We start from the raw sequence: 54,615 nt of genomic DNA, 5'->3' as shown, positions 1-54,615 counted from the left end.
GCGCGGCCCGGTGGTGCGCCGGGGGTTCCGCCGCGTGGTGCGGCCCGCCCCGACGGTCCGGCCGGTCGCCCGGGCGGCCCGCCGTCCGGCCCCGCCCGCGGCCCGCACCGGCCCGATGTTGGCCCGCACCGGCCCGATGTTGGCCCGCACCGGCCCGATGCCGGCTCCGCCGGCGGTGGCCCGGCTGACCCCGTCCGAGGTGCCGGCACCGGTCCGATCGGTCCGCCGGTCACGGCTCGAGCCGGCGCCCCGGTTCGACCGGAGGACCGGCTCGCCGGCCGGGCCACGCCACCGCACCGGCATCCGGCGCGTCCCGAACCCTCCGGGCCTCCGCCGGTGCCTCCCGGGCGCGGCGGTGAGGCTCCGGCGGTGGCCCGCGCCGCGGCTGCCGTGGCACCGGCTGATCCGGCCGGGCATCCCGGGGCGGAGCCGACGGCCCGACGTGCCGAGGTGCCGCCGGCCGCCGACGTCGACCGGCCCGAGGGCGACCAGACCGGCGACGGTGGCGAGTCGCGCCGCCAGGCGCCAGGTTCCCCGCGGCTGCGCGCCGCCGTGCTGGTGCTGGCCAGTGTCCTCCTGCTCGGCGTTCTCCCCGCGTTCTTCGGGGTGCAGACGATGAACCGGGATCCGGTCTTCGCCTCGCTTGACGAACTGGAGGTGCCGTCCTGGGCCTCGGTCGAACCGGTCGATGACGTCAGCGGCAGCCAGTGGTGCCTGCTCGACTGCCGGTTGCGGGAACGGACCGCCACCTCCGACCGGTCGCCGGACGAGACGGCCCAGGCGTACGAGGCCGCGCTGACCCGCGACGGTTGGCAGCGGTGGACGCCCAACTACTGCCCGGAGCAGGAGGAGAAGGGCAGCTACACCTGCTGGCGGCGGGACGAGCTCACCCTCGACCTCTGGGTACGGGAACGGACCTGCGTGCCGCCACCCGTGGACGGCGAGCCCGCGGTGGTGCCGGCTCCCGACCCGTCCACCGCGGCGCAGGAGTGCCCCGGATCGTTGGTGTCGGTGAAGGTGCGCAACGCGATCGACGACGAGCGGACGCGGCCACAGCCGAGCACCGATCCCTCGCTCACCGGTGAGGATCCCTTCCCGACACTTACCGATGACCCGTTGAGCGACCTGACGCCGTCACCACCGTCCTGAGCCGATCGTCATCACGGACGGTAGGGTCAGGTGCTGGTGGTGACCGGCGGTCGGCCGGGCACTCGACGTTGACGTGGGCGAGACGGTCGTGCGGCTCGGGGCGCTGCGCCCCGACGGCACAGTTTGAGGAGGACTGGCGTGGGCTTTTTGGAGGTCGCGGCGCTGATCGCGGCGATCGCGTTCGCGATGCTGGTGCTGATCCTGACGCTGCCCATCCTGCGTCTGCGACACACCGTGGACGCCACCACCCGCATGATCAACGACCTCAACGACCGGACGGGGCCCCTGCTCGGTGACGTCAACACCACGGTACGCAACGTCAACGTGACGTTGGAGCAGGTCCAGACCTCGATCGACGGGGTCAACCTCCAACTGGCCAAGGTCGACACGATGACCGGTCACGCGCAGAACATCAGCGCCAACGTCGCCAACCTGGTCACCGTGGTCTCCGCCGCCGCGGCCAACCCGCTGGTCAAGGTGGCCGCGTTCGGGTACGGCGTGCGCAAGGCCGCCGCCACCCGCCGGCACGCCGAGACCGAGCGCGAGGTGCGGGACACCATCAAGGCTCAGCGGCGCGCCGCCCGGCGCGGGAACCGCTGACCCCGAGGGCACCCGGGAGGTACGAGCATGAGGCGTCTTTTCTGGCTGGGCATCGGGCTGGCCGTCGGTGTGGTGGTGGTGCGCAAGGCGACCCGCGCCGCGCACGCGTACACCCCGGCCGGCATCGCCGACAACCTGTCGCAATCCGCTGGCGGACTTGTCGAGGAACTGCGTAGCTTCGTGGCGGACGTACGCGCCGGGATGGCCGAGCGGGAGCACGAGATCCACGAGGCGTTCGCCCAGGGCGAGGCGTTCGACGACCAGTTCGCCGAGTTGCGGGAGGACCCGCGTGTCGGCGACCGAGAGATCTTTCCGGAGGAACACCAGCGATGAAGACGGCGGAGATCAAGCGGCGGTATCTCGCCCACTTCGAGGCGAACGGTCACACCGTGGTGCCGTCCGCTCCGCTGCCCGCCATCAGCGACCCGAACCTGCTGTTCGTCAACGCCGGCATGGTGCAGTTCGTCCCCTACTTCCTGGGTCAGCAGACGCCGCCGTACCGGCGCGCGGTCAGCGTCCAGAAGTGCATCCGTACGCCGGACATCGACGAGGTCGGCAAGACCAGCCGGCACGGGACGTTCTTCCAGATGAACGGAAACTTCTCCTTCGGCGACTACTTCAAGGACGGGGCGATCCCGCTCGCCTGGGAACTGGCCACGAAGTCGGTCGAGGCCGGTGGGTTCGGGCTGGATCCGGAGCGGATCTGGGCGACGGTCTACCTCGACGACGACGAGGCGTACGACATCTGGCGTCGTACCGGGGTGCCCGACGAGCGCATCGTGCGCCGGGGCAAGAAGGACAACTTCTGGTCCATGGGCATCCCCGGCCCGTGCGGCCCGTGCTCGGAGCTGTACTACGACCGGGGCCCGGCCTACGGCGCGGAGGGTGGCCCGGAGGTCGACGAGGACCGGTACCTGGAGTTCTGGAACCTCGTGTTCATGCAGTTCGAGCGGGGCCCGGGCACCGACAAGGAGAACTTCCCGATCCTTGGTGAGCTGCCGGCGAAGAACATCGACACCGGCATGGGCCTGGAGCGGATGGCGTCGATCCTGCAGGGTGTCGACAACCTCTACGAGATCGACGAGGTTCGCCCGATCCTGGACCGTGCGGCCGAGCTGACCGGCAAGCGGTACGGCGCGCACTCGGGCCACGCCGCCAACCAGTCACACCCGGACGACGTGCGGCTGCGGGTGATCGCCGACCACGTGCGTACCGCGTTGATGCTCATCGGTGACGGGGTGACCCCGTCCAACGAGGGTCGCGGGTACGTGCTGCGGCGGATCATGCGTCGGGCGATCCGGTCGGTGCGGCTGCTCGGCTGGCAGGAGCGGGCGCTGCCGGAGCTGCTGCCGGTGGCGCGGGACTGCATGGCGCCGTCCTACCCGGAGCTGGCGGCGGACTTCGACCGGATCTCGGCGTACGCGTACGCCGAGGAGGATGCGTTCCTGGCCACGTTGCGGGCCGGTACGACGATCCTGGACACCGCGATCACGCAGACCCGCAGTTCCGGGGGCGGCGCGCTGTCGGGGGAGCAGGCGTTCCAGCTGCACGACACGTACGGCTTCCCGATCGACCTGACCCTGGAGATCGCCGCTGAGCAGGGGCTCACCGTCGACCAGGAGGGCTTCCGCCGGCTGATGGCCGACCAGCGGGCCCGCGCGAAGGCCGACGCGCAGGCGCGCAAGACCGGGCACACCGACCTGTCGGCGTACCGGTCGGTGCTTGACGCCGGCGGTCCGGTGACCTTCACCGGCTACACCGAGACGGCCCGCGAGTCGACGGTCCGCGCGGTGCTCGGCACCGACGGCGCGCGCGCGGCGGCCGTCGAGGGCGACACCATCGAGCTGGTGCTCGACACCACCCCGTTCTACGCCGAGGGCGGTGGCCAGCAGCCCGACCTCGGCATGATCACGGTGGGCGGCGGCCAGGTCGAGGTCCTCGACGTGCAGCAGCCGGTGCCGGGGCTGATCGTGCACCGGGCCCGGGTGCTGCGCGGCGAGGTGCGCGCGGGGGAGACCGGCTACGCGGAGATCGACACCAGCCGGCGGCGGGCGATCTCCCGGTCGCACACCGCCACCCACCTGGTGCACCAGACGATGCGTAACTTCCTCGGCGAGTCCGCCACCCAGGCCGGCTCGTTGAACGCGCCCGGCCGGCTGCGCTTCGACTTCAACACCGCCACCGGGGTGGCGCCCAGCGTGCTGCGGGACGTGGAGCAGCAGGTCAACGAGGTGCTGCTGGCCGACCTGGAGGTGCACGCGTTCATCACCTCACTGGAGGAGGCGCGGCGCATCGGTGCCATGGCGCTCTTCGGCGAGAAGTACGGCGAGCATGTCCGGGTGGTCGAGGTCGGTGACTACGCCCGCGAACTCTGTGGCGGCACCCACGTGGCCCGCTCCGGTCAGCTCGGTCTGGTCAAGATCCTTTCCGAGTCGTCGATCGGTTCCGGCGTACGCCGGGTCGAGGCGCTGGTCGGGATGGACGCGTTCAACTTCCTGGCCCGCGAGCACCTGCTGGTGTCCCGCCTCGCCGAGCTGTACCGCGTCCCCTCCGAGCAGGTCGCCGACCGGGTCGAGCAGACGGTCACCCAGCTGCGCGACGCGGAGAAGGAGCTGGAGAAGCTACGCGCGCAGCTGGTGCTCGGTGGCGCGGCGGCCCTCGCTGCCCAGGCCAAGGACGTGCACGGGGTCGCCTACGTGGGCACCGAGGCGCCCGAGGGGGCGGCCGGCAACGACGTGCGTACCCTCGCCCAGGAGATCCGGGGCCGGATCGACGCGTCCCGGCCCGGGGTGGTCGCGGTGGCCGCCCGAGCCAACGGCAAGGCGTCGCTGGTGGTGGCGGTGAACCCGGCCGCCCGCAGCCGGGGCATCGCCGCGAACGAGTTGGTCAAGGCGGCGTTCTCCGGTCGTGGCGGCGGCAGCCCCGAGCTGGCCCAGGGCGGCGGGCTGCCCGAGTCGGAGGTGCCTCGACTGTTGCTCACGGTCGAGCGGGCGCTCGCCGACGCGTGAGTCGTCAGCGCAGCGGATCAGGGCGGACCGGCGCGGTCCGCCCTGACGCGTTTGTCGGGGGAGGTGACGCGGCGTGAGCGACTCGCCCCGTGGGGTACGGCTCGGCGTGGACGTCGGGCAGGTCCGGATCGGGGTCTCCCGGTCCGATCCGCACGGGGTTCTGGCCACCCCGCTGGTCACCCTCGCGCGGGAGCAGAACCCCAGGTCAGATGCGGTGCCGTCGGACGTCACCGAACTCGCCGCGCTGGTCGCCGAACATGAGGCAGTCGAGGTGGTGGTGGGCCTTCCGGTCAATCTGGCCGGCAAACATGGCCCGGCGGCGGAGCACGTGAAGGCGTACGCTCGACAACTGGCCGATGTGATAACTCCGGTCCCGGTGACGCTCACCGACGAGAGGATGTCCACGGTCGTGGCGAGCCGTAGGCTTGCCGAGCGTGGTGTCCGGGGGAAGAGACAACGGGCGGTGGTCGACCAGGCCGCCGCCGTGGAAATTCTGCAGAGCTGGCTGGATGCGCAGCGGAGGCGGACGCAATGATGGACGAGCTGGACCTCGGGTTCGACGAGCAGGAGCGGGGGGAGAAGGGCAAGCACCGCCGTGGCCGCCGTAAGGGCGGCCGGTCCGGTGGTGGGCGGGGCAAGACCGTTCTGGCCCTGCTGCTGGCCGTCGTGCTGCTCGGCAGCATCGGCGGGGGCGCCTTCTACGGCTTCGACCGGATCCAGAGCTACTTCGTCACGCCCGACTACGACGGCGGCGGCACCGAGGAGGTGACCGTCCAGATTCCGCAGGGCGCGTTCCTCGCCGACATGGCCGTGGCGCTGTACGACGCCGGTGTGATCAAGAGCACCAAGGCGTTCATCGAGGCGGCCGACGAGAATTCCCGCAGCCGCAACGTCCAACCCGGGACCTACAAGCTGCGCAAGCAGATGAGCGGTGAGCTGGCCCTGGCCGCGATGCTCGACCCGAAGAACCGGGTGGTCAACGGGCTCACCATTCCCGAGGGGCGGACCGCGAAGAGCATCTTCAAGCTGCTCAGCGATCACACCGAAATTCCGGTGAAGGAGTTCGAGACCGCCGCGAAGGACCCGGAGAAGCTCGGCGTACCGGACTGGTGGTTCAAGCGGGAGGACGGCAAGAAGCCGAAGAAGTCGATCGAGGGCTTTCTCTTCCCGGACACCTACGAAATCCCGCCGGACGCCACCGCCGAGGCCATCCTCGGCCAGATGGTCGACCACTTCCTCACCGTCACCGGCGAGATGGAGTTCGCCGACCGGGTGCAGGAGGAGCGCGGCGGGATCTCCCCGTACGAGGCGCTGATCGTGGCTTCGCTGGCCCAGGCAGAGGCTGGCACCAAGAAGGACCTCGGCAAGGTCGCCCGGGTCGCCTACAACCGGGTGTACCGGGGCAACTTCGACTGTGGCTGCCTGGAGATGGACGTCACCGTCAACTACTACCTGGAGTTGACGGGGCAGAAGACGAAGACGTCCGGCCAGATGACCCAGAGCGACCTGGACAATCCGGATAATCCGTACAACCGCAAGCTACGCGGCATGATCCCCACGCCGATCAACAACCCCGGCAAGGAAGCCCTTGAGGGGGCGATGGATCCGCCGGTCGGCGACTGGCTGTTCTTCGTGGCGGTCGACAAGGAGGGCAACTCCGCCTTCGCGGAGACCTACGACGACCACCTGAAGAACGAGGCCAAGGCCCGGGAAGCCGGCATCATCTGAGCGCTGCTGAGACACGGTGACCGGGTGAAGACCCGGTCACCGACGTGGCGACCCGGCGTTCAGGCCAGGTCGAGGGTGGTCGTGGTGTCGGTGGCGTCGATGGTGAAGCGTGCGGTGCGGTCCCCGACGGAGACGGTGTAGTCGCCGAGGAAGCCCTCGACGGTTACGGTGCCGTCCGCTCCGGTGCGCAGGTCCGTCGGCGGCAGCCACCACTCGCCCTTGACCAGCGCTGCCAGCGCGTCGTACGCCGGCTTCGGGCTGCCGTCGGCGCGGACCAGTCCGGCGGGCGCGCCGAGCCACGCACCCCGGTCGGTGAGCCCCCAGTAGTTGATCGACTGGACCGCCGGGTGAGCGAGCAGCGAACGGTAGTGCCGGACGATTTCCTCGGCCTGTCGCGCCTCGCCCTCCGGCGTGCTGGGCCAGTGCGGGATCTGGTAGTCGTTCAGGTCCTCGATCTCGGGCGGCATCAGGTGCCCGGAGACCAGGGTGGTCTCGGTCAGGTGCAGTGGCAGCCCGTACCGGGCGAACCGGTCGAGCATCTGCTGCATGTACTCCTCGCCCCGGTAGCCCTGGTGCATGTGGGTCTGCAAGCCGATCGCGTCGATGCGGACGCCGGCTTCGAGAACACCCTCGATGAGGCATTCGTACGCCGAGCTGAGGTCGAAGTCGTTGAGCACCAGGGTGGCCGCCGGGTTGGCCGCCCGGGCCTCCTCGAACGCCAACCGCACCAGGTGGATGCGTCCGCGCGCCCGAGCCAGCGGGGTGATGGCGTTCTCGCCGTTGTCGAAGACGGGCATGATGACCGCCTCGTTTATCGCGTCCCAGGTGTCGATGAGGCCGGCGAATCCACCGGCCACATCGCGGACGCGGGCCCGCAGCAGCCCTTCGACCTCGTCGAGGTCCAGACCGAGCAGCCACGACGGCTGCACGGTGTGCCAGACCAGCGGATGGCCCTTGACGGCGACGCCCCGTTCGGCCAGCCACCGTGCCGTGGCGGTGAGACGTTCGGTGTCGGGCGCACCGCGCCGCGGCTCGTAGCGACCCCAGTAGAACGGCAGGGTCGCGGTGTTGAACAGGTTCAGCCACAGCTCACCCAGCCGGTCCAGCTCCAGGTGGTCGGTCCCGCCGAAGCTCTCGACGTCCGTGGTCCCCGCCGGGCCGGGCCCGCCCACCAGGTTGACGAAGTCGAAACCGATGTTGCCGAAGGCGAAGGAGTGCCGGTCCTGGGCGACCGTCACCACCTGGTCGGCGAGCGGCTGCCGGTCGGCGCCTCGGACGGTGAGGGTGATCTCGCCCTTGCGGTGCCGCAGACTGCTGTCAGACATTGTTGGATGTTAGGCGACAGGTGTGCATGCTGCTGAGGAGCGATCGTGGCTGAGTCAGGGAGCGCCGCGTCAGTGCCTGCGGCGTCGGGGCGTGCAGCATCGGTGCCCGAGGCGTCGGTGCACGGGCCAGCGGCGCACCGGGCGGCGGTGCTGGGCAAACCGATCGCCCATTCGCTCTCCCCGGTGATCCACAATGCCGGGTACGCCGCCGCCGGGTTGACCGGCTGGTCGTACACCCAAATCGAGTGCGCGGCGGCGGAGCTGCCGGCCCTGGTCACCGGCCTGGGCCCGGAGTGGGCCGGGCTGTCGGTGACCATGCCGGGCAAGGAGGCGGCGCTCGCGGTGGCCGCCGAGGTCTCGCCGGTCGCCGCCGCCGTGGGTGCGGCCAACACGTTGGTACGCCGACCCGACGGCACCTGGTACGCCGACAACACCGACGTCAGCGGCATGGTCGAGGTGCTGACCGAGGCGGGCGTACGCCCCGGTGCCACAGTCACCGTGCTCGGCGCGGGCGGTACCGCCCGGGCGGCCCTCGCGGCGGCGGCCCGGCTGCACGCGGCCGCAGTGACCGTGATCGCCCGCCGCCCGGCGGCGCTCGCCGAACTGGAACCGGTCGCGGCGGCGCTCGGCGTGACGATGATCGGCGCACCGTGGCCGGCGGCGGCGTGGTCCGAGGCTTCGGGGCTGGCCGGTGTCGATGTGCTGATCTCCACGGTGCCGAAGGGGGCCGCCGACGAACTTGCCGGCAGGGTGCCCTGGCGAGCCGGCACGGTGGTCTTCGACGCGATCTACGACCCGTGGCCGACCCCGCTGGCCGCCGCCGCCGAAGCCGCCGGCTGTCGGATCGTTTCCGGCCTCGACCTGCTGCTGGCCCAGGCGATCGGCCAGTTCGAGCAGTTCACCGGCGCACCCGCCCCCCGCTCGGCAATGGCCGCCGCCCTCACCGCCGCCACCCGCGCCGGTACCTGATCTCCCGCCGGCCGGCGGCCTTGTCCGGCTCAAGGTGACGGTACCCAACGCGGCGAGGCGTGCCGGGACCCTCGCCGCCCGCGAGCCGCCGCCCGCCCCGCCGCCCCGCTCCGGTCGCCGCTCGCCCCGCTCCGGTCGCCGCTCGCCCCACCGCCCGCTCGCCGGCGCCGCCCGCCAGCCGCCTGCACCGCCGGCACCGCTCGCCCCGCGGTCCGCTCCCGGCCGCCGGGGCGATCTGCCGAGATCTTGGAAAGTTTGCGTTAGCGAATAACGGAAACGTTCCAAGATCTCGTGTGCTGGTGGCGGTGAGCGACGTGATGGTGCTGCGCCGACCGGCAACCCGCCGTGAACTTCATGATCAATGGAGTCGGGTGAGGTGGGGGCGGGGCGGGGGTGGGGTGGGAGGCGTAGGAGTGTCTTAGGTGAGTTTTAAGACGCGCTTAGGTCCTGCCGTCATTCGCACGCTCCGTTGTGTACGCGGATACGCTGCTCAGCGTTATCGTCGAAGACACGAGGAGTATCCGTGACCAGTCGCGGACTGCACCGTATGATCCCGCGTCGTGGCGGCCGGCGTAAGGCCGTGATGCTCGGCGTCATCGGCACCACTGTGGTGCTAGGGCTCGGCGCGACCATGGTGCCGCTGCTCGCCGATGACGGCCTGTCGATCGCGGTGGTGGCCGACACCACCGCCACGGCGGTGCCCCAGGACGGTGACAACAGCGTCAAGACCACGCTCGCGACGTGTCCCGCGCCCTGCGACGGCAACCCGCGTGGCGCCCGCGAGGCGGTGCTGACCTTCCTGGTCACCAAGCTGCCGGCGAACGCGATGAACGTACGGGCCACGCTGCGCGTACACGCCTGGCAGAAGTTCCAGGCGACGGTCACCGCGCACGAGTCCCGACTCGACGCCCGCGCGGCCCGTCCGATGCCGACGCCGCTGGGCGCGGCGCTGGACACGGTCACCGGCGTCGCCAAGGGCTTCAACGAGTGGGATGTCTCGGGCCTGGTCACCGGTAACGGCATCTGGACCCTGTCGCTGGCGCAGGCCGGGTTGGACACCCGGATCTACTGGGCTTCCGGCGAGAACCGTAACCCCGATCTGCGGCCGAGCCTGACGATCAGCTACGACGGCGTGGGCATCCGGCCGCCGTCGGCCTCACCCAGCGTCGCGCCCTCGCCGACGGTCACCGCCAGCCGTCCTCCGGCCTCGCCGACCGTCTCGCCCAGCGTGAGCCCGTCGCCCGCCCGGCCCAGCCCCACCACCACACCGCCGCCACCGGAGTCGGGCAAGTGCGGAACGGTCTCGGCGAAGCTGGTCCCCGGCTGCGGTGCCTGGTGGGGGATGTACTCGCCGACGAACGCCGCCGCCGGATGGGATCACGGCAAGGCCGTCAGTGACGTGGAGAAGCAGGTCGGGCGGAAGTTCGACATCGTCCACCGCTATCACGACTTCTCCAACACCGGCAGCAACGGTGCCTTCCCCGACGAGTTCCAGCAGCAACAGATGCGCGAGGGAAGGCTCATGTTCTTCGCCTGGGAGAGTCGGATCTTTTCCTCGGGTACGGTGCTGACCTGGAAGGACGTTTACAGCGGGCGGTACGACGCGACGATCGACGCGGTCGCCGGACGGATCCGGGCGATCGGCCAGCCGGTCTTCATCGGGTTCGACCACGAGCCGGAGGACGAGCCGGCCAAGGGCAGCGACGCGGACTTCGTCCGGGCCTGGCGGTACGTGCACGACCGGTTCGCCGACGCCAAGGCGGACAACGCCGTCTGGGTGTGGACGATGATGGGTTGGTCCGGTCACTACGACAGGTACGCCGGGCTCTATCCCGGTGACCGCTACGTCGACTGGGTGGCCTGGGACCCGTACAACTTCCACGTCTGCAACGGCAGCACCGTCTGGAAGAGCCCCAGCACCACCATCGGCTCCTTCTACAGGTGGCTCGACCAGAACGGCATCGGCGCGGGCAAGCCCCGGATGCTGGCCGAGTTCGGCACCAACATGAACGCTGCGGATCCGAACGCGAAGCGACGCTGGTTCGAGGAGTTCCCGGCGGCGCTGAAGGCCCATCCGAAGATCAAGGCAGCGGTCTACTTCAACTCGGCCGGCATGACGAAGACCACGAGCACCTGCAACATGATGATGAATCAGAACGCGGCGGCGGTGGCCGGATTCGCCGCCGCAGGACGGGACAGCTACCTGCGGCAACCGACGGGAGGGAGCCGCTGAGCCAAGGTGAGCTGAGCCGCGGAAGCGGGCCGCCGCAGCGACTGTCGGAAATCCGACCGTCGCTGAGGTTGTCCGTTTCCTGATCCACCCTCCGCCCAATCGGCGGATGCCGCCCTCCAGCGTGGACCGGGCACGCTACGTGCATTCTCGTCCACTCTGGAGGCGCAGCGTGCCCAGATACTCCTTGTCGTGGCGTTCCACCCGTCGGCTTCGACTCCCGGCCGCGGCTGTCGCGTTGGTGACCGTCGCGGCCGTGTTTTCCGTGCCCACCGCAGCGGCCGCAGCCGTGGTACCGGTACCCGAGCCGGCCACTCTGGTCTCGACCGATCCGGCCGACCAGACTCCGCACGCCCGCAACGGTGAGGCTCGCGCCTTCGCCGAGATCGGCAACACGGTCTACGTCGGGGGCAGTTTCACGCAGATCCGTCAGACGGCCAGTTCGGCCTGGATCTCCCGCAGCTATCTCTTCGCGTACGACCGCACCACCGGGACGATCTCGACGGCCTTCCTGCCGGTGCTCGACGGCGCGGTCAACTCGCTCATCGCCGGCCCGGGCGGCACCCTGATCGTCGGCGGGGCCTTCAAGAACGTCAACGGCGTGTCCCGCAAGAACCTGGTGGCACTCGAACCGTCCACCGGGATGATCATCGACAGCTGGGCCGGTCGCTCCGACGGCGGCACCGTGCGTGACCTGGTGCTGCACGGCAACTGGCTCTACGTGGCCGGGGCCTTCAACTGGCTAAACGGCACCGCGCACTCCGGGCTGGGCCGGCTGGACGCGACGACCGGCGAGATCGACGCGACCTTCGACATCAACACCAGCGTCGGCCGGCACGGCACCAGCATGTACGCCTGGACCATCGACGTCTCTCCGGACGGCGGCACCCTCGTCGTCGGCGGCAACTTCCTCTACGTCAACGACCTGCCGCGTAACCAGATCGCGCTGGTCGACCTCACGGGCACGCCCAGCGTCATCGACTGGAGCTCGGAGCGGTTCGTCGCGCCGTGCGCCAACCCGGCGACATTCGTGCACTACGTGCAGGACGTTCGCTTCGGTGGCGACGGCACCTGGTTCGTCGTCGGCACCAACGGCGGGTCGGGCTGGCCGAGCGCCTACTGCGACGCGCTGGTCCGTTTCGAGACCGCCCACCGGGGCCCCAGCCAGGTCGCCACCTGGGTGAACTTCACCGGTAACGACACCATCACCTCGGTCGAGGTGGCCGACAACATCATCTACCTCGGCGGGCACTTCCGCTGGCTGAACAACCCGAACGCCAGCGACCGGGCCGGCAACGGCGCCATCGACCGGCTGGGCATCGCCGCGGTCACCCCGGCCACCGGCATGCCGGTGAACTGGAACCCGCGCCGCAGCGGCGGCTCCGACCTGCCCTCCGGGGCCAGCTCGTGGGGGTCCGCGGTGCCGGTGCTGTGGCGGGGCAACGCCGGGCTCTACTTCGGACACAACTCGGACGGCATGGGCAACGAGTACCACGGCCGGCTCGGCGTGTTCCCGATCAGCGGTGGGCGCACGATCATCCCGAAGAATCCGCCCACGGGGAGCAGCGGGCACCTCCACCTGAACGTCGGCCCCGGTGAGGTGGCGAAGGTGCCGTTCGACGGCGCCACCGTCGACGCCGCCAACGCCACCCCGATCAGCCAGCCGAACTACACCGACGCGGGCGCGACCTGGCTGGTCGACGACCGGATCTACTGGTCCCATGTGGTTTCCGGCACACCGACCGGCAGCCGGATCGACGTGTCGCTGTTCAACGGCAACACGATCGGTGGCTCCTGGGAGGCGTCCGGCTACAACGACTGGTACAACCCGGCCCTGCTGACCGGAGCGTTCTACCTCGACGGTCGGCTGTACTACACCCGCAGCGGTGCCAACAACCTCTACTACCGCTACTTCGAGATCGACGGCAGCTACCTGGGTGCCACCGAGTTCGTCCTGCCCAGCACGGGTGTGACCTGGTCGGCGGTACGCGGCATGGCCTGGGTGGACGGAAAGATCGTCTACGGGGCGACGAATGGCTCGCTGCGCAGCGTGCCGTTCGATCCGACCCTGGCGCCGACCGCCACGGTCGACGGCACCGCGTCGACGCTCATCGCGGAAGCCACGCCGGAGCTGACCTGGTCGACTGCGTCGATGTTCTTTTCGGTGCCCTAGCGTTCACCGTTCGTAACGAATCCTCGGTAGTTTGTTCACCTCGGGTCGGCGCGGGGCAACCCGCGCCGACCCGAGGAAGTGGGGAGGCTCGTTGTCCAGCATCCGACGTGGACTCGTCGTGCGTACCGTCTTCGCGGTCAAGCGTGGCTGGTACCGGCTGCGCTACCCGCGCCTGCAACTGGGCGCGGGGGTGGAGATCCGTGGCCGGATCCGGCTGCGTCGCGGGGTGCGGGTCAGCATCGGTGCGCACACCCGCCTGAACAAGTTGGTCCGCTTCGCCGGGCCCGGTGAGGTACGCGTCGGCGCCGACTGTCTGCTCAACGCGACCTGGATCGGCACCTGGACCTCGGTGACCATCGGCGACCGGTGCCTGCTGTCGGACTGCGAACTGCTCGACAACGACTTCCACAACCTGGCCCCCGATCGCCGTCACGACCCGCCCACAGCGGCCACCCGAGCGCCGATCACCGTCGAGGACAACGTGTGGATCGGTGCGCACGCGTTGGTGATGAAGGGGGTGCGGATCGGCCGGGACAGCGTCGTGGGTGCCGCGACGGTGGTCCGCGCCGACGTCCCGCCCGGGGTCGTGGTGATCGGCAATCCACAACAGATAGCGAAGAAGTTCCATGACTGATGCCGCGCCCAGCGCCTGGACCGGAGACGGCCCAACCACCGCGTCGACCTCCCGCAGCGTCACCATCACCGACGTGGTGCGGGTACCGCTGCACCGGATCCGGTTGGTCGCGGCGGTGGCCCTCTGCGGACTGCTCGCCGCGGTCGGCTACCTGCTGGTGGCACCGGCCTCGGTGACGGCGAGCGCGGTGGTGGCGGTGCGGCCGGTGGTCACCGACGCCTTCACACCCAGCGGCGCCGCCGCCGACCGGGCGGTGAACATGAACGTGGAGAGCGGGATCGCCACCGGCACGGAGGTCGTCGGGAAGCTGGCCGCGACCTTCGATTCGGACCAGCGCACGGTACGCGACGCCCTTGAGGTCGAGGTGCCCGCCGGTGGCCAGATCCTGCGCTTCATCTACCAGGCCGGCGACGCCGAACGGGCGGTGGCGGGTGCCAACCTGGCCGCGCAGAGCTACCTGGACATCCGGCGCGGGATGTACGAGAAGCAGCGCGAGGAGATGCTGAACTCGTACGACGAGAGCATCGAGAAGATCGTCGCCCAGCGCAACACCGTGCAGCGCCGGATCAACAACGCCCGGGACGCTGCCGCCGCCGAAGCCGCCGTCGCCGAACTCGGCGGCATCAACAACCAGCTCACCCAGCTCAGCTCCGCCCGGACGGAGATCGCGGCGGTCGACGTGAACCCGGGCTGGGTCACCCGCAGCGCCGAGCAGGCGTTGGCCACCACCGCCGGCAGCTCGTCGATGCTGCTCGCCGGTGGGCTGCTCGGTGGGACGGTGATCGGTCTGGTGCTCGCCTTCCTGTGGGAGTCGGCCGACCGGCGCATTCGCAGCGTGGCCGATGCGCGGGACAGCACCGGCCTGCCGCTGCTGGGCACCGTCCGTCGCGCCCGGCTACGTGGCCGGGCGGTCGACGCCGACATCCGCTACGTGGCGATGGCCGTCGCCGAGCGGGTACGCGAGCCCGCCCGGGTCGCCGTGGTGACCGCCCGGGAGGACGCCACCGCGATCACCGCCGGGCTCGCGGTAGCCCTCGCCGTGGCCGGGCGGGAGGTGTTCGTGGCCGACGACAGCGGCCGGCTCGACCGGCTGCGGTCCACGGTGCTCACCGACCGGGGCCGGTTGCCCGCGGCCATCGACCCGACCCGACCCGCCGTGCCCAAACCCCGCACCGCCCCAACCGACACCGACACCGACGACGGTCCCACCGAGGTCATCACCCGACGTCCCTCCCCACATCCGATCGGCGCCCGAGCCTCGACCGACCCGGAGGCCACCCTCACCCTGCCCCGAGTCGCCAAGACCAGCAGCCGTACCGACAACGGGCGGGTGAGCGGCGACGAGCAGGTGGTGGTGGGCGCCGGCACCGTGCGGTTCGGCACCTGGCGGCAGGGCGCCGACCAGCGTCTCGTGCTCTACAACGCCCCGCCCGCCGAGGCCGACGAGCGGGGCGTGGCGGTGGCCCGGCAGGGCACCGCCGTGGTCGTCGTCGAACGGGACCGCACCCGCCAGGCCGACCTGCGCCGGCTCGCCGAGCGGCTGCGGGCGGCCGGGGTCAACCCGCTCGGGTTCGTGCTGTGCCGCAGCGGGCGGAGCTGAGGCGTGCCGGTCACCCGCGCCCCGGCGACCACCGAGCCGCCCCTACCGGCCAGCGCCGCCGCCCCGCCCCCGCCCGCCGCGCCGCCCCGACTGCCGCTGTGGCCGTTGGCCGCGATGTTCGGGCTGGTACCGCTCTGGTGGGTGGCCGGCGCCTTCTACCTCGGCTGGCCGCTGCTGGGTGCCGTGCTGTTCACCCTGCTGGCCACCCGGGGGCGGGTGCCGCTGCCGCCCGCCGTGGGGATCTGGCTGCTGTTCCTGGCACTCGTGGCGGCCAGCGCGACCCGGCTGGCGTCCCCGACCTCGCTGCCGACCTTCGTGCTGCGGCTGGCGTTCTACCTCACCGCGCTTGTCGTCGCGGTCTACGTCTACACCGTCGCCCGGGAGCGACCCGACCAGGCCGCCGTGCTGGTGCCGCTGTGCGCGTTCTGGTTCGGACTTGTCGCGCTGGGGTGGCTCGGTGTGCTGGTGCCGCGCCTGGAACTGACCACCCCGGTCGAAGCGCTGCTGCCGCCGGGCGTGTCCGGGGTGCCGTTCATCAGCGACATGGTCCACCTGACCACCGCGGAATACAGCGCCCGGTCACTCAACCCGATCTACCGGCCGGCGGCCCCGTACGCGTACACGAACAACTACGGCAGCGCGTACGCGATGACGTTGCCGTGCGTTGTCGCGTACACCATGTTGCGTCGGCGTGGCCTGCTCCGCTGGGCGTTGCTGGCGTCGCTGCCGGTGTCGCTGGTCCCGGCGTTCCTCACGCTCAACCGGGCGATGTTCCTCAGCCTCGGTGTGGGCCTGGCCGTGCTCGGGGTGCGGGCGGCGCTGCGCGGCAACACCCGGGTGGCCGCCTCGATCGGCGGCATGGTGGTGCTCGGTGGCCTCGCCAGCCTGTTCATCCCGGTCGCCGAGCTGATCGGTAACCGGGTCGAATCCAGCGACACAAACACCGACCGGCTGTCGCTCTACGCCGAGGTGCTGCGTCGGGTGGGTGACTCGCCCTGGCTGGGCTACGGCGCGCCGATGGAGGTGGACACCGTCACCGCCGACGCGCCGATCGGCACCCAGGGGCAGTTGTGGATGGTGTTGTTCAGTCACGGCGTACCGGCTCTGCTGTGCTTCCTGGCCTGGTTCGTCGCCGCCGCGCTGATCTGCGCCCGGGCCACCTCGGCGGCCGGGCAGTGGCTCTCCGTCGTCCCGGTGATCTGCCTGGTGCAGGTGCCCTTCTACGGGATGGCCAACCAGAACCTCGCGGTGGCCTTCTTCGCGGTGGCCTTCGCGCTCGCACTCGCCGAACGGGAACGCCGTACCCCGCCGGTCGGGATGCCGCGGCCGACGGCGGTGATGCGGGCATGACGGCGACCACCAGCCCACCGACGGGAGACGGACCCGGGCGTACGCCGAGCACCCTCGCCCCTGCGGCGGCGGTGGACGGCGCGGCCGAAACCCGACGCAGCACCCGCAGCGGCGTCGCCGGGCTGCTCGGCGCGGCGACCAGCGGGCTGTTCGGTTTCGTGCTCGCGGTGGTCATCACCCGTGGCTACGGCACCACCGGGGCGGGGGCGTTCTTCGCCGCGATCGGCGTGGTGACGGTCGCCGCCGCGATCTGCACCCTCGGCGCGGAGACCGGTCTGATCTGGGCGTTGCCCCGGCGACGGCCCGGCGACGGTGCCCGGGTGCTGCCGGTCGCCCTGACCCCACCGCTGCTGTTCGCCGTGCTGGTCGCGGTGGGCGGCGCGGTTGTCGCCGGGCCGCTCGCCGGCCGACTGCTGGGCCCGGCGGGCGGGCCGCTGCTGGTGGTGACCTTCGCGGCGGTACCCGTGGTGGTCGCGATGAACCTGCTGCTGGCCGTCGTGCGCTGCGTACGCCCGATGCGGTCCTACGTCTCGGTGCAGTTCCTGCTGCTGCCGATCGCCCGTCCGCTGCTGGTCGGTGCGGCGGTGCTCGCCGGTGGCGGGCTGCTGGCCGGGATGACCGGCTGGCTGGTGCCCGCCGCCGTGGCGCTGCTGGTCTGCCTGATCCTGGTCGCCGGGCCGCTCGGGATCGGCGCGGGTGCCCGGCTGCGCCCGCAGACCGGTGACTGGTCCACGTTCTGGCGGTTCGCGCTGCCCCGCGCCGCGTCGGCGGCGATCGACGCGGGCAGCATGTGGATCGGCGTGCTGCTCACCTCGGCCCTGGCCAGCCCGGCCGACGCCGGTGTCTTCGGTGCCGTCGGCCGTTACGTCCTCGCCGGCCAACTCGCCATGCAGGGGCTGCGGGTGGCCGTCGCCCCGCAGCTGTCGCGGCTGCTCGGCCGGGGTGAGCGGGCCGCCGCCGCGGCTGTGCACCGGCAGTTGACCAGCTGGGGGCTGGTCCTCTCCTGGCCGGTGTACCTGCTGCTCGCCGTCTTCGCACCGGCCTTCCTGGCGCTGTTCGGCCCGGAGTTCACCACCGGTGCCGCCGCGATGACGGTGCTCGCCGTGGCGATGCTCGTCAACACCGGGGTCGGCAATGTGCAGAGCCTGCTGCTGATGGGCGGGCACAGCGGGCTGCACCTGGCCGGGGCACTCGCCGGGCTGCTGGTCACCGTCGGCGGTGGACTGGCGCTGATCCCCGACCACGGGGCGACCGGCGCGGCGGTGGCCTGGGCCGCCGGCATCGTGACCGAGAACCTCTGCGCCGCCACCTTCGCCCGGCTGGTGGTGCGCCAGCCCCTGGTGGACGCCCGGATGCTGGCCTCGGCGGCGGCCACAGTGGCCGGGGTCGGGCTGGCGGCGGTGGCCGGGCTGGCGGTGGCCGGCCGAGGCATCGCCGGACTGGTGCTTGCGGTGGCGACGCTCGCCATCGTCTGCGTCGGCTTGTTGACGTTGTCCCGGGTGCGACGCGGCATCCGGGTGACCATGGTGCAGATCCGTGGCGGGTCGCCGGCCGGCGACCCGCCACGGACGTCGAAGGGCAGGTGAGTTCGTCGTGTCGTCCATTCGCGACCGGGTGAAGCAGTTGGTGCCGACCCAGGTGACGAACCGGGTACGGGAAAGCCTCGTCGACTACGGGGTACGCACCAGCGACCGCCGGCCGTTACCGGACTTCCTCATCATCGGCACCAAGCGCGGCGGCACCACCTCGCTGTGGAACTACCTGATCCAGCATCCGTTGGTGCCACGGCTCTTCCCGGCCTGGAACACGAAGTCCTCGCACTACTTCGAGGAACACTGGCACCGCGGCGAGGCGTGGTACCGCTCGCACTTCCCGACCCTGCGGCAGCGGGAGGCGCTGGAGAACCGCCACGGCGGTCCGGTTCGCGTCGGTGAGGCCGCCCCGCTGTACATGTTCCACCCGCTGGCCGCCGAGCGGGTGTCCGCGCTGATGCCCTCGGTGCGGCTGATCGTGCTGCTACGCGACCCGGTGGAACGGGCCTACTCGCACTGGAAGGAGCGGCGGACCAACGGCGTGGAGCCGCTCGACTTCGCCGCCGCACTGGCCGCCGAGGCGGAGCGCACGGCAGGGGAGCGGGACCGGCTGATCGCCGAACCGAACTACTTCAGCGAGCCCTACGACTGGTACACCTACCGGGCGCGGGGTCGGTACCTGGAACACCTGCAACCGTGGCTGGAGCGCTTCGACCGTAGCCAGATCCTCTTCCTGCCCAGCGAGGAGTTGTACCGCGACGCGCGGGCCACCTACCGGCGCACCCTGGACTTCCTCGGCCTCCCCCCGTTCGACCTGCCGAACTTCAAGGTCTACAACGACCGGCGGTCCGCACCCCTGGAGCCGGCGCTGCGCGCCGAGCTGACCGCGTACTACCGCCCGCACAACGAGGCGTTGCGGCAGCGGCTGGGACTGCGGCTCGACTGGCCGGACCGGGTCGCGTGACCGCCTCGGCCACCACCACGGGCGACCCCCGCAGCCGCGACGACGGGCTGGGCTGGGTCACCCGGGCCGTCTTCTCCGACGCCCGGGTCGCGGTGACCGTGGACGCCGAGCCGCCGGCCGGGCACACCGTCGTGGCCCGGTACGCGGTGGTGCCGTCGGTGGCTCGGGCCCGCTTCCTGCTGCCGTTGGGCTGCCCCCGGGTCGCGGCGGCGGCGCTGCTGTCGTACAACGCCCTGCGCCCGGCGAAGCTGCGCGCGGCGCGGGCGGTGCTCGGTGTCGCGGCACGGGCCGGCGCGGTGGACCGGGCCCCCTTTCCGGTGCTGACCGTGGCGCTGCCGGTCGGGCTCGACCCGGCGGAGGTGCTGCTCGCCGCGCGGGTCGGTGCCGAACTCGGCGCGCCGGTACACGCCGCCTGCGGGGTGCGCCCACCGGACCCGAACCACAAGCCAACGCTGCAACTGTTCGACGGCCGGGGCGAGCCGCGCGGGTACGCGAAGATCGGCTGGAACGACGCGACGCGGGCGCTGGTCACCACCGAGGCCGCGGCGCTACGGGAGGTCGCCGGGCTGGCCGGGACAGCCGGTCATCCCGGCACCACCCGCCTGCTCACCGAGTTCGCCTGGGCCGGGCAGGCGGTGGCGGTGGTCGAACCGCTGCCGGCGCGGATCCGTGGGGTGTCCGTCGACACGCCGCCCGACCTGACTGCGCTGCTCGCGGTGGCCCGGCGGGGCGGCCCACCGGCGCCGGCCCGGCAACTGGCCGGCTCACCGTTCCTGGCCCGGCTGACCGCGCAGGCGCGGCGCGCCGCCGAAACCGTCGGCGACCGTGCGTCGGCCGCCGTCGCCGACCTGGCTCGCCGGCACGGTGACGTGGCCATCGAGTTCGGCCACTGGCACGGCGACTGGGTGCCGTGGAACCTCGGCCGGCACGAGGGGGAACTCATCGCCTGGGACTGGGAGCACAGCGGACCGGAGGTACCCGTCGGCTTCGACCTGGCCCACGACGCGTTCCAACGCGCGCTGGTGGCGCGCGGCGAACCGGCCGCCGAGGCGGCCCGGCAGGTCGACACCTGGCTCAACCGGCACGGTGACGTGCTGGGGCTGGACCGGGCACGGCAGCGGCTGGTGGCCGATGCCTACCTGGTGGAGATGTGGCTGCGGACCTGGCGGCTGGCGGACGCCGGTGCCGGCTGGAATCCGGCGCTGCATCCCGCCCTGCTGGACACCATTTCGAACCGACACAGCTGACCGACACGTCAAGCGGACTTGTGGGGAGTCGCGTGGACAACACAAACGAAGGAGCCGACCAGCAGCCGGTGCTGCTGCTGGTCGGGTCGAGCGGAGGGCACCTGGCGCAGTTGCTCGCCCTGCGGCCCTGGTACGAAACCTGGCGACGGTGCTGGGTCACCTTCGACACGCCCGAGGCGCTGTCGCTGCTGGCCGGGGAGGACGTCGTTCCGGCGTACCATCCCACCACCCGCCACCTGGGCAACCTGCTGCGCAACGCGTGGCTGGCCGTCCGGGTGCTACGTCGGCGGCGGGTCGCCGCGGTGGTCACCACCGGCGCGGGCGTGGCGGTGCCGTTCGTCGTGTTCGCCCGGCTGCGCCGCATCCCGACCGTCTACATCGAGGTCTACGACCGGATCGACACACCGACGCTCACCGCCCGGCTGTGCCGCCCGTTCCTGTCGGCGATGCTCGTGCAGTGGGAGGAGCAGCGCCGCCAGTACCCGGAGGCCACAGTCGTGGGGACGCTGCTGTGAGCGGCGACGCGCCCGGCGACGGGCACCGGGCCACGCCGGTGCGGCCCCGCCCGGCCCCCGAGGAGCCGACGGTACGCGTGCCGGAGCCGCGCGAGCCGGGCACCGACGGCCGGCCGCGGGTGCTGGTGGCTGTCGGCACCGACAAACATCCGTTCGACCGGCTGGTCGACTGGCTGCGCGAGTGGCACGACGAGTTTGCCGGTGAGGTTCGGTTGACCGTGCAGCACGGCCACACCCGGGCGGATGACCTGCCCGACGCGGTGCCGTTCCTCGGCCACGCCGAGTTGCAGGCGGCGATGGCCGGGGCCGACCTGGTGGTCTGCCACGGCGGGCCGGCCACCATCCTGGAGGCCCGCCGGCACGGGCACCTGCCGATCGTGGTGCCCCGCGATCCGACCCGGGGCGAGCATGTCGACGACCATCAGCTGTTGTTCGCCCGCCGGCTCGGCGCGGCCGGCCTGGTGGCGCTCTGCGAGTCGCGGCAGGAGTTGCTGGACACGCTGGCCGCCGGTCTCGCTGACCGGGCCCGGTTCACCGTCGCCGTGGACGCCGGTGCGGCCGACGGGCGACGCGCCGCGGTGCGACGGGTGGGAGTGATCGTCGAAGACCTGGTGGCCGCCGCCGCGCAGCGGCACCACCGACCCTGGTGGCGGCCGTGGCGCGGACCCGGCCCGAACGGAAGGCGGAAGCCGTGACCCCGTACCCGAGCGTGAGCGCCGTGGTGCCCACCCGCGACCGGCCGGAGCTGCTGCGGGCCGCGGTACGGGCCATCGTCGCCCAGGACTACCCGGGGCCGGTCGAGGTGGTCGTCGTCTACGACCAGTCCGAACCGGACCCGACGCTGGCGGAGCTGTCCGCGCCGGACCGGCCGGTGCGGGTCATCACCAACGCGCGCACGCCCGGCCTGGCCGGTGCCCGCAACACGGGCACCCTTGCCGCCTCCGGTGAACTGGTCGCCTTCTGCGACGACGACGACGAGTGGCTGCCCGGCAAGCTGCGCGCCCAGACCGAGGCGCTGGCCGCCGTGCCCGGCGCTGAGTTCGTCAGCTGCGGCATCCGGGTCAGCTACGACGGGCACACCGTTGAGCGGGTGCTGGACCGCGACTCGATCAGCCTGGCCGACTTGCTGCGCGACCGGATGACCGAACTGCATCCGTCGACCTTCGTCATCCGGGCGGCGGCGTTGCGGGACGGGTTCGGGCTCGTCGACGAGGAGATCCCGGGCAGCTACGCCGAGGACTACGAGTTCCTGCTCCGGGCCGCCCGCAGCGCACCGCTTGTCAACCTGCGCACCCCGTACGTGGTGGTGCGCTGGCACAAACGGTCGTACTTCGCCCAGCGGTGGGACACCATCTCCGAGGCGTTGCAGTGGCTGCTGGACCGCTACCCCGAGTTCGCCAGCCAACCGGCGGGGCAGGCCCGGGTCACCGGGCAGATCGCCTTCGCCCGCGCCGCGTCGGGGGACTCCCGGGGCGCGGTGCGCTGGGCCCGACGGACCATCCGGCGCAACCCGCGCGAACCCCGTGCCTATCTGGCCCTGGCGGTCGCCGGGCGGGTGGTGCGCGCCGACACGGTGCTGCGCACCCTGCACCGACGCGGCCGGGGCATCTGACCGCCCGCTGTGCCGTCTGCCTCCGCCGCCCGCGTCGGGGTCGCGGCCGCCGCGTCCGTAGGGCGGGACGCGGCGGGCGGCGCGGGGCGACGGACACCGGGCGTGACAGACTCAGGGCTGTGTTGCGCTGGTTGACCGCAGGGGAATCGCACGGACCCGCTCTCGTCGCGTTACTGGAGGGGGTGCCGGCCGGTGTCGAGGTGACCTCCACCGAGATAGCCGGAGAGCTGGCCCGCCGCCGGCTCGGCTACGGCCGGGGCGCCCGGATGTCGTTCGAGCAGGACGAGATCGAGATCGTCGGCGGCCTGCGGCACGGGGTGACCCTGGGCAGCCCGGTCGCCATCCGGGTCGGAAACTCCGAGTGGCCCAAGTGGCGCACCGTGATGGCCGCCGACCCGGTCGACCCCGACGAGTTGGCCCGGCAGGCCCGCAACGCGCCGCTGACCCGGCCCCGACCCGGCCACGCCGACCTGGCCGGCATGCAGAAGTACGGCCACACCGACGCCCGGCCGATCCTGGAGCGGGCCAGCGCGCGGGAGACCGCCGCCCGGGTCGCCGTCGGCACGGTGGCCAAGGCTCTGGTGCAGCAGGCGCTCGGCATCGAGATCGTCTCGCACGTGGTGGAACTGGGCCCGGTCGCCGTCAAGCCGGGGCTGCGGCCCCGCCCGGAAGACGCCGAGCGGATCGACGCCGACCCGTTGCGCTGCCTCGACCCGGAGGCCAGCGCCCGGATGGTCGCCGAGGTCGACGCCGCGAAGAAGGCCGCCGACACCCTCGGCGGCGTGGTCGAGGTGCTGGCGTACGGCGTACCGCCGGGTCTGGGCAGCCACGTGCAGTGGGACCGTAAGCTCGACGCCCGGCTGGCCACCGCGTTGATGTCGATTCAGGCGATCAAGGGTGTGGAGATCGGCGACGGCTGGCAGCAGGCCCGGTCCCGGGGTTCCGAGGCGCACGACGAGATCATGCCCACCGCCACCGGCGTGCGGCGGGTCACCGACCGGGCCGGCGGCCTGGAGGGCGGCATCACCACGGGTGAGCCGCTGCGGGTGAAGGCGGCGATGAAGCCGATCTCCTCGTTGAACCGGGCCCTCGCGACGGTGGACGTCACCACAGGTGAGCCGGCCACCGCCATCAACCAGCGCTCCGACGTCTGCGCGGTGCCGGCCGCCGCCGTGGTGGCCGAGGCGATGGTGGCGCTGGTGCTGGCGGAGGCGGCGGTGGAGAAGTTCGGCGGTGACTCGGTCGCCGAGATGCGCCGTAACCTGGCCGGTTACCTCGACGCGCTGGTGATCCGGTGACCGGTCCGACCCGGCCGGTCTGCGTGCTGGTCGGCGCGCCCGGCTCGGGCAAGACCACTGTCGGGCAGGGCCTTGCGGCAGCGCTCGGCGTCGAGTTCCGCGACACCGACACCGACATCGAGCGCCTGGCGGGCAAGCCGATCCCGGAGATCTTCGTCGACGAGGGGGAGGCGCACTTCCGTACCCTCGAACGGGCGGCGCTGGCCGCGGCGCTGGCCTCCTGCTCCGGGGTGCTCGCCCTCGGCGGCGGCGCGGTGCTGGCCGAGGAGAACCGGGCCGCACTTGTCGGTCACCGGGTGGTGCACCTCTCCGTCGAGCTGCCGGACGCGGTCAAACGGGTCGGCCTCGGCGCCGGCCGGCCGCTGCTGGCGATCAACCCCCGGGCCACTCTGAAACATCTGATGGACCAGCGTCGGCCGTTGTACGCCGAGGTCGCCACCGCCACCGTGGTCACCGACGGCCGCACCCCCGAGGAGATCGTCACCGAGATCGCCGCCCTGCTGAAGCCGTAGCGCTCGGTTCTGGCGGTGTCGGCTGGTGGCGTGGGGCCCCACCCGGGTTCAGGATCCGGCGGTGACGGGGGTGCCGACCGTCCGGCGGCGTCGCGGCCGGGGACGCCAGGTGGTCAGCAGGGCGAGGGCGAGCAGGATCTCGGCGAGGTCGCCGCCGTAGTACATCACCGTCGCGCCGGCGCGCAGCTGCTCCGCAGTCGCCGGCACGTCGACAAGCAGGCCCGCGTACATCAGTTGGGCGAGGCTGGCGTGGGCGACCACCGCCGCGCCGAGCACCACCAGCCGGACCGGTACGCGGGCCCGGTGCGGGTAGGGTTCCGGGCCGGCGATCGACCAGGTGAACAGCAGCCCGCTGAGCAGGAAGTGCAGGTTGACCAGGTCGTGCAGGGCCGCGCTGTCGAGGGTGGCCCGGTACAGCGGGGTGAGGTAGAGCAGCCACAGCCCGCCGGCGGTGAGCAGCAACCCGGTGACCGGGTGGGTCAGTGGTCGCAACGCCGGATGGCTCAACTTCCGCAGCGCCGCCCGTCCGGTCCGCCGGTCGACGCAGCGCAGCGCCAGGATGCCGGGTGCGCCGAGCACCAGCCCCAGCGGCGCCAGCATGCCGAGCAGCAGATGCTGCCACATGTGCGCGGCGAAGTCGTCCGCCGGCAACAACAGGGCGATGGCGAGCAGGGCGCACCCGACGGCGAAGGCCGCCGTGCGCCAGTGGCTCCAGCCGGCCCGGTCGGGGGCCCGCTGCCGCAACGCGGCGGCCAGGTAGAGCCAGCCGGCCAGCAGCGGTACGAGCAGTGCCGGGCCGACGCTGGCGGCGTGCTCGGCCCCGTGCGTCGAGATCAGGACCGGACTGACCACCAGCGGGGGACCCACCCCTGTCGGCCCGGGGTCGGCGTCCGCCGCTCGCCGGCACCGGCGTCCACGATGGTGGCGCGGCGCTGCACGAGCCACCCGACGACGATCAGCGCGACGCCCAACGCGAGGAAGCCGAGGTCCCACCAAAGCTGGTGTTCGCCGGCACGGACGTGGTGGATGCCCAGGATGTGGTGGTCGATGATGCCTTCGATCAGGTTGAACAGGCCCCAGCCGATCAACGCCCAGCCCCACAGCATGGGCGAGCGCCACAGCCGTCCCCGGGAGCGGGTCACCCGTGAGTAGAGCATCGCGAGTCCGGTGAGCACGGCCACCCAGGCCACCACGTGGAACAGGCCGTCCCAGACGGTGTTCATCTCCAGCCCGGCGACGGTGTCCACCGGGTACTCGCGTACCCCGATGTTGTCGCTGCCGGTGCTGCTGAGCATGTGGTGCCACTGGAAGACCTGGTGCAGCAGGATGCCGTCGACGAAACCGCCGAGGCCGAAGCCGAGGATGGTGGCGGGCAGCCGGATGTCGGCACCGTCGATCGTCCGCCCGGTCATGTCGACCCCCTCGCTCGTCCGTGCCCTGGCTGCCCGTGCCCGCTACGCGGAGTGTTAAACGTCGTTCCACCCCTCGGGCATCCGGTGGCGGCGCGGGTCGGATCGGTGGTGGGTGGGCTAGGCTCCCGGCGATGGACGAGGTGACCCGGATCCCGGTCGGTGGCGAACGGCCGTACGACGTGCTGGTCGGCCGCGACCTGCTTGACGCGCTGCCTGGCCTGCTGCCCGATGCCGCCAAGGTCGCGGTGCTGTATGCGCCGCCCCTGAAGGAGTTGGCCGACGCGGTAGGCGCCGGCCTGGCCGCGGCCGGCGTGACCCCCCTGCCGATCGAGGTGCCCGACGCCGAGGCCAGCAAGCACGTCGATGTGGCGGCGCAGTGCTGGGACCGGCTCGGCGAGGCGGGCTTCACCCGTACCGACGCGGTGGTCGGCATCGGTGGCGGCGCGGTCACCGACCTGGCCGGCTTCGTGGCGGCGTGTTGGCTGCGCGGGGTGCGGTGGGTGCCGGTGGCCACCTCGTTGCTCGGCATGGTCGACGCGGCGGTGGGTGGCAAGACCGGAATCAACACCGCCGCCGGCAAGAATCTCGTGGGTGCCTTCCACCCGCCGGTCGGCGTGCTGGCCGACCTGACCACGCTGGACAGCCTCCCGCCGGCCGACCTGGCCGCCGGCCTGGCCGAGGTGGTCAAGTGCGGGTTCATCGCTGATCCGGTCATCCTCGACCTGATCGAGGACGACCCGGCCGCCGCGACCGATCCGGCCGGGCCGGTCACCCGGGAGCTGATCGAGCGGGCCATCCGGGTCAAGGCCGACGTGGTCGCGGGAGACCTGCGTGAGTCGGGCGTACGGGAGGTGCTCAACTACGGGCACACGCTGGCCCACGCGATCGAGAAGGTCGAGGGTTACCGCTGGCGGCATGGTCACGCGGTGTCGGTCGGCCTGGTGTACGCCGCCGAGCTGGCCCGCCTCGCCGGCCGGTTGGACGCGGCCACCGCGTCGCGGCATCGGGCGGTGCTGACGGCGCTCGATCTGCCGACGGGTTACGCCGCCGACGCGTGGCCTCGCCTGCTGGCCACCATGCGGGTCGACAAGAAGGCCCGGGGCAGTCGGCTGCGTTTCGTGGTGCTCGACGGGCTGGCCCGACCGGCGATCCTCGACGGCCCGGACGACGACCTGCTGCACACCGCCTACGCCGCGGTGTCCCGATGACCATGCGGGTGTACGTGCTGAACGGGCCGAACCTGGGCCGGCTGGGTACCCGCCAGGTCGACGTCTACGGGGTGACCAGCTACGCCGGCCTGGTGGAACTCTGCGAGACCACCGGGCGGGACCTGGGCCTCGACGTCGTCGTGCGGCAGACCGACGCCGAGCATGAGTTGCTCGGCTGGCTGCACACCGCCGCCGACGAGGGTGCCGCCGTGGTGCTCAACCCGGCGGCCTGGTCGCACTACTCGATCGCGGTGCGGGACGCCTGCGCGATGCTGCGTGGGCCGTTGGTGGAGGTGCACATCTCCAACATCCACGCGCGGGAGGAGTTCCGTCACCACTCCGTCGTCTCGGCGGTGGCGACCGGCGTGATCTGCGGGCTCGGCGTCGACGGCTACCGTCTCGCCCTGCACCACCTGGCCGACCGCCGCGACCAGAGCGCCTGACGTCCCGAGCCGCCTGACGTCCCGAGCCGGCTGGCGACCGGACCGTTCGGCCTTCGACCTGCTGGCAAGGTCGGCTGACGGCTCGGCTGCACCTCATTCATGGCCGCAACTACGTTTGGTGACATCTACTCTCAGTGAGCAGTCACCGCCCCCGCCCAACAACCCCTTCCACCCTTTGCTCTGCTTCAACCCACGCACTAGCGGCTGAGCAGCACTTTCGGGAGCACGTTGGCGACGACGTACGGTGTTGTCGCCACCGACAGTGACTGTAGCGTGGGTTGAAGCAGAGCAAAGGGAGCGGGTTGATAAGTCGGGGGCGGGGCGGAGTGTCACTGACAGTGCTGCACAGGCGGGTTCAGTGCGCCGCATGCTGGCAGGCCGAGCCGGGCTGGACCTGTCGACCGGCGGTGGACCTTCGCGGGCGGCCGACGGCGGTCGGCGGGTCGCGAGGCGGCTAGTAGACTTGCCAGGTCTGTCCGCCAAATGATGATCAAGGCAGGAAATGGCCACCACCAACGACCTGAAGAACGGCCTGGTACTCAACCTCGACGGAGAGCTCTGGTCCGTCGTCGAGTTCCAGCACGTCAAGCCCGGTAAGGGTGGTGCGTTTGTGCGTACCACGCTGAAGAACGTGCTCTCCGGCAAGGTGGTCGACAAGACCTTCAACGCGGGCACCAAGGTTGAGACCGCGACCGTCGACAAGCGCACGATGCAGTATCTCTACGCCGACGGCGAGGACTACGTCTTCATGGACATGGAGACGTTCGACCAGATCACGGTTATGGGCGGGACGGTCGGCGAGGCAGCCAACTACCTGCTGCCCGAAGCCGAGGCGATCGTGGCCACCCACGAGGGCGTGCCGCTCTACGTCGAGCTGCCGACCTCGGTCGTGCTGGAGGTCACCTACACGGAGCCGGGCCTGCAGGGCGACCGGTCCACCGGTGGCAACAAGCCAGCGACGGTGGAGACGGGCGCGACCGTTCAGGTGCCGCTCTTCGTCACCACCGGCGAGAAGATCAAGGTCGACACCCGCGACGGCCGTTACCTCGGCCGCGCCTGATGTCCGAGGGTCCGAAGCAGCAGATGCCGGCGCGTCGCAAGGCGCGCAAGCGGGCGTTGGACGTGCTCTTCGAGGCCGACCTGCGTGATCGTCCGCCGGTCGAGGTGCTGGCCGGCTATGTCGAGCGGATCGAGAAGCCGCGTCCCGACCACCTCGGGTACGCGGTCGGCCTGGTCGAGGGGGTGGCCGGGCACCTGGACCGGATCGACGAGCTGATCTCCAGCTACGCCGAGGGCTGGACGCTGGACCGGATGCCTGTGGTCGACCGCAACCTGGCCCGGATCGCAGTCTACGAGCTGTTGTATCTCGACGAGATCGATGACGCGGTGGCGATCAGCGAGGCGGTGGAGCTGGCCCGGCAGATGTCGACCGACGACTCGCCCCGCTTCCTCAACGGTCTGCTCGGCCGGATCGCCGAGTACGCCACCCGTTGAGGTGGGCGGACGCCGCCGATGGGCGTCGCGCATCAGCGACGGAAGCGACGAAAGGGCCCGTGCGTCCGGCACGGGCCCTTTCGCGTGGTCGAATCTCAGGAGGCGAAGAACGCCCGGGGGTCGGCGACAAGTACGCCGTGCTCGGTCAGCCGCTCGATCAGGCCGGACGGCGAGGCGTCGTAGACGATCGCGAGGGCGCGCAGGTCGTCGGCACGGATCGACAGCACCCGGCCGTTGTAGTCGCCGCGCTGCTGCTGGATGGCGCGCGCGTAGCGGGCCACGTAGGCGAGATCCTCGCTGGCCTCGTCGTAGAGGCGCTCCAGGTCCAGAACGATCTTGCTGGTGGGTTCGTGTCGTACCCCGCTGCCGTCGGGCAGCAACTCCGAGACCGGCACGCGGTAGAACTCGGCCAGCTCGGCCAGACGGGACACCGTGACGGCCCGGTCGCCGCGCTCGTACGAGCCGACCACAACCGCCTTCCAACGCCCGTTCGACTTCTCCTCCACCCCCTGCAGGGACAGGCCCTGCTGCTGGCGGATGGAGCGCAGGCGGGCGCCCAGAGACTTGGCGTATTCAGAGGGCATTCGGACACTCCCAGTGCTGCTCGGGTTCTCCCAGCGATTCGCTACGGAGCGTGACGGTACGGGGATTCGTACACGTGGTCAAGTGGTCGCGATCTTCCCGTTGTGTACCCCGGGTGAGTTGTCCCGTTTCGCCTGGCTGACTGGCCAGTCAGCCAACGGCGACGGGTGACGCCGTCGTAGCTGGTGCCCGCGCGTCGAGGCGGCGGCGACCACTGGTAACGTTGCCGAAGCCCCTGCGCCGGCCACTCCCGGCCGGCCGGGAGGATCCGACGTCCTTTAACGACCCGTCCCGTGAGGCGGGGAAGGAGGTCCGCCGTGGCCTACCCATCGGCTGCCCCGTCGTCGCCGCCGCGACAACCCTCGGTGAAGGTGATATTGACCAGCGCCGACCTGCAACGCGTGGTCGACCGCATCGCTCACCAGATCCTCGAGAAGACCCAGGGCGCGGCTGACACCGTGCTGCTCGGTATCCCCACCCGGGGTGCCCCCCTCGCCAGCCGGCTCGCCGCCCGGATCAGCGCCTTCGAGGGCATTTCCGTGCCGGTCGGCGTGCTCGACATCACTCTCTATCGCGACGACCTGCGCCGGAACGCCACCCGGGCGGTCGGCCCCACCCAGTTGCCGGCCGGTGGCATCGACGGCAAGCGGGTGGTCCTCGTCGACGATGTCCTCTTCTCCGGCCGGACCGTCCGGGCGGCCCTCGACGCGCTCGGTGACCTTGGGCGGCCCGCTTCGGTGCAACTCGCCGTCCTGGTCGACCGGGGACACCGGCAGCTACCGATCCGCGCCGACTACGTCGGCAAGAACATCCCGACCGCCCTGGCCGAGAGTGTCAAGGTGACGCTGGTCGAGACCGACGGCACGGACGAGGTCCGGCTCTACGGGGAGGAGGCCCGATGATCAGGCACCTGCTTTCCGGCGCCGACCTGGACGCCGACACCGCCACCCAGATCCTGGACACCGCCGCCGAGATGGCCGCGGTGGCCGGTCGCGAGGTCAAGAAGTTGCCCGCGCTGCGGGGCAGGACCGTGGTGAATCTCTTCTACGAGGACTCGACCCGCACCCGGATCTCGTTCGAGGCGGCGGCCAAACGGCTCAGCGCCGACGTGATCAACTTCTCGGCGAAGGGTTCCAGCGTCGCCAAGGGCGAGAGCCTGAAGGACACCGCGCTGACCCTGCAGGCGATGGGGGCCGACGCGGTGGTGGTCCGGCACCCCGCCTCGGGGGCCCCGCACCGCCTCGCCGACTGGGTCGACGGTTCGGTGGTCAACGCCGGCGACGGCACCCACGAGCACCCCACCCAGGCGCTGCTCGACGCGTACACGATGCGGTCCCGGCTGGGCCGCCTGGCCGGCCTGTCGGTGGCGGTGGTCGGTGACGTGCTGCACTCCCGGGTGGCCCGTTCCAACGTGTTGCTGCTGTCCACCCTCGGCGCCAAGGTGACCCTGGTCGGGCCACCCACGCTCATCCCGGTCGACATCGCCGCCGCTCTCGCGCCGGGCACCGACGTCTGCTACGACCTCGACGCGGTGCTGCCCTCGTCGGACGTGGTGATGATGCTGCGGGTGCAGCGGGAGCGGATGAACGACTCGTACTTCCCGTCCGCCCGCGAGTACGCCCGCCGCTACGGCCTGGACGGGCCGCGGATGGGCCGACTGCCGGAGCACGCCATCGTCATGCATCCCGGCCCGATGAACCGGGGCATGGAGATCACGCCGGAGGTCGCGGACTCGCCCCGCTCCACCATCGTCGAACAGGTCGCCAACGGTGTCTCCGTCCGGATGGCCGTCCTCTACCTGCTGCTCGGGGGGAACAACCGGTGAACTCGTACCTGATCAGGAACGTCAGCATCCTCGGCGCCGCACCGACCGACCTGCTGATCCGCGACGGCGTCGTCGTCGAGACCGGCACGGGCCTGTCCGCGTCGGATGCCACCGTGATCGACGCCGACGGGCTGGTCGCCCTGCCCGGCCTGGTCGACCTGCACACCCACCTGCGTGAGCCCGGCCGGGAGGACGCCGAGACGGTCGAGACCGGTTCCCGGGCGGCGGCGCTCGGCGGCTACACCGCGGTCTGCGCGATGGCGAACACCTCGCCGGTGGCCGACACCGCGGGTGTGGTCGAGCAGGTGTGGCGGCTCGGCCGCGAGGCCGGGCTGGTCGACGTGCAGCCGATCGGCGCGGTCACCGTCGGCCTGGCCGGGGAGCGGCTGGCCGAACTCGGCGCGATGGCCGAGTCGGCGGCCCGGGTGCGGATCTTCTCCGACGACGGGCACTGTGTCGCAGACCCCCGGCTGATGCGCCGTGCGCTGGAGTACGTGAAGGCGTTCGACGGCATCATCGCCCAGCACGCCGAGGAGCCCCGGCTCACCGAGGGGGCGCAGATGCACGAGGGTGAGGTTTCCACCCGGCTGGGCCTGACCGGTTGGCCGGCGGTCGCCGAGGAGGCGATCATCGCGCGGGACGTGCTGCTGGCCGAGCACGTCGGCAGCCGGCTGCACATCTGCCACGTCTCCACCGCCGGCAGCGTCGAGGTGCTGCGCCACGCCAAGGCCCGGGGGGTACGCGTCACCGCTGAGGTGACCCCGCATCACCTGCTGCTCACCGACACACGTGCCGAGACCTACGACCCCGTCTTCAAGGTCAACCCGCCGCTGCGTACCGCGACCGACATCGCCGCGCTGCGGGCCGCGCTTGTCGACGGGGTGATCGACATCATCGCCACCGACCACGCCCCGCACGCGGTGGAGGACAAGGAGTGCGAGTGGGCGTACGCCCGGCCGGGCATGCTCGGGCTGGAGACGGCGCTGTCCATCGCGCTCGACGTGCTGGGTCCGCAGTGGGACCTGATCGCCGAGCGGATGTCCCGTACGCCGGCCCGGATCGCCGGGCTCACCGAACACGGCCACGACCCGGCCCCCGGGGCACCGGCCACCCTCACCCTGGTCGACCCGGCGGCCCGTCGGGTGATCGAGCCGGCGGAACTGGCCAGCCGTAGTCGCAACACCCCGTACGCCCGGATGACGCTGCCGGGTCGCATCGTGGCGACCTTCCTGCGTGGCGAGGCGACGGTCCTGGACGGAAAGGCTCTCAAGTGAAGCGCAGGTCGGCTCTTCTCGTCCTGGAGGACGGGCGCACCTTCCACGGCGAGGCGTACGGCAGCGTCGGGGAGACCTTCGGCGAGGCGGTCTTCAACACCGGGATGACCGGTTACCAGGAGACGCTGACCGACCCGTCGTACCACCGTCAGGTGGTGGTGCAGACCGCTCCACACATCGGTAACACCGGCGTCAACACCTCCGACGACGAGTCACGCCGGATCTGGGTGGCCGGTTACGTGGTGCGTGACCCGGCCAGGATCAGCTCCAACTGGCGGGCCACCGGCGGGCTGGAGGACCGGCTGGCCACCGAGGGCGTGGTCGGCATCAGCGGCGTGGACACCCGGGCCCTCACCCGTCACCTGCGCGAACGTGGCGCGATGCGGGTGGGCGTCTCCAGCGTCGAGGACGATCCCCGGGCGCTGCTCGAACGGGTCCGCCAGTCGCCGCAGATGCTCGGCGCGGACCTCTCCGCCGAGGTGACGACCGCGACGCCGTACGTGGTCGACGCCGAGGGCGAGCACCGGTTCACGGTGGCCGCGCTGGACCTGGGCATCAAGCGCAACGTGCCGCGCCGGCTCGCCGCCCGGGGCGTGACCACCCACGTGCTGCCGGCCCACTCGACAATCGAGGACCTGCTGGCCACCGGCGCCGACGCGGTCTTCTTCTCACCGGGCCCCGGTGACCCGGCGACCGCCGACGCGCCGGTCGCGCTGGCCCGCGAGGTGCTGCGCCGCGAGGTGCCGCTGTTCGGCATCTGCTTCGGCAGCCAGATCCTCGGCCGGGCGCTCGGCTTCGGCACCTACAAGCTCGGTTACGGCCACCGGGGCATCAACCAGCCCGTGCTCGACCGGGTCACCGGCAAGGTCGAGGTGACCAGCCACAACCACGGCTTCGCGGTGCAGGTGCCCGGGGCACGGCCGGGCGCGGTGGTGCCGGACCAGGTGATCGAGACCGAGTTCGGCGGCGTCCAGGTGTCGCATGTCTGCCTCAACGACAACGTGGTCGAAGGGCTGCGGGCGCGCGACGTGCCCGCCTTCACCGTTCAGTACCACCCGGAGGCGGCGGCCGGCCCGCACGACGCGGACTATCTCTTCGACCGCTTCGCCGAGCTGATCGACGGCCGGGCTCTCAGTGGGGGGCGTACCAATGCCTAAGCGGACCGATCTCAAGCACATCCTGGTGATCGGGTCGGGACCGATCGTCATCGGACAGGCCTGCGAGTTCGACTACTCGGGTACTCAGGCGTGCCGGGTACTGCGCGCCGAGGGGATCCGGGTCAGCCTGGTCAACTCCAATCCGGCCACCATCATGACCGACCCGGAGTTCGCCGACGCCACCTACGTCGAGCCGATCACCCCGGAGTTCGTCGAGCTGGTCATCGCCAAGGAGCGTCCGGACGCGGTGCTGCCCACCCTGGGTGGGCAGACCGCCCTGAACACCGCCGTGGCGTTGCACGAGGCCGGGGTGCTGGAGAAGTACGGCGTCGAGCTGATCGGCGCGAACATCGACGCGATCCGGCGCGGCGAGGACCGGCAGCTGTTCAAGGAGATCGTGGCGAAGGCCGGCGTACGCCTCGGCGTCGAGGATCCGGCGAGCCTGGTGCCGCGTTCGCGGGTCTGCCACTCGATGGACGAGGTCCGCGAGACGGTGGCCGAGCTGGGCCTGCCGGTGGTGATCCGGCCGTCGTTCACCATGGGTGGTCTCGGTTCGGGCATGGCGCACACCGATGCCGACCTGGAACGCATCGCGGGTGCCGGGCTGGCTGCCAGCCCGGTGCACGAGGTGCTCATCGAGGAGAGCGTGCTCGGCTGGAAGGAGTACGAACTCGAACTCATGCGGGACCGCCACGACAACGTGGTGGTGGTCTGCTCGATCGAGAACGTCGACCCGATGGGCGTGCACACCGGTGACAGCGTGACCGTGGCGCCGGCCATGACGCTCACCGACCGGGAGTACCAGCACCTGCGGGATCTGGGCATCGCGGTGCTGCGCGAGGTCGGCGTGGACACCGGTGGCTGCAACATCCAGTTCGCGGTGAACCCGGCCGACGGTCGCATCGTCGTCATTGAGATGAACCCGCGGGTGTCCCGCTCGTCGGCGCTGGCGTCGAAGGCGACCGGCTTCCCGATCGCGAAGATCGCCGCGAAGCTGGCCATCGGCTACACCCTCGATGAGATCCCCAACGACATCACCCGCAAGACGCCGGCCGCGTTCGAGCCGACGCTTGACTACGTGGTGGTGAAGATCCCCCGGTTCGCGTTCGAGAAGTTCCCCGGCGCGGATCCGGAGCTGACCACCACGATGAAGTCGGTCGGCGAGGCGATGAGCCTCGGGCGCAACTTCCCCGAGGCGCTGAACAAGGCGATGCGCTCGATGGAGACCAAGGCCGCCGGCTTCTGGACCGTGCCCGACCCGGTCGGGGCGACGAAGGAGAACACCCTCGCCGCGCTGGGCATGCCGCACGACGGGCGGCTCTACACGGTGGAGCGGGCGTTGCGGCTCGGTGCCTCGATCGCCGAGGTCAGCGCCGCCTCCGGCGGCATCGACCCGTGGTTCCTGGACCAGATCGCCGCCCTGGTCGAGTTGCGTGCGGAGATCGTGGCGGCGCCGGTGCTGGACGCGGAGCTGCTGCGCCGGGCGAAGCGGGCCGGCCTCTCCGACCGGCAGCTTGCCGCGCTGCGTCCCGAACTGGCCGCCGAGGACGGGGTCCGTACGCTGCGGCACCGCCTCGGCCTCCGGCCGGTCTACAAGACGGTGGACACCTGCGCCGCGGAGTTCGAGGCCACCACCCCGTACCACTACTCCGCTTATGACGAGGAGACGGAGGTGGCCGGCTCGGCGCGGCCCAAGGTGCTGATCCTGGGTTCCGGACCGAACCGGATCGGGCAGGGCATCGAGTTCGACTACTCCTGCGTGCACGCGGTCATGGCCCTGAAGGGGTCCTACGAGACCGTCATGGTCAACTGCAATCCGGAGACCGTCTCCACCGACTACGACACCGCCGACCGGCTCTACTTCGAGCCGCTGACCTTCGAGGACGTGCTGGAGGTCTGGCACGCGGAGGACTCCTCCGGCCGGGCCGTCGGCGGGCCGGGCGTGGTCGGCGTGATCGTGCAGCTGGGTGGGCAGACCCCGCTCGGACTGGCCCAGCGACTCAAGGACGCCGGGGTGCCGGTGGTGGGTACCTCACCGGAGTCGATCCACCTGGCCGAGGAACGTGGCGCCTTCGGATCGCTGCTGGCCCGGGCCGGCCTGCGCGCGCCGGACCACGGCACCGCCACCTCGTACGAGGAGGCGAAGGAGATCGCCGACGAGATCGGCTACCCGGTGCTGGTCCGGCCGTCGTACGTGCTCGGCGGGCGGGGTATGGAGATCGTCTACGACGACGCCACGCTGCGCGACTACATCGGCCGGGCCACCGACATCTCGCCGGACCATCCGGTGCTTGTCGACAGTTTCCTCGACGACGCCATCGAGATCGACGTGGACGCGCTCTGCGACGCCGACGGCGCGGTCTACCTCGGCGGGATCATGGAGCACATCGAGGAGGCGGGCATCCACTCCGGCGACTCCTCCTGCGCCCTGCCGCCGATCACCCTGGCCAGTTCGCACGTGGCCCAGGTCCGCCGGTACACCGAGGCCATCGCGCGGGGCATCGGCGTACGCGGGCTGCTCAACGTGCAGTACGCGCTGAAGGACGACGCGCTGTACGTGCTGGAGGCCAACCCGCGCGCCTCGCGTACCGTGCCGTTCGTCTCGAAGGCCACGGCGGTGCCGCTGGCGAAGGCGGCGGCCCGGATCGCGCTCGGCGCGACCCTGGCCGAGTTGCGCGCCGAGGGCATGTTGCCGACGACCGGGGACGGCGGTTCGCTGCCGCCGGACGCCCCGATCGCGGTGAAGGAGGCGGTGCTGCCGTTCAAGCGGTTCCGTACCCCGGCGGGCAAGGGGGTGGATTCGCTGCTCGGCCCGGAGATGAAGTCGACAGGCGAGGTGATGGGGATCGACACCGCCTTCGGGCACGCCTTCGCCAAGTCACAGTCGGCGGCGTACGGGTCGCTGCCGACCGAGGGCAGGATCTTCGTCTCGGTGGCCAACCGCGACAAGCGCGGCATGATCTTCCCGATCAAGCGGCTGGCCGATCTCGGCTTCGACATCGTCGCGACCAGCGGTACCGCCGAGGTGCTGCGCCGGCACGGCATCGCCTGCGAGCAGGTCCCGAAGCACTACGAGGCCGATTCCGAGGACGACGCGGTGTCGTTGATCCTCGGTGGCCACGTCGCTCTTGTGATCAACACGCCACAGGGTTCGGGTGCCAGCGCCCGCTCGGACGGTTACGAGATCCGCAGCGCCGCGGTCACCGCCGACATCCCCTGCGTCACCACCGTCCCCGGCGCCGCCGCCGCGGTCATGGGAATCGAGGCGAGGATCCGCGGCGACATGCAGGTACGCCCCCTCCAGGCCCTCCACGCCACCCTCCGGTCCGCCCAGTGACCCCCCACCCCTCGGCCACCACCCCGTTCTCGTCGATCAAGAAGTTTTGGTCCTCGGGTGGCCCTCGGCGGGACCAGAACTTCTTGATCGACGCATGGCATCGGGGAGGGGTGGCGTGATCTTCGAACGGACCGTTCGGCGGGGGTTGTTCCGGGTCGGGGGTGGGGACGCGGAGACGGCGCACGAGTTCACCCTGCGGCGGTTGGCCGCGCTGTCCCGGACGCCGGTGGCGCTGGCGGCGTTGCGGGCCCGGTACGCCGTGTCGGCGCCGCGCACGGTGTTCGGGGTGTCATTTCCCAACCCGGTCGGCCTGGCCGCCGGGATGGACAAGGACGGGGTGGCGCTGCCGGCGTGGCCGGCACTGGGCTTCGGTTTCGTCGAGGTCGGCACGGTGACGGCGCGTCCCCAACCAGGCAATCCCCGGCCCCGGCTCTTCCGGCTCGTCGACAGCGAGGCCGTGATCAACAGGATGGGCTTCAACAACGCCGGGGCGCAGGCGCTGGCGGACCGGCTGGCGGCGCTGCCGCGACCGCTCGGCGTACCGCTTGGCATCTCGCTGGGCAAGTCGAAGGTGACGGCGCTGGAGGACGCGGTGGAGGACTACCGCGAGTCGTACCGCGTGTTGCGCGAGCAGGGCGACTACTTCGCGGTCAACGTCTCCTCACCGAACACCCCCGGGCTGCGCGCCTTGCAGGACCGGGAACATCTGGACGCGCTGTTGGCGGCATTGGTGGGGGAGAAGCCGGTGCTGGTGAAGATCGCTCCCGACCTCACCGAGCCGGCCATCGCCGAGTTGCTGGAGGTGTGCCTGGCCCGCGGCGCCGCCGGAGTGATCGCCACGAACACGACCCTCGGACGGGACGGGTTGGCCCCGACCGACCGGGGACGTTCCGGCGAGACCGGTGGGCTGTCCGGCCGTCCGCTGGCCGACCGGGCGCGGCAGGTGGTCGCCTTCGTGCACGCCGAGACGGGCGGGCGGTTGCCGGTCATCGGCGTCGGCGGCATCGTCGATCCCGACGATGCGGCCCGGATGTTCGACGCCGGCGCCAGCCTGGTGCAGCTCTACACCGGGTTCATCTACCGTGGCCCGGCGCTGCCCCGGGCCGTCGCCCGCGCGGCTGCGGGTGCCGTGCGTCCGGCCACGACCGGCGCCTGACGAACACCACCCACTCACCACCCCCTCGCTGCTCTGCTTCACCCCACGCAACGGTTTCGGCGCGGAACCCGTGCGTCCGGTGAAGCAGAGCAAAGGGGGCGCAAGGAGGACCGATGACGCCGGAGGAGGTTCTCGCCGCCGACGCGGCGCACGTGTGGCATCCGTACGCCGCGCTGCCGCCGGCGGTGGCGCCGTACCTGGTGGAGAGCGCCGAGGGGGTACGGCTGCGGCTGGCCGACGGCCGCGAGCTGGTCGACGGGATGTCCTCCTGGTGGGCCGCGATCCACGGCTACCGGCATCCGGTGCTGGACGCGGCGGTGGTCGACCAGGTGGGCCGGATGAGTCACGTCATGTTCGGCGGACTGACCCACGCGCCGGCCGTGGAGCTGGCCCGCACTCTGGTCGAGGTGACGCCCGACGGGCTGGAGCACGTGTTCCTGGCCGACTCGGGTTCGGTGAGTGTCGAGGTCGCGGTGAAGATGTGCCTGCAGTACCAGCGGGCCACCGGCCGGCCGCAGCGGCACCGGCTGGGCACCTGGCGGGGCGGGTACCACGGCGACACGTTCCATCCGATGAGCGTCTGCGATCCGGAGGGTGGCATGCACCACCTCTGGGGGGACGTGCTGCCGCGGCAGGTCTTCGCCCCGATGCCGCCGGGTGGCTTCGACAGCCCGCCCGATCCGGCGTACGAGGCGGCGCTGATCGACGCGGTGGAGCGGCACGCCCACGAGTTGGCCGCGGTGATTGTGGAACCGGTGGTGCAGGGTGCCGGCGGGATGCGTTTCCACCACCCGCACTATCTGCGGGTGCTGCGCGAGGTGACCCGGGCGCACGGCGTGCTGCTGATCTTCGACGAGATCGCCACCGGTTTCGGCCGTACCGGGACGATGTTCGCCGCCGAGCATGCCGGGGTCACCCCGGACGTGCTCTGCGTCGGCAAGGCGCTCACCGGCGGCTATCTGACTCTGGCCGCGGCGCTGTGCACGGCGGAGGTCGCGCGGGGCATCCGGGCCGGTGGTGTGCTCGCGCACGGCCCGACGTTCATGGGCAACCCGCTCGCCTGCTCGGTGGCCAACGCGTCGCTGGGCCTGCTGCGGGCCGGCGACTGGGCCGGGCAGGTGGCGCGGCTGGAACGGGGTCTGCGGTCGGGGCTGGAGCCGTTGCGCGGCGCGCCGGGTGTGACGGACGTGCGGGTGCTCGGCGGAATCGGCGTGGTCCAGTTGGACCACGAGGTGGATCTCGGCGCGGCCACGGCCGCCGCCGTGGCGCAGGGGGTGTGGCTGCGTCCGTTCCGGGATCTGGTCTACACGATGCCGCCGTACGTCACCGCGGACGCCGACCTCGCCGTCGTGGTGTCGGGTATCTCGGCAGCGGTCGCGGCGGGCTGAGTAGCCGGGTATCGGCCCTCGGCTGGATTTGAGTAGGCGTGTTCGGCCGCCATCGCGAATTGGAGTAGCCCGGCGGCACCCCGGTCCGGGCCTGCTGAGTAGGCGCGGACGGGTGGAAGCCCGGCCGGGACGAGAGGAAGGCAAAGGCGACATGGAGAGTTTCGGCGCCCGGCTGCACCGGGCCATGGACGAGCGCGGACCGCTCTGCGTAGGGATCGACCCGCACCCGGCGTTGCTGTCCCGGTGGGGCCTTGACGACGATGTGGCCGGCCTCGACCGCTTCGCCCGGACCGTCGTGGACGCGCTCGGTGACCGGGTTGCGGTGGTCAAGCCCCAGTCGGCGTTCTTCGAGCGATTCGGGTCTCAAGGGGTGGCGGTCCTTGAGTCAACTATCCGACAGTTACGAAATCTCGGCTCGCTCGTTCTCCTCGACGCCAAGCGCGGCGACATCGGTTCGACGGTCCAGGCGTACGCGTCGGCCTACCTTGATCCATCCAGCCCCATGTATGTCGATGCGGTGACCGCGAGCCCCTTCCTGGGGGTCGGATCGCTGGCCCCGATGTTCGAGCTGGCCGCCGAGCACGGCGGCGGCGTGTTCGTCCTGGCGCTCACCTCCAACCCCGAGGGCGCCTCGGTGCAGCGCGCCCGCGGCGCCGACGGCCGCAGCGTCGCGCAAACGATCCTCGACGAGATTTCCCAGCTCAACGCGGGTGCGGAGCCGCTCGGGAGCGTCGGTGCCGTGATCGGCGCGACGGTCGGAGAGACCGGCTGCGACCTGTCCGCGGTGAACGGGCCGCTGCTCGCCCCCGGGCTCGGAGCGCAGGGTGCCACGGCAGCCGATCTGCGGGTCGTCTTCGGCTCCGCGCTGCCCGCCGTGCTGCCCGCGTACTCCCGTGAGGTGCTGGGCGCCGGGCCCGATCCGGACGCGCTGCGGGCCGCCGCGGACCGCGCCGTGGCCGAGTGTCGGGCGGTCCTGGCGATGTCCTGACTGACTGATGGCTCGGTCACTTTGTGGTGATCATTGCGCGCCCACGTTGCCGAAAGCTCCGTTGGCCGCTAGTTTTCCCCGCGCTGGGAACCCCTTGGTTCACAGCGACACCACGTTTCACAGATGCGGCGGTGCGTCCCGCCCGTCGCGATAGGGACCTGAGGAGAACTGGTGCCGCTCCCGTCACTGACCCCCGAGCAGCGCGCAGCCGCGCTGGAAAAGGCTGCGGAGATCCGCAAAGCCCGTGCCGAGCTGAAGGAGCAGCTCAAGCAGGGCAAGACCACCCTCGGAGCCGTTCTTGAGCGGGCCGAGTCCGACGATGTCGTCGGCAAGCTCAAGGTGTCGGCTGTGCTGCAGGCCATGCCGGGCATCGGCAAGATCCGGGCTACTCAAATCATGGAGAAGCTCAAGATTGCCGACAGCCGCCGCCTGCGTGGCCTCGGCGAGCAGCAGCGCAAGGCCCTGCTTGGGGAGTTCGCCGCCAACTGAGCACGACTGCGGGTAGAAACAAGCAGTGAGCTTGGATGACGAGGCGCGCCCGGCGGCTCGGCTCACTGTCCTGGCTGGCCCATCCGGCGCCGGTAGGGAGAGTGTCGTCGAGCTGATCCGGGCGCGTTCTCCGTCAGTGTGGACGCCGGTCGCGGTCACCACCCGGCCCCGCCGGGGCAACGAACTGGACGGCGTCCACCGACACTTCGTCACGGCTGAGGAGTTCGACCGCCGGCTCGCCGCCGGCGAGCTGCTGGAGTGGAGTCGGTTCGGCGCTCACCGGCGCGGCACGGAGGCCGCCCCGCTGCGCCACCGGCTCGCCGCCGGGCAGCCGGTGCTGCTCGCGTTGGACCTCGACGGGGCGCTGCTGGTCCGGGCGGGCTGGCCGGGGGCACGACTCGTCCTGCTCCATCCGCCCGGTCGACTGCCGGGCCCGCCGGTGGTCACGGCCTTCGACCTCAGCGTTTCGGCCGACCGCATCGAGCGGGTCGTGGACGAACTGGTAGGATTCATCGGTTCTTCCTTCCTGGCTCCGGCCCGGCCGCGTCCGCGCGGTTGAGCGCCGGCGCCGCGCTCACGCGCGGTCCGTGCGAAAGACGCAGAGGTTTATCCGTGGGATCCATCGCCAACCCCGAAGGCATCACCAACCCGCCGATCGACGAGCTCCTGGAGAAGACGACGTCGAAGTACGCGCTGGTCATCTTCGCGGCCAAGCGCGCCCGCCAGGTCAACGCCTACTACAGCCAGCTCGGTGAGGGCCTGCTGGAGTACGTCGGCCCGCTGGTCGAGACCACTCCCCAGGAGAAGCCGCTCTCCATCGCGATGCGCGAGATCAACGCTGGCCTGCTCACCGCTGAGCCGACCGACCAGCCGTAATCCTCCGCCCGTCGATGAGCGCCCGGATCATCCTCGGCGTCGGCGGCGGGATCGCCGCCTACAAGGCGTGCGAGTTGCTGCGCCTGTTCACCGAGTCGGGCCACCAGGTGCGGGTGGTGCCGACGGCAGCTGCGTTGCGCTTCGTCGGCGCGCCGACCTGGGCGGCGCTCTCCGGGCAGCCGGTCGCCGAGGACGTCTGGTCCGACGTGCACGAGGTGCCGCACGTACGCCTCGGCCAGCAGGCCGACCTGGTGGTGGTCGCACCCGCCACCGCCGACCTGCTGGCCCGCGCCGCCCACGGCCTCGCCGATGATCTACTCAGCAACACCCTGCTCACCGCCCGTTGCCCGGTGCTGCTGGCACCGGCGATGCACACCGAGATGTGGGAACACCCGGCCACCGTCGACAACGTCGCGACGCTGCGGGCCCGGGGCGTCCGGGTCATCGAGCCGGCCGTGGGACGACTCACCGGCGTCGACACCGGCAAGGGCCGGTTGCCGGAGCCGACGGAGATCTTCGCGGTGGCCCGCCGCATCCTGGCTCGCGGCGCCGACGCGCCGGCCGACCTGACCGGCCGTCGGGTGGTGGTCACCGCCGGTGGCACCCGGGAACCGCTCGACCCGGTGCGCTTCCTCGGCAACCGCTCCTCCGGCAAGCAGGGCTACGCGTTCGCCCGTGCCGCCCTCGCCCGGGGTGCCCGGGTCACGTTGATCGCCGCCAACGTCACACTGCCCGACCCGGCCGGTGCGGACCTGATCCGCGTGGGCACCACCGGGGAACTGCGGGAGGCCACCCTGAAGGCGGCGGTGGACGCCGACGTGGTGGTGATGGCGGCAGCTCCGGCCGATTTCCGACCCGCGACGTACGCGCCTGGCAAAATCAAGAAATCGGACGACGGCACGGCACCCATCATCGAACTCGTGACCAACCCGGACATCGCCGCCGAGCTGGGGCAGCGTCGTCGGCCGGAGCAGGTGCTGGTGGTGTTCGCCGCCGAGACCGGCGACGCCGAGGCCAACGGGCGGGCCAAGCTGGCCCGTAAGCGGGCCGACCTCATCGTCATCAACGAGGTCGGGCCGGACAAGGTCTTCGGCGCCGAGACCAACGCGGCCACGGTCATCAGCGTGGACGGCTCGGTCACCTGGATACCCGAGCGGTCCAAGGAGGATCTCGCCGACGGGGTGTGGGACCTGGTGGTCGCCCGGTTGGCCGGGTGACTTCTCCTGACGGTTGGACGCAAGACGACCGTGGACGATGCCGTCGACGGTTAGTGACTACACTGCCGCGGAACGACGTCCAAGAACTTAGGAGTACCGTGACACGCCGCCTCTTCACGTCCGAATCGGTCACGGAAGGCCACCCGGACAAGATCGCCGACCAGATCAGTGACGGCATCCTCGATGCCCTGTTGACGCAGGATCCGCACAGCCGAGTGGCCGTGGAGACCCTGATCACCACCGGTCAGGTGCACGTCGCCGGTGAGGTGACGACCAAGGCGTACGCCGACATCCCGACGATCGTGCGCGAGACGATCCTGGGTATCGGTTACGACTCGTCGAAGAAGGGGTTCGACGGGGCGTCCTGTGGGGTCAGTGTCTCCATCGGCGCCCAGTCGCCGGACATCGCGCAGGGCGTGGACAACGCGTTCGAGTTGCGTACCGGGACGTCGGAGAGCGCGTTGGACGCGCAGGGCGCCGGTGACCAGGGCATGATGTTCGGCTTCGCCTGCTCGGAGACGCCCGAGCTGATGCCGCTGCCGATCGCGCTCGCGCACCGGCTGGCCCGCCGGCTCGCCGCGGTACGCAAGGACGGCACGGTGCCCTACCTGCGCCCCGACGGCAAGACCCAGGTCACCATCGAGTACGACGGCCTGCGTCCGGTACGCCTGAACACGGTGGTGGTGTCCAGCCAGCACGCCGCGGACATCTCGTTGGAGTCGCTGCTCACCCCGGACGTGCGGGACCACGTCATCGCCCCGGAGCTGGAGAGCCTGGAGCTGGACACCGAGGGCTACCGGCTGCTGGTCAACCCGACCGGCCGGTTCGAGATCGGTGGCCCGATGGGCGACGCGGGCCTGACCGGGCGGAAGATCATCGTGGACACCTACGGTGGCTACGCCCGCCACGGTGGTGGGGCCTTCTCCGGCAAGGACCCGTCGAAGGTCGACCGTTCGGCCGCGTACGCGATGCGGTGGGTGGCCAAGAACGTGGTGGCCGCCGGTCTCGCGGAGCGGTGCGAGGTGCAGGTGGCGTACGCGATCGGCAAGGCGCATCCGGTGAGCCTGTTCATCGAGACGTTCGGCACCGAGACGGTGCCGGTGGCCTCGATCGAGAAGGCGGTCACCGAGATCTTCGACCTGCGTCCCGCCGCCATCATCCGGGATCTGCACCTGCTGCGGCCGATCTACGCCCAGACCGCCGCCTACGGCCACTTCGGCCGCGAGCTGCCCGACCTGACCTGGGAGTCCACTGACCGCGCCGCCGACCTCAAGTCGGCCGCGGGAGCCTGACAACCACCCGGCGTGACGACCGGCGGCCCGCTGACGGGTCGCCGGTCGCCCGTGTCTGCGTCGATGTTCCCCTGGCCCACCTGGATCGGCCCTTCGACTACCTGGTTCCGCAGGCCCTCGCCGCCGACGCCGTGCCGGGCGTACGGGTGAAGGTGCGCTTCGCCGGCCAACTGGTCGACGGCTGGCTGCTGGAGCGGACCGAACGATCCGAGCACCCCCGGCTCGCGTACCTCGACAAGGTCGTGTCCCCGGTGCCGGTGCTCGCCCCAGAGGTGGCCCGGCTGGCCCGGGTCGTCGCCGACCGGTACGCCGGCAGCCTGGCCGACGTGCTGCGGCTGGCGGTTCCACCCAGGCACGCCCGGGTGGAGAAGGAGGTGACCGCCGAGGACCGGGCGGCCGACGAGGCGCCGGCCGACCCGCCAAGTTCACCGGCGCCGGAGGGATGGCGCGACTACCCGGCCGGGCCGGCGCTGCTGCGGGCACTTGCCGACGGGCGCTCGCCCCGTGCGGTGTGGTCGGCGTTGCCGGGGGAGGACTGGGCGGCCCGTTACGCCACCGCCGTCGCCGCCACGGTGGCCGCCGGCCGGGGCGCGCTGGTGGTGGTGGCCGACGGGCGGGACCTCGATCGGCTCGACGCCGCGCTGACCGCACGGCTCGGCTCGGACCGGCACGTCTGCCTGTCGGCCGCCCTCGGGCCGGCGCGGCGCTACCGCGCGTTCCTGGCCGCCCGCCGTGGCGACGTCCCGGTGGTGATCGGCACCCGGGCTGCCATGTTCGCCCCGGTCGACCGGCTGGGACTGGTGGCCATCTGGGACGACGGTGACGATCTGCACGCCGAGCCGCGAGCCCCCTACCCGCACGCCCGGGAGGTGTTGCTGACCCGGGCCCAGTTGGCGGAGGCGGGCGCGCTGGTCGGCGGCTACGCCCGTACCGCCGAGGCGCAGTTGCTGGTGGAGACCGGCTGGGCCCGCGAGGTGATCGCCGACCGGGCGGTGCTGCGGGCGCGTACCCCCGCGATCGTGCCGACCGGCGACGATCCGCAACTGGCCCGCGACCCCGGTGCGGCGACCGCCCGGCTGCCCAGCCTGGCCTGGACCGCCGCCCGGGAGGCACTACGCGCGGATGCGCCGGTCCTGGTCCAGGTGCCACGGCGCGGCTACCTGCCCTCGGTGGCCTGCGCCGACTGCCGTACGCCGGCCCGCTGCCCGCACTGCGCCGGCCCGCTCGCGTTGCCGTCGGCCGGCGGGTCGCCCGCCTGCCGCTGGTGCGCCCGGATCGCCGCCGCCTACGCCTGTCCGCAGTGTGGCGGGCGGAGACTGCGGGCCTCGGTGACCGGTGCCCGGCGGACCGCCGAGGAACTGGGGCGGGCCTTCCCGGGGGTGCCGGTGCGCACCTCCGGCCGCGAGGAGGTGCTGGCCGACGTCCCGGGCGGCGCTGGCCTGGTGATCGCGACCCCCGGGGCCGAGCCGGTGGCGACCGGCGGCTACGGCGCGGTGCTGCTGCTGGACACCTGGGCGTTGCTCACCCGCGCCGATCTGCGCGCCGGCGAGGAGGCGTTGCGGCGGTGGACCGGGGCCGCGGCGCTGGCCCGGCCGGCCGCTGCCGGGGGTCGGGTGGTGGTGGTCGCCGACGGCGCGCTCGCGCCGGTGCAGGCGCTGCTGCGCTGGGACGCCGGCTGGTTCGCGGCCCGGGAATTGGCCGAGCGGCGGGAGCTGGGTTTTCCGCCGGCGATGCGGATGGCCAGCGTGACGGGCCTGCCCGCCGCGGTCGCCGACCTGTTGGCGCAGGCGCGGCTGCCCGACGGGGCCGAAGTGCTCGGTCCGGTGCCGGCCGACGGCGAGCGGGAGCGGATGCTGGTGCGGGTGCCGAGGGCTCGGGCCGCCGACATGGCCGGCGCGCTGCACACGGCGGCCGGGGTACGCAGCGCCCGCAAGGCGACCGACCCGGTACGCCTCCAGGTCGACCCGCTCGCGCTGTTCTGACCCAGCGGTGACGGTGTGTGCCGACCGATGTCCCAAGAAGTGCGATATGTTACCTGATCATGACTGTCCGTATCGACTCGCCCGCTCGCGGTCGCGTCCCGGAGGCAGGCCGGCGCGAGGTGGTAGCATCGCCCGTCATGCCGGTGCGTACGGCGACTCCAGGTCGAGCTGGAGGTGTCCGAGGGCGGCGCGACGACGGCGGAACCGCGTCGGCCCGGCGCGGAAATCGATGATCTCAACCGGCCGGTGATCAGGGGTGGACAAGTCGTGACCGTTCGTCAGTCGATCGTCTTCAACGGTGACCTGGGCAGCGGCAAGAGCACGGTCTCCGTCGAGATCGCCAAGCGACTCGGCCTGCGCCGGGTCAGCGTCGGTGACCTCTACCGGCAGATGGCGCAGGAGCGGCAGATGACCGCGCTCCAGCTGAACCTGCACGCCGAGCTGGACCAGGCCGTCGACGGCTACGTCGACCAGCTCCAGCGCGACATCGCCGCCTCCGGCGAGAGTCTGGTGATGGACTCCCGGCTGGCCTGGCACTTCTTCACCGACGCCCTCAAGGTGCACATGATCACCGAGCCGGGGGAGGCCGCCCGCCGCGTCCTGCTGCGCCCCTCCGGGCCGGCCGAGAGCTACACCTCACTGGACGAGGCGAAGGCCAAGCTCCGGGAACGCAGTGAGAGCGAGCGTGGCCGGTTCCTGGTCCGGTACGGCGTGGACAAGGCCAGGCTGCGCAACTACGACCTGATCTGCGACACCACCCGCGCGCCCGCCGACGAGGTGATCGAGCGCATCGTCGATGCGTACGAGGGGCGACTCGCGCCGGAGGTGCTGCGCGGCGCCCCGCCGCTGCTGCTGCTCGACCCCGGGCGGGTCTACCCGACCGAGGACGTCACCGGACTGCGCGGTATGTGGGACTCGGCGCTCACCAGCGAGGTCGCCGCCGCCGGTGAAACCGGCCTGGAGCCACTGGAGATCGGGTACACCGGCGAGTACTTCTTCGTGGTCAACGGGCACCGCCGACTCAGCGCCGCACTGCGTAACGGCTTCCGGCTGGTGCCGGGCCGGCTGGTCGCCGAGGTCGAGGAGCCGGTGGTCGGTGGGGTGAGCGCGATGGACTACTTCGCGGCGCAGGCCCGGCCCAGCCTGATCCACGACTGGGAGGCGGCCCACGACATCCACCTGCCCCTGCCCGAGCACGCCCTGCTTGCCGGCGACGCGGTGCTGGCGGGGGAGAGCGGCGTCGCCGGCTGAGCCCCGCCGCGCCTCGCCGTACGCCCCGGTTACCGCAGGCCACAGCGTTGCACGGGCATGATGGAGCCTCCTGGACACCGAGGAGGCCAGATGGACGTCAGTGAGGCGTTTGCGTCGCTCATGTCGCCCGAGGGACGGGTCGACCCGTATCCGGCGTACGAGCGGTTGCGTGCCCACGGACCGGTTGTGCAGGCCGGTCGGGGCCTGTACGCGGTCACCGGCCACGCCGAGGCCGACGAACTCCTCCGGGACGCCCGCATCCGGGTCCTCGACGGCCACCTGCGCGACCAGTTCCTGCCGAGCTGGCGGGAGAGCCCGGCCCTGTCCTCGATCGCCCGGTCGATGCTGCGGACCAACCCGCCCGACCACAGCCGGATGCGCCGGCTCGCCGCCGGCGCCTTCACCCCACGCCGGATCGGTGCCATGCGCGAGGTGGTCGCGGCGCAGACGGACGAGCTGATCGACGCGATGGCGGCGACCGGCCGGGGCGGCGTTCCGGTCGACTTCATGGCTGAGTTCGCCTATCCGCTACCGGTCGGGGTGATCTGCGCGCTGCTCGGCGTGCCCGCCGCCGACCGCCCGCTGTTCCGGCGTTGGGCGGCCGATCTGACCGGTGCCCTGGAGCCCGAGATCACTCCGGCGGAGCTGGCCGTGGCCGATGCCGGTGCCGCCGAGCTGCGGGACTACTTCACCGAGCTGGTGGCCGACCGTCGCCGCCGCCCCGCCGACGACCTGACCACCGCCCTGGTGCAGGCGCACGACTCCGGTGACCGGCTCTCCGGCGAGGAACTGCTGGCGAACCTGGTGATCCTGCTCGTCGCGGGCTTCGAGACCACCACCAACCTGCTCGGCAACGGGCTGGCGGTGCTGCTGGCCCATCCCCGGGCCGCCGACGTGCTGCGTCAGCACCCGCAGCACGCCCCGGCGTACGTGGACGAACTGCTCCGCTTCGACTCCCCGGTGCAGCTGACCACCCGCACCAACGGCGAAACCGTTCGGCTCGGCGGGGTCGAGGTGCCCGCCGACAGTTGGATCCTGCTGCTGCTCGGCGCGGCCAACCGCGACCCCCGGCGGTACCCGCGGCCGGAGCGGTTCGACCCGTGGCGGGCGCAGCTGAATCCACTCTCCTTCGGCGCCGGGCCGCACTACTGCCTGGGAGCGGGGCTGGCCCGACTGGAGGCGCAGGTGGCCTTCCCGGCGCTGCTGCGCCGGCTGCCCGGGCTGGCGTCGGCCGGGCAGCCCCGGCGACGGATCCGGCTGACCTTGCGCGGGTACGACCACCTGCCGATCACCGTGGGTGAACCGCAGGCGGCCACGGTTGGTGGTGCGCCGGCCGGCACGGCCATCGGCAGTCCGTAGACTGGTACGGCACTACCGTCCCGCCGTGAAGGAGCCAACCCGCGTGACCGTCCAGCCCATCCGTCTGTTCGGGGATCCGGTGCTGCGCACGCCGGCCGATCCGGTGGTCGACTTCGACGTCGAGCTGCGCAAGCTCGTCGAGGACCTGACCGACACCATGCGTGAGCAGGGCGGTGCCGGTCTCGCCGCGCCGCAACTGGGCGTGGGCCTGCGGGTGTTCACCTTCGACGTCGACGACGTGCTCGGCCACCTGGTGAACCCGGTCCTGGAGTTTCCCGACGAGGAGGAGCAGGACGGCCCGGAGGGGTGCCTGTCCATTCCCGGGCTTTACTTCGACACCAAGCGCCGGCAGAACGTGATCGCCAAGGGCTTCAACGGTTACGGCGACCCGATGCAGATCGTCGGCACCGGGTTGATGGCCCGCTGCGTGCAGCACGAGACCGACCACCTCGACGGGGTGCTCTTCCTCGACCGGCTGGATGCGGCCGGCCGCAAGGAGGCGATGAAGGCGATCCGCCAGGCCGAGTGGTACGACGCCGCCGCGCCGCCCACAGTCAAGCTGAGCCCGCACGCCGCCGGCAGCCCCTTCGGTCTGGGGCGGTGACCGGGTGCGTGTGATCTTCGCCGGTACGCCGGCCGTCGCCGTTCCGGCCCTGGCCGCCGTGGCCGCCTCCCGGCATGAGCTGATCGCCGTGGTCACCCGCCCGGACGCGCCCGCCGGGCGCGGCCGAGGGCTGGTCCGCTCCCCGGTCGGTGCCTGGGCCGACGAGCACGGTGTCGAGGTGCTGACCCCCGCGCGTCCCCGGGAGCCGGAGTTCCTGGACCGGCTGCGCGAGCTGGCTCCGGACTGCGTGCCGGTGGTCGCCTACGGCGCGCTGGTGCCGCCGGTCGCGTTGGAGATCCCCCGGCACGGCTGGGTGAACCTGCACTTCTCGCTGCTGCCGGCGTGGCGGGGTGCCGCACCCGTGCAGCACGCCGTGCTGCACGGCGACGAGCTGACCGGGGCCAGCGTCTTCCACCTGGAGGAGGGGCTGGACACCGGCCCGGTCTACGGCACGCTTACCGACGAGATCCGGCCCGCGGACACCTCCGGGGACCTGCTGGAGCGCTTGGCGCACAGCGGCGCCGGGCTGCTGGTGGCGGTGCTTGACGCGCTGGAGGACGGCACCGCCAGGGCGCAGCCGCAGTCGGCCGACGGCGTTTCGCTGGCCCCGAAGCTCACCGTCGAGGACGCCCGGGTGCGCTGGGGCGACCCGGCCTTCGCGGTCGACCGGCGCATCCGTGCCTGCACCCCGGCCCCCGGCCCGTGGACGACCTTCCGCGACGAGCGGGTGAAGCTCGGCCCGGTCACCCCGGCACCGGACGCGCCCGACCTCAAGCCCGGTGAGCTGCTCGTGGAGAAGGCGCGGGTGCTGGCCGGCACCGCCACCGTTCCGGTTCGTCTCGGCGAGGTGCGCGCGGCCGGCAAGCGGGCCATGCCGGCGACCGACTGGGCACGCGGTGCCCGCGTCGGTGCCGGGGAGGAGTTCGCGTGAGGGAGACCGCCGCCCGCCGCAGCGGAGAGCGTCGGGGGCGGCCGATGGTCGACCGGCCACGGTACGCGGCGTACGAGGCGGTCGCGGCAGTGCACCGCGACGACGCGTACGCCAATCTGGTGCTGCCGGCGATCCTGACCGACGCGGGACTTTTCGGCCGGGACGCCGCCTTCGCCACCGAACTGACCTACGGCACGCTGCGCCACCTCGGCACGCTCGACGCGATCCTCACCGACGCGGCCGGGCGGGACGTGCAGCGGATCGACCCACCGGTCCGCGACGCGCTGCGCATCGGCGCGTACCAACTGCTGCACACCCGGGTGCCGGCGCACGCCGCGGTCTCCTCCACCGTCGACCTGGTCCGGGCGGTCGGCCAGGGCGCCACCGGCTTCGCCAACGCCGTGCTGCGCGAGGTCGCCACCCGCGACCTCGACGAGTGGGTGACCCGACTGGCGCCGTCGATCGACAGCGACCCGGTCGGCCACCTCGCGCTGGCCTACAGTCATCCACAGTGGATCGTGCGGGCGTTCAACGAGGCGCTCGGTGGCGACTTCGGCGAGACCACCCGCCTGCTGATCGAGGACAACGAGCGCCCTCCGGTGCACCTGTGCGCCCGGCCCGGCCTGGTCGACCCGGTCGACCTCGCCGACGAGGTGGGTGGCGCGCCCGGTGCCTTCTCGCCGTACGCGGTCTACCTCGCCGGTGGCGCACCGGGCGAGCTGGCGGCGGTGGCCGACGGGCGGGCCCACGTCCAGGACGAAGGTTCCCAACTGGTGGCGAACGCGCTCGCGCTGGCACCGGTGGACGGGCCGGACGGCCGGTGGCTCGACCTGTGCGCCGGGCCGGGCGGCAAGTCCGGTCTGCTCGGGGCCCTCGCCGCGCAGCGGGACGCGCGGCTGACCGCCGTGGAGGTGGCCGAGCATCGGGCCCGGCTGGTCGCCGGCGCCACCCGGGGGCTGCCGGTCACCGTGCTGAACACCGACGGCCGGCTGGTGGGCACCGAGCCGAAGCTGCCGGAGGAACACTTCGACCGGGTGCTTGTCGACGCGCCGTGCACCGGGCTCGGCTCGCTGCGTCGCCGGCCGGAGTCACGTTGGCGGCGTCAGCCGTCCGACCTGTCCGCCCTGACCCGGTTGCAGCGTGAGCTGCTCGCCGCCGGGTTGCGGGCGGCCCGGCCGGGTGGGCTGGTGGCCTACGTGACCTGTTCACCGCACACCGTGGAGACGCACGTGACGGTGACCGAGGCGGCCCGCCGCAGCGGAGTGCCGGTCGACTTCGTCGACGCCCGTACGGTGCTGCCGGCCGGCATGCCAGGGTTGGGCGACGGACCGACGGTGCAGCTGTGGCCGCACCGGCACGGCACCGACGCCATGTTCCTCGCCCTGCTCCGCCGCACCTGATCCCGGCCCCGGCACCGCCGGGATCCGTTCGTGGCGTACCTGATCGGCAGACCGGCACCGTCCGGATCCGTTCGTGGTGTGCTGCGGACCCCGCCGCCGGGATCCGCTTGTGGCGTGCTGCGGACCGGCCGCCCGGACCCGCCCCGGGCGCGGCGGTCGGGGGAAGAGCCGCAGCGACCGGGGCGGGTGGCTATTCGGCGGACCTGACGGGTACCCAGTCCGTGAACCGTCGGTGCAGCCCTGCGGCGTCCTCGCCGGAGCCCGACACGGCAAGCTGCCCGGCGGCCTCCTCGCGCAACTCGATGAGGCGCACCATGAGCGCCGGCTTGTCCTCCCGGTACACGGCGAGCAGATTCAGCTTCGCCGGCGAACAGGGCCAGGCGGCCCCGCAGGCCCGGCACCGCCACGTCGGGCGGGACGGGACGTGCGCCTCGATCCGGCCGTTCATCCGGTCACGCTCGCGACGCCGGAGCGGGGCCGGGAGCGACGCTCGGCGTACGGGACGGGCGGGACGTTCACCGGCCGCATCCCCGCGGGTCGCAGGAACAGCGCCCGCCGCTGCGTCGCGTCCCCGTGCCGATCGAGCTGGTAGACGTCGACCCAGGCCCACCCGTCGTACGTCGTGCGTTCCAGGTGCCGGATCACTCGGACCAGGATCGGTCGGTGGAACTGCGGGGAGGCTTCCCGGGCCAGGAGGTACACGCCGGGACGGACCCGAGGTGTTCCGCCCTCCCGCCCGGTCACCTGCCACGCGCCGGCTCTTGCACGGACATGGGTGCCTCCTCGGTCGTGGTTGGAGGGGGTCGCCCCGGTCTGCTCGCCCAGGGGCGACCCCCGGCGACCCGGCGAGCGGGATTGCCGTCCCAAGGCCCGCACGCGCCGCCCACGAGAACCATCGCGTGGCGAATGTGGACGACTACAGGGCGTAGGCATAGGTTCTTCAGACGTCAAGGACGTCATGTGGGAGGCGGGCATGAATCAGGCGCTGAGGGCAGCCATGGTGGACGCGGGGGAAACCGCCGAGAGTCTCGCCGAACAGGTAGGCGTGGATCCCAAGACGGTCGCGCGGTGGGTTGCCCCGGGGCGGGTGCCGCATCCCCGACACCGCGCGGCGGCGGCTGCGGCACTAGGGCGGGACATCGAGGACATCTGGCCGGACGTTTTGAAGCGGCGCGAGCCGTCCTGGCTCCGGCCGTGGGTGGAGACGGAACTCCAGGCCACCGCGCTGCGGTCCTTTCAAGTCGCGGTCATCCCGGGTTTGTTGCAGACCCCCGAGTACGCCACGGCGGTGCTCAGCAGCGGCCTGCTCGCCCCGGACGAGGTGGCCGGCTACGTCGAGACCCGGATGCGCCGGCAGTCGTCGGTCCTGGAACGGCGCAAACCGCCGCTCTTCGTCGCGGTCATCGACGAGTTCGCGCTTCGTCGCGGCGCTCCGGACATCATGCACCCGCAGCTGGATCACCTGGTGCGGTTGGCGCAGCGGCCCAACATCCTGCTGCACGTGCTGCCGCTCGACGCCGGCCTGCACCCCGGGCAGGCGGGGCCGTTCGTCATCGCCACGACGGAGGACGGCGACGTCGCGTACCTGGACGACCAGGCCGCCGGCCGGCTGACCAACGACACCGCCGCGCTCTGGTCCATTTGGGATACGCTGCGCTCGGTGGCGCTGCCGCGCCGCCAGACCATCGACTTCCTTGAGGCACGATCATGGCTGACCTGACCGGCGCCGTGTGGCGCACAAGCACCCGTAGCAGCTCGAACGGTGGCGACTGTGTCGAGGTCGCCGACAATCTTCCCGGCGTCGTCGGTGTCCGCGACTCGAAGGACCGGACCGGTCCGGCGTTGGTCTTCGCTCCGGCGGCCTGGCAGGCGTTCGTCGCCCGGGCCGCCGGGCGGTCCTGACCCGACCCGCGCGCAAGCGCCCGTCCCCGCACGGGGGCGGGCGCTTCGTCGTCAGCGCAGGAACCCATCGCACCCACCGCCCCGCCGCCCCACCCCGCACCCACCGCCTCGCCGCCCCACCCCGCCCGGCTGCCTCGCCGCCCCGCCGCCCGGCCCGGCCGCCGGCCCGGCCCGGCCCGCTGGCCCGGCCCGCCCCGCCGGCCCGCCTCGCACCGACGATTCGGGTACCCGAAGCTGAATCTTGGACAGTTTCCGTTAGTCGCTAACGGAAACTGTCCAAGATCTCGCGGGCGACGGGCCGGGGCGGCCGGGGCCGGCGGGGCGGGGTCGGAGCAGCTGGGGCCGGCGGGGCGGGGTCGGAGCAGCTGGGGCCGGCGGGGCGGGGACGGAGCGGCTGGGGCCGGCGGGGCGGCCGGAGCCGGGGCCGGGACGGAGCGGCGGGGGCTGGGTCCGGGACGGAGCGGCCGGGGCTGGGCCGGGACGGGACGGGACGGCCGGGACGGTTCCGGCGACCATCGCTGGGGCTGGGGCTGGGGCTGGGGCTGGGGCTGGGGCTGGGGCTGGGGCTGGGGCTGGGGCTGGGGCTGGGGCTGGGGCTGGGG

The 54,615-nt window shown here is 71.9% G+C and carries 52 protein-coding genes; 45 read left to right on the top strand and 7 right to left on the bottom strand.

Annotated elements, in window-relative coordinates; genetic code table 11:
* Positions 1-303 (bottom strand): hypothetical protein (locus Vse01_RS25915; protein ID WP_204019265.1); only part of this gene is annotated, 303 nt, incomplete at its 3' end.
* Between the two features lie 147 nt (positions 304-450).
* Here Vse01_RS25915 and Vse01_RS25910 point away from each other — a divergent pair.
* The 6 genes from Vse01_RS25910 (at position 451) to mltG (ending at position 6,485) form a co-directional block, all read left to right on the top strand.
* Positions 451-1,149 (top strand): hypothetical protein, encoded by a 699-nt coding sequence (locus Vse01_RS25910; RefSeq protein ID WP_373870721.1) that lies wholly within the window; start codon positions 451-453, stop codon positions 1,147-1,149.
* Positions 1,150-1,287: 138 nt separating this feature from the next.
* Positions 1,288-1,749, top strand: coding sequence for a DUF948 domain-containing protein (locus tag Vse01_RS25905; protein WP_093404402.1), 462 nt, complete (start codon positions 1,288-1,290; stop codon positions 1,747-1,749).
* Between the two features lie 27 nt (positions 1,750-1,776).
* Positions 1,777-2,082, top strand: a complete 306-nt coding sequence (locus Vse01_RS25900) for a hypothetical protein (RefSeq protein ID WP_093404399.1) — start codon at positions 1,777-1,779, stop codon at positions 2,080-2,082.
* Entirely contained in the window at positions 2,079-4,757 is a 2,679-nt protein-coding gene (gene alaS, locus Vse01_RS25895; RefSeq protein ID WP_093404397.1) for an alanine--tRNA ligase, read from the top strand. The genes Vse01_RS25900 and alaS overlap by 4 nt, the downstream gene beginning before the upstream one ends.
* Before the next feature lie 73 nt (positions 4,758-4,830).
* Complete coding sequence (gene ruvX / locus Vse01_RS25890; RefSeq protein ID WP_093404394.1) at positions 4,831-5,292, top strand: Holliday junction resolvase RuvX; 462 nt, start codon at positions 4,831-4,833, stop codon at positions 5,290-5,292.
* Positions 5,289-6,485 (top strand): endolytic transglycosylase MltG, encoded by a 1,197-nt coding sequence (gene mltG, locus Vse01_RS25885; protein WP_093404391.1) that lies wholly within the window; start codon positions 5,289-5,291, stop codon positions 6,483-6,485. The genes ruvX and mltG overlap by 4 nt, the downstream gene beginning before the upstream one ends.
* 59 nt (positions 6,486-6,544) lie before the next feature.
* Here mltG and Vse01_RS25880 read toward each other — a convergent pair whose 3' ends face one another.
* Entirely contained in the window at positions 6,545-7,810 is a 1,266-nt protein-coding gene (locus Vse01_RS25880; protein WP_093404388.1) for an endo-1,4-beta-xylanase, read from the bottom strand.
* Positions 7,811-7,957: 147 nt separating this feature from the next.
* Between Vse01_RS25880 and Vse01_RS25875 the strand changes: the two genes are divergently transcribed.
* The 14 genes from Vse01_RS25875 to Vse01_RS25810 all read left to right on the top strand — a co-directional run bounded on the left by Vse01_RS25875 (position 7,958) and on the right by Vse01_RS25810 (position 24,446).
* Entirely contained in the window at positions 7,958-8,779 is an 822-nt protein-coding gene (locus Vse01_RS25875) for a shikimate dehydrogenase (protein WP_093404810.1), read from the top strand.
* Between the two features lie 523 nt (positions 8,780-9,302).
* A complete protein-coding gene (locus Vse01_RS25870) occupies positions 9,303-11,012 on the top strand; it encodes a glycosyl hydrolase (RefSeq protein ID WP_093404385.1) in 1,710 nt (569 codons plus the stop codon).
* A 184-nt stretch (positions 11,013-11,196) separates the two neighbouring features.
* The gene (locus Vse01_RS25865; RefSeq protein WP_093404382.1) at positions 11,197-13,182 is read left to right on the top strand and encodes a hypothetical protein; all 1,986 of its coding nucleotides are present in this window, start codon (positions 11,197-11,199) and stop codon (positions 13,180-13,182) included.
* 91 nt (positions 13,183-13,273) lie between these two features.
* Complete coding sequence (locus Vse01_RS25860; RefSeq protein WP_093404380.1) at positions 13,274-13,816, top strand: acyltransferase; 543 nt, start codon at positions 13,274-13,276, stop codon at positions 13,814-13,816.
* Entirely contained in the window at positions 13,809-15,416 is a 1,608-nt protein-coding gene (locus Vse01_RS25855; RefSeq protein WP_093404377.1) for a lipopolysaccharide biosynthesis protein, read from the top strand. The genes Vse01_RS25860 and Vse01_RS25855 overlap by 8 nt, the downstream gene beginning before the upstream one ends.
* 3 nt (positions 15,417-15,419) lie before the next feature.
* Positions 15,420-16,766 (top strand): O-antigen ligase family protein, encoded by a 1,347-nt coding sequence (locus Vse01_RS25850; protein WP_093404375.1) that lies wholly within the window; start codon positions 15,420-15,422, stop codon positions 16,764-16,766.
* Positions 16,763-18,352, top strand: coding sequence for a lipopolysaccharide biosynthesis protein (locus Vse01_RS25845; protein ID WP_232511239.1), 1,590 nt, complete (start codon positions 16,763-16,765; stop codon positions 18,350-18,352). The genes Vse01_RS25850 and Vse01_RS25845 overlap by 4 nt, the downstream gene beginning before the upstream one ends.
* A 7-nt stretch (positions 18,353-18,359) precedes the next feature.
* Positions 18,360-19,262, top strand: coding sequence for a sulfotransferase domain-containing protein (locus Vse01_RS25840; protein WP_093404808.1), 903 nt, complete (start codon positions 18,360-18,362; stop codon positions 19,260-19,262).
* Positions 19,259-20,509 carry a serine/threonine-protein kinase gene (locus Vse01_RS25835; RefSeq protein ID WP_093404370.1) on the top strand — a complete coding sequence of 417 codons (1,251 nt, stop codon included), beginning with the start codon at positions 19,259-19,261 and terminating at the stop codon, positions 20,507-20,509. Before Vse01_RS25840 ends, Vse01_RS25835 begins: the two co-directional genes overlap by 4 nt.
* 32 nt (positions 20,510-20,541) lie before the next feature.
* The gene (locus Vse01_RS25830; RefSeq protein ID WP_093404367.1) at positions 20,542-21,024 is read left to right on the top strand and encodes a glycosyltransferase family protein; all 483 of its coding nucleotides are present in this window, start codon (positions 20,542-20,544) and stop codon (positions 21,022-21,024) included.
* Between the two features lie 77 nt (positions 21,025-21,101).
* Positions 21,102-21,719, top strand: a complete 618-nt coding sequence (locus tag Vse01_RS25825; RefSeq protein ID WP_232511251.1) for a glycosyltransferase — start codon at positions 21,102-21,104, stop codon at positions 21,717-21,719.
* Complete coding sequence (locus tag Vse01_RS25820; RefSeq protein WP_093404803.1) at positions 21,716-22,636, top strand: glycosyltransferase family 2 protein; 921 nt, start codon at positions 21,716-21,718, stop codon at positions 22,634-22,636. The genes Vse01_RS25825 and Vse01_RS25820 overlap by 4 nt, the downstream gene beginning before the upstream one ends.
* Before the next feature lie 119 nt (positions 22,637-22,755).
* On the top strand, positions 22,756-23,934 hold the full coding sequence (aroC, locus tag Vse01_RS25815; protein WP_093404364.1) for a chorismate synthase: 1,179 nt from the start codon (positions 22,756-22,758) through the stop codon (positions 23,932-23,934).
* A complete protein-coding gene (locus Vse01_RS25810) occupies positions 23,931-24,446 on the top strand; it encodes a shikimate kinase (RefSeq protein ID WP_093404362.1) in 516 nt (171 codons plus the stop codon). The genes aroC and Vse01_RS25810 overlap by 4 nt, the downstream gene beginning before the upstream one ends.
* 48 nt (positions 24,447-24,494) lie before the next feature.
* On the opposite strand, the gene Vse01_RS25805 is transcribed toward Vse01_RS25810, so the two are convergent.
* The gene (locus Vse01_RS25805; RefSeq protein ID WP_232511238.1) at positions 24,495-25,298 is read right to left on the bottom strand and encodes a cytochrome c oxidase assembly protein; all 804 of its coding nucleotides are present in this window, start codon (positions 25,296-25,298) and stop codon (positions 24,495-24,497) included.
* Positions 25,280-25,858, bottom strand: coding sequence for a DUF2243 domain-containing protein (locus tag Vse01_RS25800; protein WP_093404359.1), 579 nt, complete (start codon positions 25,856-25,858; stop codon positions 25,280-25,282). Before Vse01_RS25800 ends, Vse01_RS25805 begins: the two co-directional genes overlap by 19 nt.
* Before the next feature lie 131 nt (positions 25,859-25,989).
* Here Vse01_RS25800 and aroB point away from each other — a divergent pair, with 131 nt between their 5' ends.
* The 4 genes from aroB (at position 25,990) to nusB (ending at position 29,003) form a co-directional block, all read left to right on the top strand.
* Positions 25,990-27,066 (top strand): 3-dehydroquinate synthase, encoded by a 1,077-nt coding sequence (gene aroB, locus Vse01_RS25795; protein WP_093404357.1) that lies wholly within the window; start codon positions 25,990-25,992, stop codon positions 27,064-27,066.
* 2 nt (positions 27,067-27,068) lie between these two features.
* A complete protein-coding gene (aroQ, locus tag Vse01_RS25790; protein ID WP_093404797.1) occupies positions 27,069-27,509 on the top strand; it encodes a type II 3-dehydroquinate dehydratase in 441 nt (146 codons plus the stop codon).
* Between the two features lie 502 nt (positions 27,510-28,011).
* Positions 28,012-28,569 carry an elongation factor P gene (gene efp, locus Vse01_RS25785; protein WP_093404355.1) on the top strand — a complete coding sequence of 186 codons (558 nt, stop codon included), beginning with the start codon at positions 28,012-28,014 and terminating at the stop codon, positions 28,567-28,569.
* 23 nt (positions 28,570-28,592) lie between these two features.
* Positions 28,593-29,003, top strand: coding sequence for a transcription antitermination factor NusB (gene nusB, locus Vse01_RS25780; protein ID WP_170863437.1), 411 nt, complete (start codon positions 28,593-28,595; stop codon positions 29,001-29,003).
* A 95-nt stretch (positions 29,004-29,098) separates the two neighbouring features.
* On the opposite strand, the gene bldD is transcribed toward nusB, so the two are convergent.
* The gene (bldD, locus tag Vse01_RS25775; protein WP_007458348.1) at positions 29,099-29,587 is read right to left on the bottom strand and encodes a transcriptional regulator BldD; all 489 of its coding nucleotides are present in this window, start codon (positions 29,585-29,587) and stop codon (positions 29,099-29,101) included.
* 315 nt (positions 29,588-29,902) lie between these two features.
* Here bldD and pyrR point away from each other — a divergent pair, with 315 nt between their 5' ends.
* The 19 genes from pyrR (at position 29,903) to Vse01_RS25680 (ending at position 52,111) form a co-directional block, all read left to right on the top strand.
* Positions 29,903-30,487: a bifunctional pyr operon transcriptional regulator/uracil phosphoribosyltransferase PyrR gene (gene pyrR / locus Vse01_RS25770; protein WP_093404350.1), complete on the top strand. Its 585-nt coding sequence runs from the start codon at positions 29,903-29,905 to the stop codon at positions 30,485-30,487.
* Entirely contained in the window at positions 30,484-31,410 is a 927-nt protein-coding gene (locus tag Vse01_RS25765; protein WP_093404346.1) for an aspartate carbamoyltransferase catalytic subunit, read from the top strand. Before pyrR ends, Vse01_RS25765 begins: the two co-directional genes overlap by 4 nt.
* Positions 31,407-32,684, top strand: coding sequence for a dihydroorotase (locus Vse01_RS25760; RefSeq protein ID WP_093404343.1), 1,278 nt, complete (start codon positions 31,407-31,409; stop codon positions 32,682-32,684). Before Vse01_RS25765 ends, Vse01_RS25760 begins: the two co-directional genes overlap by 4 nt.
* The gene (gene carA, locus Vse01_RS25755; protein WP_093404340.1) at positions 32,681-33,841 is read left to right on the top strand and encodes a glutamine-hydrolyzing carbamoyl-phosphate synthase small subunit; all 1,161 of its coding nucleotides are present in this window, start codon (positions 32,681-32,683) and stop codon (positions 33,839-33,841) included. Before Vse01_RS25760 ends, carA begins: the two co-directional genes overlap by 4 nt.
* Complete coding sequence (gene carB, locus Vse01_RS25750) at positions 33,834-37,178, top strand: carbamoyl-phosphate synthase large subunit (protein ID WP_093404337.1); 3,345 nt, start codon at positions 33,834-33,836, stop codon at positions 37,176-37,178. The genes carA and carB overlap by 8 nt, the downstream gene beginning before the upstream one ends.
* A gap of 115 nt (positions 37,179-37,293) precedes the next feature.
* Positions 37,294-38,334 carry a quinone-dependent dihydroorotate dehydrogenase gene (locus Vse01_RS25745; RefSeq protein WP_093404335.1) on the top strand — a complete coding sequence of 347 codons (1,041 nt, stop codon included), beginning with the start codon at positions 37,294-37,296 and terminating at the stop codon, positions 38,332-38,334.
* A gap of 113 nt (positions 38,335-38,447) precedes the next feature.
* Positions 38,448-39,722 (top strand): adenosylmethionine--8-amino-7-oxononanoate transaminase, encoded by a 1,275-nt coding sequence (locus tag Vse01_RS25740; RefSeq protein ID WP_093404332.1) that lies wholly within the window; start codon positions 38,448-38,450, stop codon positions 39,720-39,722.
* Between the two features lie 151 nt (positions 39,723-39,873).
* Entirely contained in the window at positions 39,874-40,710 is an 837-nt protein-coding gene (gene pyrF / locus Vse01_RS25735; RefSeq protein ID WP_093404330.1) for an orotidine-5'-phosphate decarboxylase, read from the top strand.
* 171 nt (positions 40,711-40,881) lie between these two features.
* Positions 40,882-41,199 carry an integration host factor, actinobacterial type gene (gene mihF, locus Vse01_RS25730; protein ID WP_007458370.1) on the top strand — a complete coding sequence of 106 codons (318 nt, stop codon included), beginning with the start codon at positions 40,882-40,884 and terminating at the stop codon, positions 41,197-41,199.
* 25 nt (positions 41,200-41,224) lie between these two features.
* Entirely contained in the window at positions 41,225-41,758 is a 534-nt protein-coding gene (locus Vse01_RS25725; protein ID WP_093404327.1) for a nucleoside/nucleotide kinase family protein, read from the top strand.
* A gap of 53 nt (positions 41,759-41,811) precedes the next feature.
* Positions 41,812-42,075, top strand: coding sequence for a DNA-directed RNA polymerase subunit omega (gene rpoZ, locus Vse01_RS25720; RefSeq protein ID WP_007075826.1), 264 nt, complete (start codon positions 41,812-41,814; stop codon positions 42,073-42,075).
* A gap of 14 nt (positions 42,076-42,089) precedes the next feature.
* Positions 42,090-43,292 carry a bifunctional phosphopantothenoylcysteine decarboxylase/phosphopantothenate--cysteine ligase CoaBC gene (gene coaBC, locus Vse01_RS25715; protein ID WP_093404324.1) on the top strand — a complete coding sequence of 401 codons (1,203 nt, stop codon included), beginning with the start codon at positions 42,090-42,092 and terminating at the stop codon, positions 43,290-43,292.
* A 98-nt stretch (positions 43,293-43,390) separates the two neighbouring features.
* Positions 43,391-44,584, top strand: coding sequence for a methionine adenosyltransferase (metK, locus tag Vse01_RS25710; RefSeq protein WP_093404322.1), 1,194 nt, complete (start codon positions 43,391-43,393; stop codon positions 44,582-44,584).
* A complete protein-coding gene (locus Vse01_RS25705) occupies positions 44,581-46,566 on the top strand; it encodes a primosomal protein N' (RefSeq protein WP_093404319.1) in 1,986 nt (661 codons plus the stop codon). The genes metK and Vse01_RS25705 overlap by 4 nt, the downstream gene beginning before the upstream one ends.
* A 267-nt stretch (positions 46,567-46,833) precedes the next feature.
* Complete coding sequence (locus tag Vse01_RS25700) at positions 46,834-47,817, top strand: AAA family ATPase (RefSeq protein WP_093404795.1); 984 nt, start codon at positions 46,834-46,836, stop codon at positions 47,815-47,817.
* 90 nt (positions 47,818-47,907) lie between these two features.
* Positions 47,908-49,176: a cytochrome P450 gene (locus Vse01_RS25695; protein WP_093404316.1), complete on the top strand. Its 1,269-nt coding sequence runs from the start codon at positions 47,908-47,910 to the stop codon at positions 49,174-49,176.
* Positions 49,177-49,219: 43 nt separating this feature from the next.
* Positions 49,220-49,780 (top strand): peptide deformylase, encoded by a 561-nt coding sequence (def, locus tag Vse01_RS25690; RefSeq protein WP_093404792.1) that lies wholly within the window; start codon positions 49,220-49,222, stop codon positions 49,778-49,780.
* 4 nt (positions 49,781-49,784) lie between these two features.
* Complete coding sequence (gene fmt / locus Vse01_RS25685; RefSeq protein ID WP_093404314.1) at positions 49,785-50,711, top strand: methionyl-tRNA formyltransferase; 927 nt, start codon at positions 49,785-49,787, stop codon at positions 50,709-50,711.
* Positions 50,666-52,111 (top strand): RsmB/NOP family class I SAM-dependent RNA methyltransferase, encoded by a 1,446-nt coding sequence (locus Vse01_RS25680; RefSeq protein ID WP_373870720.1) that lies wholly within the window; start codon positions 50,666-50,668, stop codon positions 52,109-52,111. Before fmt ends, Vse01_RS25680 begins: the two co-directional genes overlap by 46 nt.
* Positions 52,112-52,301: 190 nt before the next feature.
* Here the strand turns inward: Vse01_RS25680 and Vse01_RS25675 are convergent, their stop codons facing one another.
* Together Vse01_RS25675 and Vse01_RS25670 are read right to left on the bottom strand one after the other, a co-directional pair.
* Positions 52,302-52,559, bottom strand: a complete 258-nt coding sequence (locus Vse01_RS25675) for a flavin reductase (RefSeq protein ID WP_093404309.1) — start codon at positions 52,557-52,559, stop codon at positions 52,302-52,304.
* Positions 52,556-52,855 carry a hypothetical protein gene (locus Vse01_RS25670; RefSeq protein WP_093404306.1) on the bottom strand — a complete coding sequence of 100 codons (300 nt, stop codon included), beginning with the start codon at positions 52,853-52,855 and terminating at the stop codon, positions 52,556-52,558. Before Vse01_RS25670 ends, Vse01_RS25675 begins: the two co-directional genes overlap by 4 nt.
* A 229-nt stretch (positions 52,856-53,084) precedes the next feature.
* On the opposite strand from Vse01_RS25670, the gene Vse01_RS25665 reads away from it, so the two are divergent.
* Both Vse01_RS25665 and Vse01_RS25660 read left to right on the top strand, forming a co-directional pair.
* Positions 53,085-53,831 (top strand): DUF5753 domain-containing protein, encoded by a 747-nt coding sequence (locus tag Vse01_RS25665; protein ID WP_093404789.1) that lies wholly within the window; start codon positions 53,085-53,087, stop codon positions 53,829-53,831.
* On the top strand, positions 53,819-54,013 hold the full coding sequence (locus Vse01_RS25660; RefSeq protein ID WP_093404304.1) for a DUF397 domain-containing protein: 195 nt from the start codon (positions 53,819-53,821) through the stop codon (positions 54,011-54,013). Before Vse01_RS25665 ends, Vse01_RS25660 begins: the two co-directional genes overlap by 13 nt.
* The last annotated feature ends 602 nt before the right edge of the window (positions 54,014-54,615 follow it).

Source organism: Micromonospora sediminimaris (assembly GCF_016863575.1).
In the GTDB taxonomy this organism is placed as follows: Bacteria; Actinomycetota; Actinomycetes; order Mycobacteriales; family Micromonosporaceae; genus Micromonospora; species Micromonospora sediminimaris.
This window is presented reverse-complemented; position numbering and strand designations above follow the sequence as displayed.

Excerpts from the sequence above, each read along its gene's own strand:
- Vse01_RS25900 (WP_093404399.1), top strand. The coding sequence starts at position 1,777 with ATGAGGCGTCTTTTCTGGCTGGGCATCGGGCTGGCCGTCGGTGTGGTG.
- alaS (WP_093404397.1), top strand. The coding sequence starts at position 2,079 with ATGAAGACGGCGGAGATCAAGCGGCGGTATCTCGCCCACTTCGAGGCG.
- mltG (WP_093404391.1), top strand. The coding sequence starts at position 5,289 with ATGATGGACGAGCTGGACCTCGGGTTCGACGAGCAGGAGCGGGGGGAG.
- Vse01_RS25880 (WP_093404388.1), bottom strand. The coding sequence starts at position 7,810 with ATGTCTGACAGCAGTCTGCGGCACCGCAAGGGCGAGATCACCCTCACC.
- Vse01_RS25855 (WP_093404377.1), top strand. The coding sequence starts at position 13,809 with ATGACTGATGCCGCGCCCAGCGCCTGGACCGGAGACGGCCCAACCACC.
- Vse01_RS25845 (WP_232511239.1), top strand. The coding sequence starts at position 16,763 with ATGACGGCGACCACCAGCCCACCGACGGGAGACGGACCCGGGCGTACG.
- Vse01_RS25800 (WP_093404359.1), bottom strand. The coding sequence starts at position 25,858 with ATGACCGGGCGGACGATCGACGGTGCCGACATCCGGCTGCCCGCCACC.
- aroB (WP_093404357.1), top strand. The coding sequence starts at position 25,990 with ATGGACGAGGTGACCCGGATCCCGGTCGGTGGCGAACGGCCGTACGAC.
- aroQ (WP_093404797.1), top strand. The coding sequence starts at position 27,069 with ATGCGGGTGTACGTGCTGAACGGGCCGAACCTGGGCCGGCTGGGTACC.
- efp (WP_093404355.1), top strand. The coding sequence starts at position 28,012 with ATGGCCACCACCAACGACCTGAAGAACGGCCTGGTACTCAACCTCGAC.
- nusB (WP_170863437.1), top strand. The coding sequence starts at position 28,593 with ATGCCGGCGCGTCGCAAGGCGCGCAAGCGGGCGTTGGACGTGCTCTTC.
- bldD (WP_007458348.1), bottom strand. The coding sequence starts at position 29,587 with ATGCCCTCTGAATACGCCAAGTCTCTGGGCGCCCGCCTGCGCTCCATC.
- Vse01_RS25765 (WP_093404346.1), top strand. The coding sequence starts at position 30,484 with ATGATCAGGCACCTGCTTTCCGGCGCCGACCTGGACGCCGACACCGCC.
- carB (WP_093404337.1), top strand. The coding sequence starts at position 33,834 with ATGCCTAAGCGGACCGATCTCAAGCACATCCTGGTGATCGGGTCGGGA.
- Vse01_RS25740 (WP_093404332.1), top strand. The coding sequence starts at position 38,448 with ATGACGCCGGAGGAGGTTCTCGCCGCCGACGCGGCGCACGTGTGGCAT.
- pyrF (WP_093404330.1), top strand. The coding sequence starts at position 39,874 with ATGGAGAGTTTCGGCGCCCGGCTGCACCGGGCCATGGACGAGCGCGGA.
- coaBC (WP_093404324.1), top strand. The coding sequence starts at position 42,090 with ATGAGCGCCCGGATCATCCTCGGCGTCGGCGGCGGGATCGCCGCCTAC.
- Vse01_RS25695 (WP_093404316.1), top strand. The coding sequence starts at position 47,908 with ATGGACGTCAGTGAGGCGTTTGCGTCGCTCATGTCGCCCGAGGGACGG.
- Vse01_RS25675 (WP_093404309.1), bottom strand. The coding sequence starts at position 52,559 with ATGAACGGCCGGATCGAGGCGCACGTCCCGTCCCGCCCGACGTGGCGG.
- Vse01_RS25665 (WP_093404789.1), top strand. The coding sequence starts at position 53,085 with ATGAATCAGGCGCTGAGGGCAGCCATGGTGGACGCGGGGGAAACCGCC.
- Vse01_RS25660 (WP_093404304.1), top strand. The coding sequence starts at position 53,819 with ATGGCTGACCTGACCGGCGCCGTGTGGCGCACAAGCACCCGTAGCAGC.